The 55,912-nt window shown below is 71.1% G+C and carries 52 protein-coding genes (2 of these 52 running past the window's edge); 20 read left to right on the forward strand and 32 right to left on the reverse strand.

Annotation, left to right across the window (positions count from 1 at the left end; all coding sequences use genetic code 11):
* The 3 genes from H563_RS16400 to xylB all read left to right on the forward strand — a co-directional run.
* On the forward strand, positions 1–1,225 hold the 3' portion of the coding sequence (locus H563_RS16400) for an endo-1,4-beta-xylanase (protein ID WP_022882781.1). It extends 41 nt beyond the left edge of the window; only the last 1,225 of its 1,266 coding nucleotides appear in the window; its start codon lies off the left edge, out of view; it ends in the stop codon at positions 1,223–1,225.
* Positions 1,222–2,412, forward strand: a complete 1,191-nt coding sequence (xylA, locus tag H563_RS0111650; RefSeq protein ID WP_022882782.1) for a xylose isomerase — start codon at positions 1,222–1,224, stop codon at positions 2,410–2,412. Before H563_RS16400 ends, xylA begins: the two co-directional genes overlap by 4 nt.
* 94 nt (positions 2,413–2,506) lie before the next feature.
* Positions 2,507–3,919: a xylulokinase gene (xylB, locus tag H563_RS0111655; RefSeq protein WP_022882783.1), complete on the forward strand. Its 1,413-nt coding sequence runs from the start codon at positions 2,507–2,509 to the stop codon at positions 3,917–3,919.
* A gap of 120 nt (positions 3,920–4,039) precedes the next feature.
* Here xylB and H563_RS0111660 read toward each other — a convergent pair whose 3' ends face one another.
* The 7 genes from H563_RS0111660 to H563_RS16410 form a co-directional block, all read right to left on the reverse strand.
* Positions 4,040–4,684, reverse strand: a complete 645-nt coding sequence (locus H563_RS0111660; RefSeq protein ID WP_022882784.1) for a VOC family protein — start codon at positions 4,682–4,684, stop codon at positions 4,040–4,042.
* Entirely contained in the window at positions 4,681–5,802 is a 1,122-nt protein-coding gene (locus H563_RS0111665) for a glycerate kinase (protein ID WP_022882785.1), read from the reverse strand. Before H563_RS0111665 ends, H563_RS0111660 begins: the two co-directional genes overlap by 4 nt.
* 53 nt (positions 5,803–5,855) lie before the next feature.
* Positions 5,856–6,749 (reverse strand): carbohydrate ABC transporter permease, encoded by an 894-nt coding sequence (locus H563_RS0111670; RefSeq protein WP_022882786.1) that lies wholly within the window; start codon positions 6,747–6,749, stop codon positions 5,856–5,858.
* Positions 6,746–7,789 carry a carbohydrate ABC transporter permease gene (locus H563_RS16405; protein WP_022882787.1) on the reverse strand — a complete coding sequence of 348 codons (1,044 nt, stop codon included), beginning with the start codon at positions 7,787–7,789 and terminating at the stop codon, positions 6,746–6,748. Before H563_RS16405 ends, H563_RS0111670 begins: the two co-directional genes overlap by 4 nt.
* Before the next feature lie 4 nt (positions 7,790–7,793).
* A complete protein-coding gene (gene ngcE, locus H563_RS0111680; protein WP_022882788.1) occupies positions 7,794–9,209 on the reverse strand; it encodes an N-acetylglucosamine/diacetylchitobiose ABC transporter substrate-binding protein in 1,416 nt (471 codons plus the stop codon).
* A gap of 62 nt (positions 9,210–9,271) precedes the next feature.
* The gene (locus H563_RS0111685; RefSeq protein ID WP_022882789.1) at positions 9,272–10,021 is read right to left on the reverse strand and encodes a sugar isomerase domain-containing protein; all 750 of its coding nucleotides are present in this window, start codon (positions 10,019–10,021) and stop codon (positions 9,272–9,274) included.
* Positions 10,018–10,944: a MurR/RpiR family transcriptional regulator gene (locus H563_RS16410; protein ID WP_033210636.1), complete on the reverse strand. Its 927-nt coding sequence runs from the start codon at positions 10,942–10,944 to the stop codon at positions 10,018–10,020. The genes H563_RS0111685 and H563_RS16410 overlap by 4 nt, the downstream gene beginning before the upstream one ends.
* 92 nt (positions 10,945–11,036) lie before the next feature.
* On the opposite strand from H563_RS16410, the gene H563_RS16415 reads away from it, so the two are divergent.
* Positions 11,037–12,020, forward strand: a complete 984-nt coding sequence (locus H563_RS16415) for an N-acetylglucosamine kinase (protein WP_022882791.1) — start codon at positions 11,037–11,039, stop codon at positions 12,018–12,020.
* A gap of 175 nt (positions 12,021–12,195) precedes the next feature.
* On the opposite strand, the gene H563_RS0111700 is transcribed toward H563_RS16415, so the two are convergent.
* The 4 genes from H563_RS0111700 to H563_RS0111715 are packed head-to-tail and all read right to left on the reverse strand — an operon-like array spanning position 12,196 to position 16,661.
* Positions 12,196–13,053 (reverse strand): sugar phosphate isomerase/epimerase family protein, encoded by an 858-nt coding sequence (locus H563_RS0111700; protein WP_022882792.1) that lies wholly within the window; start codon positions 13,051–13,053, stop codon positions 12,196–12,198.
* Positions 13,050–14,240, reverse strand: coding sequence for a DUF993 family protein (locus H563_RS0111705; RefSeq protein WP_022882793.1), 1,191 nt, complete (start codon positions 14,238–14,240; stop codon positions 13,050–13,052). Before H563_RS0111705 ends, H563_RS0111700 begins: the two co-directional genes overlap by 4 nt.
* Positions 14,237–15,391, reverse strand: a complete 1,155-nt coding sequence (locus H563_RS0111710) for a Gfo/Idh/MocA family protein (protein ID WP_022882794.1) — start codon at positions 15,389–15,391, stop codon at positions 14,237–14,239. Before H563_RS0111710 ends, H563_RS0111705 begins: the two co-directional genes overlap by 4 nt.
* A complete protein-coding gene (locus H563_RS0111715; protein ID WP_022882795.1) occupies positions 15,381–16,661 on the reverse strand; it encodes an MFS transporter in 1,281 nt (426 codons plus the stop codon). Before H563_RS0111715 ends, H563_RS0111710 begins: the two co-directional genes overlap by 11 nt.
* 171 nt (positions 16,662–16,832) lie before the next feature.
* Between H563_RS0111715 and H563_RS0111720 the strand changes: the two genes are divergently transcribed.
* The gene (locus tag H563_RS0111720; protein WP_022882796.1) at positions 16,833–17,489 is read left to right on the forward strand and encodes a ThuA domain-containing protein; all 657 of its coding nucleotides are present in this window, start codon (positions 16,833–16,835) and stop codon (positions 17,487–17,489) included.
* A gap of 110 nt (positions 17,490–17,599) precedes the next feature.
* Here the strand turns inward: H563_RS0111720 and H563_RS0111725 are convergent, their stop codons facing one another.
* The 3 genes from H563_RS0111725 to H563_RS0111735 are packed head-to-tail and all read right to left on the reverse strand — an operon-like array spanning position 17,600 to position 22,613.
* Positions 17,600–19,504 carry a DUF2264 domain-containing protein gene (locus H563_RS0111725; RefSeq protein WP_022882797.1) on the reverse strand — a complete coding sequence of 635 codons (1,905 nt, stop codon included), beginning with the start codon at positions 19,502–19,504 and terminating at the stop codon, positions 17,600–17,602.
* Positions 19,501–20,682 (reverse strand): substrate-binding domain-containing protein, encoded by a 1,182-nt coding sequence (locus H563_RS16420; RefSeq protein WP_022882798.1) that lies wholly within the window; start codon positions 20,680–20,682, stop codon positions 19,501–19,503. Before H563_RS16420 ends, H563_RS0111725 begins: the two co-directional genes overlap by 4 nt.
* Positions 20,679–22,613 (reverse strand): heparinase II/III domain-containing protein, encoded by a 1,935-nt coding sequence (locus tag H563_RS0111735; protein WP_022882799.1) that lies wholly within the window; start codon positions 22,611–22,613, stop codon positions 20,679–20,681. The genes H563_RS16420 and H563_RS0111735 overlap by 4 nt, the downstream gene beginning before the upstream one ends.
* Before the next feature lie 149 nt (positions 22,614–22,762).
* On the opposite strand from H563_RS0111735, the gene H563_RS0111740 reads away from it, so the two are divergent.
* The 5 genes from H563_RS0111740 (at position 22,763) to H563_RS16425 (ending at position 27,707) form a co-directional block, all read left to right on the forward strand.
* Positions 22,763–23,782: a hydroxyacid dehydrogenase gene (locus H563_RS0111740; protein WP_022882800.1), complete on the forward strand. Its 1,020-nt coding sequence runs from the start codon at positions 22,763–22,765 to the stop codon at positions 23,780–23,782.
* A gap of 40 nt (positions 23,783–23,822) precedes the next feature.
* Positions 23,823–25,106, forward strand: coding sequence for an ABC transporter substrate-binding protein (locus tag H563_RS0111745; RefSeq protein ID WP_022882801.1), 1,284 nt, complete (start codon positions 23,823–23,825; stop codon positions 25,104–25,106).
* A 76-nt stretch (positions 25,107–25,182) separates the two neighbouring features.
* Positions 25,183–26,145: a carbohydrate ABC transporter permease gene (locus H563_RS0111750; RefSeq protein ID WP_022882802.1), complete on the forward strand. Its 963-nt coding sequence runs from the start codon at positions 25,183–25,185 to the stop codon at positions 26,143–26,145.
* Positions 26,145–27,017, forward strand: a complete 873-nt coding sequence (locus H563_RS0111755; protein WP_022882803.1) for a carbohydrate ABC transporter permease — start codon at positions 26,145–26,147, stop codon at positions 27,015–27,017. Before H563_RS0111750 ends, H563_RS0111755 begins: the two co-directional genes overlap by 1 nt.
* Before the next feature lie 3 nt (positions 27,018–27,020).
* Positions 27,021–27,707 carry a DUF624 domain-containing protein gene (locus H563_RS16425; RefSeq protein ID WP_022882804.1) on the forward strand — a complete coding sequence of 229 codons (687 nt, stop codon included), beginning with the start codon at positions 27,021–27,023 and terminating at the stop codon, positions 27,705–27,707.
* A 19-nt stretch (positions 27,708–27,726) separates the two neighbouring features.
* On the opposite strand, the gene H563_RS0111765 is transcribed toward H563_RS16425, so the two are convergent.
* The 6 genes from H563_RS0111765 to H563_RS0111790 form a co-directional block, all read right to left on the reverse strand.
* On the reverse strand, positions 27,727–28,767 hold the full coding sequence (locus tag H563_RS0111765) for a LacI family DNA-binding transcriptional regulator (RefSeq protein ID WP_022882805.1): 1,041 nt from the start codon (positions 28,765–28,767) through the stop codon (positions 27,727–27,729).
* Between the two features lie 38 nt (positions 28,768–28,805).
* Positions 28,806–29,486: a DUF624 domain-containing protein gene (locus H563_RS17450; protein WP_022882806.1), complete on the reverse strand. Its 681-nt coding sequence runs from the start codon at positions 29,484–29,486 to the stop codon at positions 28,806–28,808.
* A 3-nt stretch (positions 29,487–29,489) separates the two neighbouring features.
* Entirely contained in the window at positions 29,490–31,136 is a 1,647-nt protein-coding gene (locus H563_RS0111775; RefSeq protein WP_022882807.1) for an ABC transporter substrate-binding protein, read from the reverse strand.
* 82 nt (positions 31,137–31,218) lie between these two features.
* Positions 31,219–32,187: a carbohydrate ABC transporter permease gene (locus H563_RS0111780; protein ID WP_022882808.1), complete on the reverse strand. Its 969-nt coding sequence runs from the start codon at positions 32,185–32,187 to the stop codon at positions 31,219–31,221.
* Positions 32,181–33,125 carry an ABC transporter permease gene (locus tag H563_RS0111785; RefSeq protein WP_022882809.1) on the reverse strand — a complete coding sequence of 315 codons (945 nt, stop codon included), beginning with the start codon at positions 33,123–33,125 and terminating at the stop codon, positions 32,181–32,183. Before H563_RS0111785 ends, H563_RS0111780 begins: the two co-directional genes overlap by 7 nt.
* 212 nt (positions 33,126–33,337) lie before the next feature.
* Complete coding sequence (locus H563_RS0111790) at positions 33,338–34,354, reverse strand: LacI family DNA-binding transcriptional regulator (RefSeq protein ID WP_027479386.1); 1,017 nt, start codon at positions 34,352–34,354, stop codon at positions 33,338–33,340.
* A 158-nt stretch (positions 34,355–34,512) separates the two neighbouring features.
* Here H563_RS0111790 and H563_RS0111795 point away from each other — a divergent pair, with 158 nt between their 5' ends.
* From H563_RS0111795 to H563_RS0111810, 4 genes are read left to right on the forward strand one after another with little or no spacing between them, the layout of a single operon-like run.
* Positions 34,513–35,490, forward strand: coding sequence for a DUF6807 domain-containing protein (locus H563_RS0111795; RefSeq protein ID WP_022882811.1), 978 nt, complete (start codon positions 34,513–34,515; stop codon positions 35,488–35,490).
* Positions 35,487–36,593 (forward strand): Gfo/Idh/MocA family protein, encoded by a 1,107-nt coding sequence (locus H563_RS0111800; RefSeq protein ID WP_022882812.1) that lies wholly within the window; start codon positions 35,487–35,489, stop codon positions 36,591–36,593. The genes H563_RS0111795 and H563_RS0111800 overlap by 4 nt, the downstream gene beginning before the upstream one ends.
* Positions 36,590–37,510 (forward strand): endo-1,4-beta-xylanase, encoded by a 921-nt coding sequence (locus tag H563_RS16435; protein ID WP_162138949.1) that lies wholly within the window; start codon positions 36,590–36,592, stop codon positions 37,508–37,510. Before H563_RS0111800 ends, H563_RS16435 begins: the two co-directional genes overlap by 4 nt.
* Positions 37,507–38,265 carry a cupin domain-containing protein gene (locus H563_RS0111810; RefSeq protein ID WP_022882814.1) on the forward strand — a complete coding sequence of 253 codons (759 nt, stop codon included), beginning with the start codon at positions 37,507–37,509 and terminating at the stop codon, positions 38,263–38,265. The genes H563_RS16435 and H563_RS0111810 overlap by 4 nt, the downstream gene beginning before the upstream one ends.
* A 1-nt stretch (position 38,266) precedes the next feature.
* On the opposite strand, the gene H563_RS0111815 is transcribed toward H563_RS0111810, so the two are convergent.
* From H563_RS0111815 to H563_RS0111830, 4 genes are read right to left on the reverse strand one after another with little or no spacing between them, the layout of a single operon-like run.
* The gene (locus H563_RS0111815) at positions 38,267–38,782 is read right to left on the reverse strand and encodes a mycothiol transferase (RefSeq protein ID WP_027479388.1); all 516 of its coding nucleotides are present in this window, start codon (positions 38,780–38,782) and stop codon (positions 38,267–38,269) included.
* 57 nt (positions 38,783–38,839) lie between these two features.
* On the reverse strand, positions 38,840–39,589 hold the full coding sequence (locus H563_RS0111820; protein ID WP_022882816.1) for a dienelactone hydrolase family protein: 750 nt from the start codon (positions 39,587–39,589) through the stop codon (positions 38,840–38,842).
* Between the two features lie 60 nt (positions 39,590–39,649).
* Entirely contained in the window at positions 39,650–40,816 is a 1,167-nt protein-coding gene (locus H563_RS0111825) for a cystathionine gamma-synthase (protein ID WP_022882817.1), read from the reverse strand.
* Positions 40,817–40,827: 11 nt separating this feature from the next.
* Positions 40,828–42,192 (reverse strand): cystathionine beta-synthase, encoded by a 1,365-nt coding sequence (locus tag H563_RS0111830; protein WP_022882818.1) that lies wholly within the window; start codon positions 42,190–42,192, stop codon positions 40,828–40,830.
* 167 nt (positions 42,193–42,359) lie between these two features.
* Between H563_RS0111830 and H563_RS16440 the strand changes: the two genes are divergently transcribed.
* A complete protein-coding gene (locus tag H563_RS16440) occupies positions 42,360–43,019 on the forward strand; it encodes a metal-dependent transcriptional regulator (protein WP_022882819.1) in 660 nt (219 codons plus the stop codon).
* On the opposite strand, the gene H563_RS16445 is transcribed toward H563_RS16440, so the two are convergent.
* The 3 genes from H563_RS16445 to H563_RS0111850 form a co-directional block, all read right to left on the reverse strand.
* Positions 42,970–44,238, reverse strand: a complete 1,269-nt coding sequence (locus H563_RS16445) for an Nramp family divalent metal transporter (protein WP_022882820.1) — start codon at positions 44,236–44,238, stop codon at positions 42,970–42,972. The two genes, H563_RS16440 and H563_RS16445, sit on opposite strands and share 50 nt — an antisense overlap.
* Positions 44,239–44,276: 38 nt before the next feature.
* Positions 44,277–46,295: an ABC transporter ATP-binding protein gene (locus H563_RS18335; RefSeq protein WP_245556848.1), complete on the reverse strand. Its 2,019-nt coding sequence runs from the start codon at positions 46,293–46,295 to the stop codon at positions 44,277–44,279.
* A 90-nt stretch (positions 46,296–46,385) separates the two neighbouring features.
* Positions 46,386–48,056: a glycoside hydrolase family 13 protein gene (locus tag H563_RS0111850; protein WP_022882822.1), complete on the reverse strand. Its 1,671-nt coding sequence runs from the start codon at positions 48,054–48,056 to the stop codon at positions 46,386–46,388.
* A 162-nt stretch (positions 48,057–48,218) separates the two neighbouring features.
* On the opposite strand from H563_RS0111850, the gene H563_RS0111855 reads away from it, so the two are divergent.
* The 5 genes from H563_RS0111855 to H563_RS0111875 are packed head-to-tail and all read left to right on the forward strand — an operon-like array spanning position 48,219 to position 52,676.
* On the forward strand, positions 48,219–49,499 hold the full coding sequence (locus H563_RS0111855; protein ID WP_022882823.1) for an ABC transporter substrate-binding protein: 1,281 nt from the start codon (positions 48,219–48,221) through the stop codon (positions 49,497–49,499).
* 10 nt (positions 49,500–49,509) lie between these two features.
* Complete coding sequence (locus H563_RS0111860; protein ID WP_022882824.1) at positions 49,510–50,538, forward strand: carbohydrate ABC transporter permease; 1,029 nt, start codon at positions 49,510–49,512, stop codon at positions 50,536–50,538.
* A 23-nt stretch (positions 50,539–50,561) separates the two neighbouring features.
* A complete protein-coding gene (locus H563_RS0111865) occupies positions 50,562–51,413 on the forward strand; it encodes a carbohydrate ABC transporter permease (protein WP_407635322.1) in 852 nt (283 codons plus the stop codon).
* Between the two features lie 2 nt (positions 51,414–51,415).
* Positions 51,416–51,688: a hypothetical protein gene (locus tag H563_RS16450; RefSeq protein ID WP_022882826.1), complete on the forward strand. Its 273-nt coding sequence runs from the start codon at positions 51,416–51,418 to the stop codon at positions 51,686–51,688.
* Complete coding sequence (locus tag H563_RS0111875) at positions 51,657–52,676, forward strand: LacI family DNA-binding transcriptional regulator (RefSeq protein WP_022882827.1); 1,020 nt, start codon at positions 51,657–51,659, stop codon at positions 52,674–52,676. The genes H563_RS16450 and H563_RS0111875 overlap by 32 nt, the downstream gene beginning before the upstream one ends.
* A gap of 58 nt (positions 52,677–52,734) precedes the next feature.
* Here H563_RS0111875 and H563_RS0111880 read toward each other — a convergent pair whose 3' ends face one another.
* From H563_RS0111880 to H563_RS0111900, 5 genes are all read right to left on the reverse strand, one after another.
* Positions 52,735–53,979 carry an MFS transporter gene (locus H563_RS0111880; RefSeq protein WP_022882828.1) on the reverse strand — a complete coding sequence of 415 codons (1,245 nt, stop codon included), beginning with the start codon at positions 53,977–53,979 and terminating at the stop codon, positions 52,735–52,737.
* The gene (locus H563_RS0111885; RefSeq protein WP_022882829.1) at positions 53,980–54,438 is read right to left on the reverse strand and encodes a MarR family winged helix-turn-helix transcriptional regulator; all 459 of its coding nucleotides are present in this window, start codon (positions 54,436–54,438) and stop codon (positions 53,980–53,982) included. It abuts the gene before it with no gap.
* Positions 54,439–54,546: 108 nt separating this feature from the next.
* Positions 54,547–54,939, reverse strand: a complete 393-nt coding sequence (rplL, locus tag H563_RS0111890) for a 50S ribosomal protein L7/L12 (RefSeq protein WP_022882830.1) — start codon at positions 54,937–54,939, stop codon at positions 54,547–54,549.
* A gap of 104 nt (positions 54,940–55,043) precedes the next feature.
* Positions 55,044–55,559 (reverse strand): 50S ribosomal protein L10, encoded by a 516-nt coding sequence (gene rplJ, locus H563_RS0111895; RefSeq protein ID WP_022882831.1) that lies wholly within the window; start codon positions 55,557–55,559, stop codon positions 55,044–55,046.
* A gap of 338 nt (positions 55,560–55,897) precedes the next feature.
* Positions 55,898–55,912 carry the 3' end of an NAD-dependent epimerase/dehydratase family protein gene (locus tag H563_RS0111900; protein WP_022882832.1) on the reverse strand. The gene runs 846 nt beyond the window's last position, so the window shows 15 of its 861 coding nt (coding positions 847–861); its start codon lies off the right edge, out of view; it ends in the stop codon at positions 55,898–55,900.

A 55,912-nucleotide genomic window follows, 5' to 3' on the forward strand; every position in this document is an offset into this window, starting at 1 on the left:
ACTCGGCGAAGCCGTCATCACGGTCACGGATGCCTCGGGCCGCCCGCTCCCCGACACCGACGTCGCCGTCCGCCAGACGAGCCACGCCTTCACCTTCGGCAACATCGGCTTCGACTTCATCGGCCCGGCGAACGGCGAGGACGCCGACGGGTCGGGCGAGCGCCTCGCCGGGCTCTACGGCGAGCTGTTCAACACGGCGACCCTGCCGTTCTACTGGGGCCGCTTCGAGCCCGAGCGCGGCCGGCCCGACACGGAGCGGCTGCGGCGCACGGCCGAGTGGCTTCGGGCACGCGGCATCCGTCTCAAAGGCCACCCGCTGGTCTGGCACACCGTGCAGCCGGAGTGGCTGCTGGGTCTGCCGCTCGAGGAGGTCGAGCGGCTGCTGCGCGCGCGCATCCGCCGCGAGGTCGAGGGATTCGCCGGACTGATCGACACCTGGGACGCGATCAACGAGGTCGTGATCATGCCCGTGTTCGACAACGGCGAGAACGCGATCACGCCGCTGGCCCGGGCGAAGGGGCGCATCCCGATGATCCGCCTGGCCTTCGAGGAGGCCCGGGCCGCGAACCCGAGCGCGACGCTGCTGCTGAACGACTTCGACCTCTCCAGCGCCTACGAATGCCTCATCGAAGGCGTGCTCGAGGCGGGCATCCGCATCGACGCGATCGGGCTGCAGACGCACATGCACCAGGGCTACTGGGGCGAAGAGGTGATGCTCGCCATGGTCGAGCGCTTCGCCCGCTACGGCCTGCCGCTGCACCTCACCGAGACCTCGCTCGTCTCCGGCCACCTGATGCCGCCCGAGATCGTGGACCTGAACGACTACCGGGTCGACGAGTGGCCGTCCACGCCCGAGGGCGAGGCGCGGCAGGCGGAGGAGATCGTGCGGCACTACCGCTCGCTCGTCTCGCACCCGGCCGTCGAGGCGATCACCTACTGGGGGCTGACGGATGCCGGGGCCTGGCTCGGCGCCCCGATCGGCCTCGTGCGCGCCGACGGCTCCCCCAAGCCGTCGTACTCGGCGCTGCACGCCCTGATCAAGGGCGAGTGGTGGCTCGACGAGACGGTCGTCCGTACGGACGCGGACGGCCGGATCGCCGTGCGCGGCTTCGCCGGCGGCTACGAGGCGCGCTCGGGCGACGCATCCGTTCGTTTTGATATAAGTTTGTTGAACCAACAAAATCCCATCCGCCTCATCAAGGAAGCTGAAGGACTACCACGATGACTGTCACCCCCACCAAGGCCGACCGCTTCTCGTTCGGTCTCTGGACCGTCGGCTACACCGGCAACGACCCGTTCGGCGGCCCGACCCGCCCCGCCCTCGACGTCGTGCACGTCGTCGAGAAGCTGAACGAGCTCGGCGCCTACGGCCTGACCTTCCACGACGACGACCTGTTCGCCTTCGGCTCCACCGAGGCCGAGCGCCAGAAGCAGATCGACCGCCTGAAGCAGGCGCTCGCCGACACCGGCCTGATCGTGCCGATGGTCACCACCAACCTCTTCTCGGCCCCCGTCTTCAAGGACGGCGGCTTCACCTCCAACGACCGCCAGGTGCGCCGCTTCGCGCTGCGCAAGGTGATCCGCCAGCTCGAGCTCGGCGTCGAGCTCGGCGCCAAGACCTTCGTCATGTGGGGCGGCCGCGAGGGTGCCGAGTACGACTCGGCCAAGGACATCCAGGCCGCGCTCGAGCGCTACCGCGAGGCCGTGAACCTGCTCGCGCAGTACGTCACCGACAAGGGCTACGACATCAAGTTCGCCATCGAGCCGAAGCCGAACGAGCCGCGCGGCGACATCCTGCTGCCGACCGTGGGCCACGCGCTCGCCTTCATCGACTCGCTCGAGAAGCCCGAGCTGTTCGGCCTCAACCCCGAGGTCGGCCACGAGACCATGGCGGGCCTCAACTTCGCCGCCGGCATCGCCCAGGCGCTGTACCACGGCAAGCTCTTCCACATCGACCTGAACGGGCAGCGCTCGATCAAGTACGACCAGGACCTGGTCTTCGGCCACGGCGACCTGCACAACGCCTTCGCGCTCGTCGACCTGCTCGAGCACGGCGGCCCCGCCGGCGGCCCGGCCTACGAGGGTCCGCGCCACTTCGACTACAAGCCGAGCCGCACCGAGGACGAGGACGGCATCTGGGAGTCGGCCAAGGCCAACATGGCCAACTACCTGCTGCTCAAGGAGCGCGCCGACGCCTTCCGCGCCGACCCCGAGGTGCAGGAGGCGCTCGAGGCCGCGAAGGTCGCCGAGCTGTCCGTGCCGACGCTGGGCGAGGGCGAGAGCTACGAGCAGCTGCTGGCCGACACCTCGGCGTACGAGGAGTTCGACGCCGACGCGTACTTCGGCGGCAAGGGCTTCGGCTTCGTTCGCCTGCAGCAGCTGGCCACCGAGCACCTCATGGGCGCGCGCTGAACCCCGTTGGTTGAGTAGCCCGCGCAGCGGGCGTATCGAAACCCCGTTGGTTGAGTAGCCCGCTCCGCGGGCGTATCGAAACCGAAAGGCAACAATGACTCTGGTCGCCGGCGTCGACTCGTCAACGCAGTCCTGCAAGGTCGTCATCCGCGACCTCGAGACCGGGGCGCTCGTGCGCTCCGGCCGGGCCGCGCACCCCGACGGCACCGAGGTCGACCCCGCCGCGTGGTGGACTGCTCTGCAGCAGGCCATCGCCGAGGCGGGCGGCCTCGACGACGTCGCCGCGATCTCGATCGCGGGCCAGCAGCACGGCATGGTCGCGCTCGACGCCGACGGCCGGGTCATCCGCCCCGCTCTGCTCTGGAACGACACCCGCTCCGCCGCCGCCGCGGCCGACCTGACCGCCGAGGTCGGGGCGGACGAGTACGCGCGGCGGGCGGGGCTCGTTCCGGTGGCGAGCTTCACCGCCACCAAGCTGCGCTGGCTCAAGGACAACGAGCCCGAGAACGCGGCCCGGGTGGCGGCCGTGGCGCTGCCGCACGACTGGCTCACCTGGCGCCTGCTCGGCTACGGCCCTGCGGGCGAGTCGCCGCTGGGCCCGGTGCTCGAGGCGCTCACGACCGACCGATCGGATGCCTCGGGCACCGCCTACTGGTCGCCGTTCTCCGATGACTACGATCTCGAGCTGCTCGAGCGGGCGCTCGGCCGCCGGGACGTGGTGCTGCCGCGGGTGCTCGGCCCGGGCGAGTCGGCCGGGAAGACGCCGGAGGGAGTGCTGGTCGGCCCGGGCGCGGGCGACAACGCGGGCGCCGCGCTCGGCCTCGGCGCCGCGGCGGGCGACGTCGTCGTCTCGCTCGGCACCTCCGGCACGGTGTTCGCCGTCGCGGAGGACCCCGTCGCCGATCCGACGGGCACGGTCGCGGGCTTCGCCGACGCATCCGGTCTTTACCTGCCCATCGTCGTCACGCTCAACGCGGCGCGCGTGCTCGGCTCGATCGCCGGCGTGCTCGGCGTCGACTTCGACGAGCTGGCCCGGCTGGCGCTGGCCGCCGAGCCCGGCTCGGGCGGGGTCGTGCTGGTGCCGTACTTCGAGGGCGAGCGCACGCCCAACCTGCCCGACGCCAAGGCGAGCCTGCACGGGCTTACCCTCGCCTCCACCACCCGCGAGAACCTCGCGCGGGCCGCGATCGAGGGGATGCTCTCCGGGCTCGGCGCGGGCCTCGACGCCGTGCGCGCCGTCGGCGTGGAGGACACGCGCGTGCTGCTCATCGGCGGCGCCGCGCAGAACCCCGCCGTGCAGGCGGTGGCGGCCCAGATCTTCGACGCGCCCGTAGTGGTGCCCGAGCCCGGCGAGTACGTCGCCGACGGCGGCGCGGTGCAGGCGGCGTGGGCGCTGACCGGGTCGCGGCCCTCCTGGCAGGTGTCGCTCGCGGCGTCGCCGGGGCCGGACTTCCGCCCTGAGATCCGCGAGCAGTACCTGCGCTACGCCTCCCAGGCGCTGGCGTAGCGGGCCGCGGGTCTCCATTCAGCCGCTGCCGCGGCTGAGTCGACCAGCGGGAGCGGCAGCGTCAGCCGTCGGTCGACTCACGGCGCAGCCGTGAATGGAGACCTGCGAGCGGCGGGGGCGCTAGCCCTCGAGCCGCACCGCCACCCCGTCGGGGTCGGTGAGCGCACTGCCGGCCCGGTCGCCGCGCACCGCGAGCGCCAGCCCCGCGAACGGCCCCTGCCCGGGGCCCAGCTCGAGCGTGTCGGCGCCGAGGCCGAGGTAGACCAGCTCGCCGTCGCGCCCGCGCTCCTCCAGGCCGATCACCTCGCGGTAGAACCGCTCCGCCGCCGCCGCGTCGGGCGCGCGCAGCGCGTAGCACGCCAGCGCCTCGACCTCGGTGTGCGGCACGGGCGCCTGCCGCCACACCTCGTCGCGCTGCAGCAGTTCGATCGACTCGCCCGCGGGCCCGGTCACGAACCCGAGCCGGCCGAAGCCCGTCGCCGCAGGGTGCGGCTCCTCGGTCGGCGTGCATCCGGCATCGACGAGCCGGCGGAAGTCCGCCTCGAGTTCGTCGACGAGGAACGCGAGGTGCGAGGCGCCGAGAGGGCGCTCCCCCGCCCCGATCAGCTCGATCAGCCCCTGCCCGAGCTGCAGGTAGCACAGGTCCGTGCCGTGCTCGGGCGGCCGCCGTTCGAAGACGACCCGGCCGCCGAGCTCCGTGTAGAACGCGACCGACGCGTCGTAGTCGCGCACGAGGATGCCGAGGTGGTTCAGCTCGCGGATCATGCCGGCACCCCCGCGGCGGCGAGGTGCGCCCCCGCCTCCCGCGCCCAGTGGGCCGGCTCGGCGAGCGCGGCCTGCCCCGATCCGGCGAGCTCGCTGAGCGACGCGACGGCCGCGAAGCGCTCGACGGATGCCTCGACGGCACCCGCCGCGAGCGCCACCGGCACCCCCGCCTCGGCCGCGAGGGCGGCCACGTGGGCGGGGGCCTTGCCGCCCGCCGACTGCCCGTCGTACTTCCCCTCGCCGGTGACGACCAGGTCGGCGTCGGCGATCAGCTCGGGCAGCCGCAGCGCGTCTGCCACCGCGACGGCGCCGGGGGCCACGCTCGCCCCCCACAGGGTGAGCCCGAAGACGGTGCCGCCCGCCGCGCCCGCGCCGGGGCGTTCGGCGAGCTCGGCACCGCCGGGAACCGCCTGCACGAGGTGCGCGAGGTTCGCCTCGAGGGCACGCACCGCGGCATCCGTCGATGCGCCCTTCTGCGGCCCGAAGACGGCGGCGGCCCCGCGCGGGCCGAGCAGCGGGTTGTCGACGTCGGTCAGCACGACCGCGCCGCCGGGCGGCAGCGGCACGACGCCGGAGAGGTCGAGGCGCTCGACGCGCCCGAGGCCGCTGTTGCCGAGCGGCACGGGCACGCCGCGGCCGTCGGTGAACCGGGCGCCCATCGCGGTGAGCGCGCCGGCTCCGGCGTCGGTGGAGGCGCTGCCGCCGACCGCGATGAGCAGCCGCGTGACCCCGAGGGTGACGGCGGAGGCGATCGCCTGCCCGAGCCCGAAGGTGTGCGCGTCGAACGGTCTGAGCGGCCCGTCGACGAGGATCAGCCCGCTCGTGGCGGCGAGCTCGACGACGCCGGTTCCGCCGGGGGTGTCCGGCCCGGGCGGCAGCAGCAGCCAGTCGGCGCGCACCGGGGCCCCGGTGGGGCCGACGGCCATGAGCGGCTGCCGGCGGGCGGCCGGCACCGCGGCGGCGAAGGCGTCGAGGGTGCCCTCGCCGCCGTCGGCCACGGGGGCGAGGATCAGCTCGTCGTCGGGCCGGCGGCTGAGCCATCCGTCTCTGATCGCCTCGGCCGCGGCGCGCGCGCTCAGGGTGCCCTTGAACGAGTCGGGAGCTACGACGATCCGCATGCAGTCAGTCTGCCGCACCCGCGGGCCGGCGCCCGGTGCACCGGGCGGCGCGCTCAGCGGAAGGTGCCGCTCGAGACCGAGCCCTCGAGCCGGCGCTGGAAGATGATGTAGATCACCAGCACGGGGATCACGGTCATCACCACGCCGGCGAAGAGCGCGCCGAAGTCGACCGAGTACCCGGCCTGCGACGCGAACGACGCCATGCCCTGGGTCAGCACGTAGCGGCTCTCGTCGGTGTTCAGCGCGACGGGCAGCAGGAACTGGTTCCACAGGCCGAGGAAGTTGAAGATCGCCACGCTCGCCATGCCGGGCTGGGCCATGGGCAGCATCACCTGGAAGAACGCGCGCCACTCCCCCGCCCCGTCGATCAGCGCCGCCTCGTACACGTCGTCGGGCAGCGACTTGAAGAAGGAGTAGAGGAAGAACACGGTGAACGGCAGCGCGAACGCCACGTAGGTGAGGATCAGGCCGGGCAGCGTGTTCAGCAGCCCCGAGTTCCGCAGGATGAAGAACAGCGGCACGATCGCGAGGAACACCGGGAAGGTGAGCCCGGCGAGCATCAGGTAGTAGATGGCCCGGTTGCCCGGGAACTGGAAGCGCGCCAGCACGTAGGCGCACATGGCGCCGAGCAGCATGACGATCACGAGCGCGCAGGCCACCACGATCACCGTGTTCAGGAAGTACCGGCCGATGCCGGCATCCGTCCACGCGTGCGCGTAGTTCTCGAACTGCCAGTGCGCAGGAAGCGAGAACGGGTTGGCGAGGATCTCCTTGGTCGTCTTGAACGACGACAGGATCACCCACAGGAACGGCACGATCACGACGATCGACCAGATCACGAGCAGCACATGAGAGACGGATGCGACGGCCGCATCGCCCCCGGAGCCGGAGACCCTGCTGCGGGCCGGAGCGGACGACAGCGCCTTGTCGGTGGTGACCGCGGTCATGCTCGGGACTCCTTCGCGAGCGGTGCGGCGGCCTCGGCGCGGCGCACGGAGGCGGCCCGCGGCACGTCGCGCCCGGCGGTGAGGCGGCTGACGGTGAAGACGACCGCGGCGAACAGCAGCGTCACGGCCGCGAGCACCACGCCCATGGCGGTCGCGTAGCCGAACTGGCCCTTGCGGAAGGCGACGGTGAACAGCTCCTGGCTCATGGTGAGGGTGCTGTTGTCGGGGCCGCCGCCCGGGTTCATCGCCTGCATGTAGACGAAGGCGTCGAGCGCGGCGATGCCGAGGTAGATGTACGCCGTCTGCACGTTGTCGCGGATCTGCGGGATCACGATCGAGACGGCCATGCGCAGCCGGCCGGCGCCGTCGAGGCGGGCGGCCTCGAGCGTCTCGGCCGGAACGCCCTTGATCGCCGCGACGAACAGCACGGTGTAGAAGCCGACGAAGCTCCAGACGATGACGAACATGGAGACGGGCATGGCGGTGCGGGTGTCGCCGAGCCACGGGAAGTCCGCGAAGCCCTTCAAGCCCAGTCCCGTGAGCACGCCGTTCAGCAGGCCGGCGGAGGGGTCGTAGACCTCCGCCCAGATCAGGCCGATCACGATGGCGGGCACGGTGTAGGGGAAGAACGAGATCACCCGGTAGAAGCTCGAGCCCTTCAGGCCCCGGATCATGCCCTTGCTGGGCCCGCCGATCGTGATCATCACCGAGATCGCGAGCGCGAGCACGATCGTCACGAACGGCACGACGACGGCCAGCAGCACGTTGTTGCGCAGGGCGTGCAGGAAGATGTCGTCGCCGAACAGCTTCACGTAGTTCGACAGGCCGACGAAGTCCATGGTGGGCGAGAAGCCGGTCCAGTCCGTCAGGGAGTAGTAGAGCGCCTGGACGAACGGGGAGATCACGAAGATCACGAAGATCGCGAGCGGCAGGATGAGGAACACCGCCATGAAGCTCACCCGGTCGAACGTGAGCTTGCGGCGGCGCCGCCGGACGGCCGGCCGCTCAAGGCCGCCCGGCGTCGTCGTCGTACTGGTCATCGCGTCAATCCGTCACCTTCAGCTTCTTGACGGAGGAGTCGTTCGCCACCTTGTCGCTGATCTTCTGCATGCCCTGGGAGAGGCCGGTCGCGTCGAGCTTGCCGGAGAGGAACGAGTTCCACACCACCAGCGCATCCGTGTTCATGCCGTAGTAGTCGTAGAACTGGTAGTTGAAGACGTTGTCGCCCGCGGCGTCCAGCATCTTCGTCTGCGACACGAGCGCCGTCGAGCCGAAGCCGTCGTCGGGCACGAGGCCCTTGACGATCGTCGGGGCCAGCTTGGTCTTGGAGAAGTTGGTCGCCGCCTCCTTCGACAGCATGGCGCGCAGGATCTCCTTGCCGCCCGCCGGGCTCTTGCCCTGGCTCGGCACGATGAACGGCTCGCCCGCCGCCGAGCGCAGCGACTCGTACGGCATGGTCGGGCTGTCGCTGACGGTCGGCTCGGGCGCACCGGTCATCTTGAAGCCGGACTTGGTGGCCTTCTTCATCTCGTTCTCGATCCAGCCGCCGGAGGGGTAGAGGATCGCCTGCTCGTCGTTCGACCACTTCGCCTGCGCCGCGGTGAACTGCGTGCCCGCGCCGCCCGGGACGAAGAATCCGTTCTTCACGGCGGTTTCCAGCGCCTTGAAGACGTCCATCAGCGGCTTTTGCGACCACGCGTTCTTCTCGAGGTTCTCGAGCGCGAGGCGCACCTCCTTGCCGCCCTCCTTGATGGCCGAGTCGAGCGCCATGGTGAGGTAGTACGAGGCCGCCTCCTTGCCCCAGACGAAGAGGTACTTGCCCTTCGCCTTCGCCTTGGAGCCCAGGTCGAGCGTCTCGTCCCAGGTCTTCGGCGCGGTCCATCCGTTCTCGTCGAACAGCGAGGCCGAGTACCACACGGCGTACACGGTCATCACGTAGTTCAGGGCGACGAACTTGCCGGAGTAGGTGCCCGGGTCCTTGACCGCCGGGTACAGCGTGTCGGAGATCTTGGTGCCCTCGTAGTTGTCCGCCTCGAAGACGTCGTCGAGGGTCTCGAGCTGATCGGTGATCGTGTTGAAGCCGATCGCGCCGGCGCCGGAGTTGTCGATGAGGTCGGGCGGGTTGCCGCCGACGAACCGCGGCTGCAGTTCCTGGGCGATCTGCGTCGAGGGCGAGACCTTGATCGTGGTCTTGCCGAACTTCTTCTGAACCTGTTTGGCCGCGTACTGCACGTAGTCGTAGCCGTAGCCGCCGTTGAAGATCACCGCCTCGATCGACGCGGTCTCGGAGAGACCGAACGGATTGTCCGAGCTCTTCTTGGCGCCGGAACTGCTCGAGGAGGAGTTGCCGCTCGGAGCCGCACAGGATGCCAGCGTGCCCGCCAGGGGCAGCGCCACTGCGGTCGCCAGAGCGCCGCGCATGAACGTGCGGCGGCCGAGGGATCCGTCTTTGGTGCTCATCGTTGCCTGCCTTTCGCTTACTTCGTCATCACAGGGGGTGGTGCAGGGTGGTGCGTGGGATGTCAGGCCGAGTGCTTGATGCGCTCGCCGTACTGCTCTTCCAGGGCCGAGTTGTGCTCGTCTCCGCCCGGGATGTTCGCCGAGATGTACAGCGGCGGCACCGTGCCCGCCGCCCGGATGCGCTCGGCCGCGCCGATCGTCAGGAGCTGCGCGAGGTACGCCGCAGTGATCGACGAGACGGCACCCACCCCGAGCCCGTCGCCCAGGTCGAGGGTGGTGTCACCGAACGGAGCCCGGTTGTCGAGGACCACGTCCGCGACCTCCGACAGGCGCTTTCCGCTCGGATGCTTGGGGGTGACCGCGTTCGTGTGCTCGAGGCTCGTCACGGCGATCACGGGATGGCCCTCGGCCTTCGCCTTCAGGGCGAGGCCGACGATCGACCCGTTCACGCCCGAGTTCGAGGCGATCAGGAACAGGTCGGCGGGCCGGATGTCGTACAGCGACCACAGCCGCTCCACGACCGAGTCGTCGCGCTCGAGCTTCCCGCCCTCGAGGATCGCGGGGTCGTCGCCGCCGTACAGCGCGAGGTCGCCGAGCCGCAGCGCGTGGGTCGGGATCAGCCCGCCGGCGCGGCCCGCGATCTCCATCGCGAACGCCTGCGAGTGCCCGGTGCCGAAGGCCTGCAGCACCCCGTCGTTCTCGAGCGCGGTGACGATCAGGTCCACCGCCTCGTCGAGGCCGCCCGAGGCCGCGAACTCGTCGATGGCGGCGAGCCGGCGGGCGACCTGGGCGGAGAAGTCGGCGAAGCTCATGAAGCGTTTTGTCCTTTCTGCAGGGCGCGACGATGGGGCGACACGGCCGCGGCGGATGCCGCGAGCATCGTCGTCGTGCGGGCGAAATCCCGCTGGGCGACCAGCAGGTAGAGCAGGTCGAGCACGAACAGCTGCGCGTGCTTGGCCGACAGGTCGTCGGGCTGCAGGTACTCCCCCGGCGCGTAGCTCGTGATGTGCACGTCGGCGACGGCGGCGAGCGGCGACTCGGGCGAGCTGGTGACGGCGACGGCGAAGGCTCCGGTCGACTTGGCGAGGGAGAGCATCTCGATGGTCTCCTCGGTGCGGCCGGTGTTCGAGATGCCGATCGCCACCGTCGTCTCGCTCTGCAGGGCGCCGCTGGTCAGGCCCACGTGCACCTCGCTCCAGACGTGGGCGTTGATGCCGATGCGGTAGAGCCGGGCCTGTAGCTCGGCGGCCATGGCGGCGCTGCCGCCGATGCCGTAGATGTCGACGTGGGCGCTGCGGGCGATCGCCTCGGCCACCTGCTCGACGAGCGCGGAGTCGATCTGCTCGGCCGTGGACTGCAGGGCGACCGTGTGGGCGTTGACCAGGGTGCGCATGACGTCGGCGGGGCTGTCATTCGGGTCGAAGGCCCGGCCGATATCGGCGTCCCAGGTGGCGTGCGCGCTGGAGCGGCCGAGCTCGGCGGCGGCCCCGACGCGCAGCGGCACGTAGCCGGCGAATCCGATCAGGCGGCAGAAGCGGGTGACGGTGGCGGGCGAGGTGCCCGCCGTCTCGGCGAGCTCGGTGATGGAGAGCTCGAGCGGCAGGGAGGGATCCTGCAGCAGCAGGGTGCCGATCTTCGCCATCGCCTCGGACATCTGCGGCAGGCTCGCCTGGATGCGGCTGCGCACGCCGAGGCCTCCAGGCGTGTGCTTCGATGGTGCCGCAGTCGTCGTCATTGAAAATCCATCTCAGGGATCGGGTATAGCCATGAAAACTATTTCCATCCGTGTTTCGGGGACAATCACCCGCATGTCACGAATTGGTTACGTTGGCTGAGTTCCTCGCGGTCGACGCCGGCGGCACCACGACCCGCGCCGTCGTGGTGGACGCGGCCGGCCGCTGCCTCGGCTTCGCGAAGAGCGGCAGCGGCAACCCGATCTCCGCCGGACCGCACACGGCCGCGGCCTCCGTGGCCGCCGCGACGGCGGAGGCGCTGACGGCGGCGCGGACCGATCCGGCCGGCATCCGTCACGTGGTGCTCGCCATGGCGGGGGCGAGCGGTCTCACCGACCGCGAGGTGTTCGCGCGGCCGCTGCGCGAGCTGGGCGTGGCGGCGGCCCCGGTCTTCCGCGCCGACCTGCTGGCGACGTTCTTCTCCGGCACCTGGCACGAGGCCGGCTACGCCCTCGTCGCGGGCACGGGCGCCGCGGCGATCCGCGTCGAGGGCGGCGACGCGGTGCGGGTCGCGGACGCCCTCGGGTGGCTGCTCGGCGACGACGGGTCGGGATTCTGGATCGGGCACCGGGTGGCGCGCGCCGTGTTCGCCGACCTCGACGGCCGCGGGCCGGCGACCGCGCTCACCCCCGGGCTGCTGGCGGCCCTCGGCGTCGAGGCCGGCGGCGGGACCGTGCAGGGCCGGCGCGCGACGGTGCAACGGGCGATGGAGGCGGTCTACGCGATGCGCCCCGTCGAGCTCGCGCGCTTCGCGCGGCTCGCCTTCGAGGCGGCCGGCGACGCGGTCGCCGACGAGATCGTGGCCGAGGCGGCGGATGCGCTCGTGCGCACGCTCGACGCCGTGGCGGCGCCCGGGGTGACGGGTCCGATCGTGCTGGGCGGCGGCACCCTGGTCGGGCACCCCACGCTCGTCGACCGGATCGCCGCCGCCCGCGCGGGCGACGGCGGCGCGCCCGAGGTGCGCAGCGTCGCGGACGGCGTCGTCGGCGCCGCGGTGCTCGCGCTCCGGGAGGGCGGCGTCGCGGTCGACGCATCCGTCTTCGCCGCCCTCACGCGCTCGCTCGCAGCCCTGCGCTGACCTGCGGGCCCCTTGGTCTCCATTCACGCTTCGCGTGAGTCGACCAGCGGGTGCGGCGACACTTTCCCGCCGGTCGACTCAGCCGCGCAGCGGCCGAATGGAGACCGGTGGGGGCGGCAGCACGTGCCTGCCGGTCGACTCAGCCGCGCAGCGGCTGAATGGAGACCCGCCGCCCCTACAGCGCGGGCGCGACCTCCGCGTCGAACGCCCGGGCGACCCGGTCGGCGACCTCGGGGTACGGCGTGTCCCACACCTGCTGGTTGAAGATCTCGACCTCGATGTCGCCGTCGTAGCCGGCATCCGTCACGAGCCGCGTGAGGTGCGCGAAGTCGACGTGCCCGTCGCCCGGGTAGCCGCGGGCGAGCAGGCTGTCGGCGGGCAGCGGCGTGATCCAGTCGCACACCTGGTAGGTGGCGATGCGGCCGGATGCCCCGGCGCGGGCCACCTCGGCGGCCACCTGCGGATCCCACCAGACGTGGAAGGTGTCGACCACCACGCCCACCTCGGGCCCGCACTGCTCGGCGACGTCGAGCGCCTGGCCGAGCGTCGAGACGACCCCGCGGTCGGCCGCGTAGATCGGGTTCATCGGCTCGATCGCGAGGGTGACGCCGGCCTCGGCGGCGAACGGCGCGAGCTCGGCCACGGCCTCCTGCGCCCGCAGCCGGGCGCCGACCAGGTCGCGCGAGCCCTGGGGCAGCCCGCCCGCGACGAGCACGAGCACCGGCCGCGACCCCGGCGCACCGGCGGCCGCGAGCGCCGCGGTCTCCTCCACGGCCCGGCGGTTGTCGTCGAGGGCGCGCTGCCGCTCCGGCCCGGGCTCGGCGGTGAAGAATCCGCCGCGGCACAGCGTCGACACGCGCAGCCCCGAGGCGGCGACCAGCTCGACGGCCCGGTCGAGCCCGACGTCGGCGACCGGCTCGCGCCACACGCCGATCGCCCCATACCCGGCGGCCGCGGTGACGTCGAGCGCCTCGGCGAGCGAGGCGTACTTGATGGTCGCCTGGTTCAGCGACAGCCGCGGATGCGCGCTCACAGCAGCACCGCCTGCTTCGCGCCGATGCCGTTCAGGGCCAGCATCGCGTTCCAGCGCTGCGCCGCGAGCTCCGGCCGCTCAAGCGCGCCGGCGTCGTTCGCGAGCCGCACGATCTCGCTCAGGTGCGGCAGGCTGCGCGCCGCGTGCAGCCCCCCGACGAGCGAGAACGCGGGCTGGTGCCCGTTCAGCCAGGACAGGAACGCCACCCCGGTCTTGTAGTAGAACGTGGGCGCGGCGAACACCTGCCGCGACAGCGCCTCGGTCGGCCCGAGCAGCCGCTGGTACGCCTCCCGGTCGCCCGCGTCGAGCGCCTGGATCGCGCCGGAGGCGAGCTGCGGGATCGTCGCGAAGGCACCGAGCAGCGCGTCGGAGTAGCTGCCCGGCGCATCCGTGCCGTCGCCCGCGATCAGGCGCACGTAGTTGTAGTCGTCGCCGGTGAACATGCGCGCCGTCTTCGGCAGCCGCGCCCGCACGGCGATCTCGGCGCCGGCGTCGAGCAGGCTCATCTTCACGCCCGCGACTTTGTCGGCGTGCACCTCGATGACGTCGATGAGCACGGATGCCGCCTCCGCCGGCACCCCGGACCCGAAATAGCCGCGCAGCACCGGGTCGAACGCCTCGCCCAGCCAGTGCAGCACGACCGGCGTCTGCGCCTTCTCGAGCACCTGCCCGTAGACGCGCCGGTAGTCGTCGGCCGACTCGGCCGCCCGCGCCAGGTGGCGGGAGGCCATCAGCACGACGCCGGCGCCGTGGTCCTCCGCATAGGCGAGCTGCTCGACGTACGCGTCGACGACCTTCTCGAGCGGGATGACCTCGTCGTCGACGTGGTCGGTGTTGACCCCGACCACGAGCGCGCCGCCGGCGGCCTTCGCCTCGGCGGCGCTGCGGGCGATGAGCTCGCGGGTCGCGGCGGCGTCGAGGCCCATGTTGCGCTGGGCGGTGTCCATCGCGTCGGCGACGCCGAGTCCCCAGGACCAGACGTGGTGGCGGAAGGCGAGCGTCGCCTCCCAGTCGATGTCGGCCGGGGCACCCGGCACGTTCTCGCCCCACGCCTTCGGCACGACGTGGGCCGCCGCGTAGGCGACGCGGCTGCGCAGCGGCGCGGCCGGCTTGGTCAGCTCGGGCCCCGGCTTCAGCGGCGCGGTGCTGACCGCGCCGTCGGCGCCGACCAGGATCAACTCGTTCATACGGTCACCTCCGGAAGTTCGATGCGGCGGCCCTCGCGCGCGCTCTCCAGGCCCTTCTCCGCCAGCAGCACGCCGCGCGCGCCCGACAGGAAGTCGTACTCGTTGGGGGCATCCTCGGCCACGTGCCGCAGGAACTCCTCCCACTGCACCTTGAATCCGTTCTCGAACACCTCGTTCTCGGGCACCTCGTGCCAGTCGGCGAGGTAGTCGTGCCCGTCGGGCACGTCCGGGTTCCAGGTGGGGCGGGGGGTGGCCGAGCGGTGCTGCACCTTGCAGCCGAACAGGCCGACCACCGCGCTGCCCTCGGTGCCGTCGACCTGCAGCTCGAGCAGCTCGTCGCGGTTCACCCGCACGTCCCAGCTGGAGTTGAACTCCGCCACGACGCCGCCTGCGAGTTCGAAGATGCCGTACGCCGCGTCATCCGCCGTCGCCTGATACGCCTGCCCGCGCTCGTCGTACCGGGTCGGGATGTGCGTGGCGGTGTGTGCGTACACCGACTCGACGCGACCGAACAGGTTCTCCAGCACGTAGTTCCAGTGCGGGAACATGTCGACCACGATGCCGCCGCCGTCTTCGGCCCGGTAGTTCCAGCTGGGCCGCTGCGCCGGAATCCCGTCGCCCTCGAACACCCAGTAGCCGAACTCGCCGCGCACCGACAGGATGCGGCCGAAGAAGCCCGCGTCGATCAGCCGGCGCAGCTTGCGCAGCCCCGGCAGGTAGAGCTTGTCGTGCACCACCCCGTTCTTGACGCCCGCCTCGGCGGCGGCGCGGGCCAGCTGCAGGGCGTCCTCGAAGGTCTCGGCCGTGGGCTTCTCGGTGTAGATCGCTTTGCCGGCGGCGATGGCCTTGGTGATCGCGGGCACCCGGGCCTTGGTCACCAGGAAGTCGGCGTACACCTCGAAACTCTCGTCGGCCAGCGCCTCGTCGAGGTTCGTGGTGTAGTCGGCGATGTCGTGCCGCTGCGCGATCTCGCGCAGCTTCTCGGCGCTGCGGCCGACGAGCATGGGCCGCACCTGCACCCGGCGCCCGTCGGAGAGCTCGACGCCGCCCTGGTCGCGGATCGCGAGGATCGACCGCACCAGGTGCTGCCGGTAGCCCATGCGCCCGGAGGCGCCGTTCATGATGATCCCGATCGTCGACTCAGCCGACATCCCGTACCTCCTGCAGTTTCTCTTCCGATGTGAAGTCGATGGCCTTGGCCTGCGTGCCGAACGCGGTCAGCACGATCACGGCGATGGCGGCGCCGGCGACCGTGATCGCCATCGCCCACGGGTAGCCGAGGTGCGGGGCGAGGGACTGCTGGATCGGCAGGTTGAACGCGGCGATGACGTTGCCGAGCTGGTAGGTGACCCCCGGGTAGAAGCCGCGGATCGCGTTCGGCGACAGCTCGTTGAGGTGCGCCGGGATGGCGCCCCACGCGCCCTGGGTGGTGAGCTGGATGAGCGCGGCGCCGAGGCACAGCCAGGCCGCGGCCTGTGAGAACGCGAACAGCGGGATGAGCGGCAGCGTCAGCGCGGCGCCGAGGATGATGGTCGCCTTGCGGCCCCAGCGGTCGGAGAGGGAGCCCAGCAGGATGCATCCGATGATCGCGCCCACGTTGTAGATGACGGCGATCCAGGTGGCCGTCGCGGGTGCCAGGCCCGCGCCCCCGTCGTCCGTCGCCTTGAGGAAGGTGGGGTAGATGTCCTGGGTGCCATGGCTCATCCAGTTGAACGCCGCCATCAGGAACACGAGGTAGATGAAGCGGCGCAGGATCTTGCCGTTGAAGAACACGGCGCGGATCGAGGTCTGCGTGATCTTCAGCGTGGACTGCGTCGTCTCCCACACCTCCGACTCGCGCACCCGGGCGCGCAGGATGAGCGTGATCAGCGCGGGCAGGATGCTGAGCGCGAACAGCCACCGCCAGTTCAGCCCCAGCGCGGACACGACGACGAGGAAGGCGACGGAGGCGAGCAGGTACCCGGCCGAGTAGCCCGCCTGCAGGATGCCGCTGTAGAAGCCGCGCCGGTGCCGGGGCACCTTCTCCATGGTCAGCGCCGCGCCGAGGCCCCACTCGCCGCCCATGCCGATGCCGTAGAGCAGGCGGAGGATGAACAGCACCGTGAAGTTCGGCGCGAAGGCGCACAGGAAGCCGACGATCGAGTAGAAGCACACGTCGACCATCAGCGGCACGCGGCGGCCGACCTTGTCGGCCCACAGCCCGAACAGGTAGGCGCCGACGGGCCGCATCAGCAGCGTGATCGTGGTGAGGAACGCCATGCGCTCGATGGGCACTCCGAAGTCGGTGCCGATGTCGGCGTAGACCAGCACGATCAGGAAGTAGTCGAAGGCGTCCATCATCCAGCCGAGCAGCGAGGCGATGAACGCGTTGCGCTGATCGGGGTTGAGTCGTGCGGCCTGTGCGGGGGCGGCGGCGGTCATGGCGGTCCTCTCATCGACGTTGATGGGTGTACGGATGCCCGCAGCCGGCGGGCACACGCTGATGCCAGGGTCGCCCTCCCGGTCTCTCGGCTTTTCGGCCGCGCGGTGGGAAAGCGTTTACCCACACGGTAGCGTAGTCACGGATCGGGCTTTTGCGCGAGAGGAGCGGCGATGGCGACGCATGCGGTGGTGGTCAGCGGCGCGGGCAGGTACGCCGACCCGTGGCATCCCTTCGCCGAGACGTCGGCGCAGCTCGCGGAGATCCTCGCCGAGGCGGGGTTCGACGCCGAGGTGGACGAGGCGGTGGACGAGCGCCTGGCCGACCCGTCGGGCGCCGAGCTGCTCGTGCTCAACATCGGCAACCCCAAGGATCCGCACCAGGCCGATGCGGCCGTGCGCGCCGGGCTGCGCGCGCACCTGGAGTCGGGGCGGCCGCTGCTGGCGGTGCACGTGTCGTCGACGAGCCTGCCCGGGGTGCCGGAGTGGGAGCGGATGCTCGGCGGCATCTGGGTGCGCGGCACCACGTACCACCCGCCGTACGGGCCGAGCGAGGTGGAGATCGTCGACCGCGAGCATCCGATCACCCGCCCGATCGCGGACTTCGTGCTGCCCGACGAGCGGTACACGGAGCTGCGGGTCGACCCCGGGGTGCGGGTGCTGGCGCAGCACACGCTCGACGGGGTCGCGCATCCGCTGGTGTGGGAGCACCGCTACGGACCGGCGCGGGTGCTGTACGACGCCCTCGGCCACGACGCGGCCTCGTTCCGCAGCCCCGAGCACCGGCTGCTGCTGCGCCGGGCGGCGCTCTGGCTGGTCGACTCCCTCTAGCCGGGCTCAGCCCGTCGCTTCCTCGCCGAGCGTCGCGAAATCACCCTTCAAGCCGAGCTTCACGGCACATTTCGCACCGCTCGGCGAAGTCGGGCGGGCTCGGGCGGGGCTCACGCCGGCACGACGAGCTCGGACTGCGCGCCGTCGCCCCAGCCGATCGCGACCGTCGACCCGGTGACGACGGTCGTCGGCGCGGTCTCGGGCGCGCGCCCCAGGCCGACGGCCACGACGAGCAGCCCGCCCGTGCCTGCGCCCCCGATCGGAACGGTCAGCTGCGGAACCTCCACGACGTCGACGAGCGGCGACTGCCCGGCCACGCGCACCCGCTCGACGGCGGCGTCGCCACAGCCTGCGAGCGGGACCAGCTCGCTCCAGAGGCCGTCGGCCCAGGCATCCGCGCCCACCGGCCAACCCGAGACGCGGAACGCGACCGCGCCCTCGCTCGGCCCGTCGAGTCGCAGCGCGCGCACCTCCCACGCTCCCCGCACGGCCGAGGCGACCGTCAGCGTCGGCCCCCAGGTCACCTCGCCCGAGTAGCCGCTGCCGTGGTCGCGCTGCGTGCGGTCGATGTCCACCCAGTGCGCGTGCGCGCGGGAGGCGGCGGTGGCGGCGACCTCGCCGTCGGCCACTCCTAGCGGCTCGAAGCCGGCGCGGGAGGCGACCCGCCCCGCGGCGTCGAGCACGGTGGCCAGCTGGTCGGTCTGCGCCTCGAGCGCGGCATCCGTCACCAGGGTCATCGTCGCGCTGGAGTACCCGAGCCGCGCGTAGAGCGGCGAATCCGCGTCGGCCGAGCCCGGCACCTCGTGGTCGGTGCCGTGGTTGACGATGCGCACGATGCCGTCGGCCGCGGTGCCGGAGACGGCCCAGCCCGGCGCCACGACGGCCCGGCGCTCGTCGCTGAGCTCGACCGGAAGCGGCTGCTCAACGGCCGTCCACACCGGGTGCGTGGCGGGCAGCACCAGCCCGTAGAACCCCTTCGACGCCCAGTACGGAGACGCCGGCCCCGAGTAGGTCTGCGCCAGCTGCGGCCACTCGCGGGTGAGACCCATCGTGAGCAGGCCGGACTCGGAGACGGCGCCATGGTCGAGGAACGCCTGCAGCATGCCGCTGGCCGCCCGCCGCACGAGCCCCGGATCGAGCCGGGTCGCGTCGTGGGCGGCCCCGGCCCACAGCGGCGCCGCGGCGGCGAAGCGGTAGATCAGGCTGCGGCCCTGCAGCACGGGCATGCCGTCGCCGCCGATGAGCCGCACGTAGTCGTCGAGGTAGTCGGCCAGCCGCGCCCGCCACAGCGGCAGCCGCGCGCCCGGGTCGAAGGGCGCCGCCCCCGGCTGGGCGGCCCAGACGAACGGGTAGAACTGCATCGCCCATCCGCTGTAGTAGTCGAAGGCGCGCATCTCGTCGCTGTCGGAGTACCAGCCACCCTCCCGCGCGCACGCCTCGTGGAAGTCGAGCGCGGCGGTGATGTCGGATGCCTCGATGCGCCCGCCCTCCGCGGCGACGAAGGTCTCGACCACGGCGCGGAACCACACCCAGTTGTTGCGGGGGTACCAGCCGCCCACCGCCGTCTCGAACCAGGCGACGACGTTGCGCTGCTCGTCGGGGGCGAGCGTGTCCCACAGCCACGGCCGGGTGAGCTCGAGCACGAGCGCGAGCGAGGCCGCCTCGACCTTCGCCTGCCCGAGCTCGCCCGGGGTGGGCCAGCGCTCCGGCGACTGCGGGTCGGTGCCGGCGATGAGGCCGGCGCGGTACCAGTCGAGGAATCCGTGCGGGTCCGCCCCCTGCTCCCCCGCGATGCGGAAGCCCACGAGCAGCAGCGACCGGGCGAAGCCCTCGAGCTCGTCGCTGTCGTGGCCGCTCGAACTCGTGCGGCCGGGCAGCCGCACCCGCGCGCGCCCCGGCGAGAAGAACGGCCGCAGCGCCAGCAGCAGCTGGTCGGCGACGGCCGCCCAGTGCGCGCGGGTGAAGCCCGTGCGCGGCGAGAGCGAGTAGTCGAGGGAGGGCAGGGTGAGACTCATACGGTTCCCTTCGTGGTGACCTCGGTGGTGACGGATGCTTCGGCCGGCGCCGCACGGTCCGCGTCGGCGCCCCGGCCCCCGGGCACCGACGAGTCGCGCACGATCAGCTCGGGTTCGAGCTGCACATGGTGCAGGGGCCGTGCGGCGCCCTCTTCGAGCCGGGCGACGAGCAGTTCGACGGCCACCTTGCCGACCCAGCTCTTCGGCGGCCGCACGGCCGAGATCGCCGGCTGGCCGAGGTGCGCGACCTCGTCGTCGTAGGCGACGACGGCGAGGTCGTCGGGCACGCGCACGCCCCGGTCGACGCAGTGCTGCACGAAGCGCACCGCCTGCCGGTCCGGGTGCACGAGCAGCGCGGTGGTGCCGGTCTTCCGGCAGCGCTCCAGCACCGTGTCCATGAACGCGGCGCTCTTCGGCCCGTCGCAGTCGTTCGCGTCGTCGTCGATCGTCTGCGCCGGCTCCTGCCCGAGCAGGCGCAGCACCTCCATCCAGCTGCGGCGCACCGGGCCGGCCGTGGGGCTCGTGCGCGCGGCGAGCAGGCCGATGCGCTCATGGCCGGCGGCGCGCAGGTGCAGCAGCGCCCCCTCGGCGCCGTGCCCGTGGTCGGTCGACACCGACTCCAGCCGGGTGGTGATCACGCCGCGGGCGGGCCGCCGCTCGGTGAGCACCACCGGGATCGGCAGGCTGTCGAGCCAGCGCAGCAGCTCGTGCCCCTCGGGGCCGGCCGTCTCGGGGCCGGCGAGGATGCCGTGCACCCCGGCCGTGTCGAGCAGCGCCTGGATCTGCCGCCGGTTGTCGCGCGCGTCGTACATGGAGCCACGCAGGATCACGCGCGCCCCGGCCTGCACCGCGGCCATCCGCGCGCCGTTGACGATCTGGGGCCAGTAGTAGTCGAGCGACGGCACCACCATGCCGAGGGTGTACCTGTTGAAGCCGCCGTCACCGGGCTCGCGGCCCGCGACGGTGCGGTCGAGGGCGCTGCGCAGAGTGGCGCCGCCGTGCACGCGGGTGATCAGCCCCTGCCGGGCGAGGTCGTTGATGTCTCGTCGCACCGTCATCTCGGAGACGCCGAGCAGCTCGGAGAGCTCCCGCACGCTCACCGCGCCATCGACGCGCAGCTGCTCGAGCAGCCGCTCCTTGCGCTGCACCGAGAAGCGCGACGCCGCCGCCCCGCTCATGCGCCCCTCCGGATCCGCGTCGTCAGTCCGGCCGTGGACGCCGGGACGGTGACGCTCGCGCGCACCAGCTCCGCGCCCCAGGCCGCCTGGAGCTCCGGGTCGTCGAGTTCCCACCGCTCGAGCCGCACGGATGCCTCGGGCGCATCCCACTCGAGCACGATCGCCCCTCCGCCCGGCCGCGGCACCCGCACCGCCGCAAGCCCCGCCGCCCCCGACTGCTGCAGCTCGGCGCCGTCGCGCAGCAGCTGGTGCACGGCGACCGGGGCGCCGGCCCGCCGCGAGTCGTCGAGCCGCCACTCGTCGGCCACCTCGACGCCTCCGCCCGCGCGGTCGAGCCGCGCGCTGCGCACCCACGAGTCGCCGTCCTCGAGCGGGTAGGCGCGGGCGAGCTCGAGCGCGATCGCGGCGTCGCCGAGCTCGACGACCTCGGCCCGGAACCGCGCCCCGACCCCCTGCCCGAGCCCGAACGGCGCGGGCGTCGAGTGCCACTGCGACTGCATCGCGCGGATCTCGTAGCGCCGCTCGGAGAAGGTCTGCGCTGTGTACCGCACCTTGCCCGCGTCCACGACGAGGGGCTCTCCGTCGAGCACGACGACGTACGAGCCGAGGTCGAGGTGGTTGTGGTGCTCGCCGTTGTGGCCGCCCTTCACGGCGAGCGCGAGGCCGGCCGTTCTGCCGGCGCGCTCCCGGGCGAGGAACACCTGGATCGAGGGCAGCCAGCTGCGCGCGACCAGGGGCGGGGCGGCGGGGCGGGCGGCGACCCAGTCCGGGTCGGCGAGGGCGTGCAGCATCCGCGCCAGCCCGCCCTGCGCGTCGGCGACCGGCCGGGAGGGGTCGCGCTGCGCCGCGGCGTGCCGGCGCGCGTCGTCGTCGCCGACCCGCGCCGCCCAGGCGAAGGGCACGTGCCACGGCTCGTGGCCGCTCGCCCGCCCCGGGCCGTCGGCGACGTTGAGGTACCGGTCGCCGCCGAGGTGCATGCGGTGCGGGAACCCCACGGTGGCGCACAGCGAAGGCACGCCGCCGGCGTCGAGCTCGCCGCCGGTCGCGCGGCGGATCAGGTCGAGGGCCTCCAGCGCCCGGCACGCGCCGTTCCACCAGTAGGCGAAGCCCTCGTCGGTCGCGCCGTCGTCGGGCAGCGTGGCCACGTAGCGGTCGATGCCGTCGAGGCAGCGGGCGACGACCTCGGCCTGCTCCTCCCCCTCGAGCAGCAGCAGGGCGGCGGCCAGCACGTTGCCGTGGATCCACGGGTTCCAGTTGTGCACGTCGCCGTCGAGCCCCAGCCAGTGCCAGTCGCGCCGGGTGAGGAACGGCACGATGACGCGGCGGTGCACGTTCTCGCGCAGCACCTCGCGCAGCCCGGGCGCGCGGGCCTCGAGCCGCGCGCCGAGCACGTGGTCGATCCATGCGAGCTCGGCGGCGAGCTCGCCGGCGCCGAGGTCGAGGTACGGCGTCGCATCCGTCGGCACGACGTGGCCGTGCACCCGGTAGGTGTCGTCGTGCGCGGCCCACGACCATCCGGCCTGCTCGCAGACCAGCGCCACGCCGTCGGCGACCTCGTCGAGCCATCCGATGTCGTCGCGCACGGCGGCCATGATCGTGGCGCGCGCCAGCCGCTGCTGCCGGTGCCGCACCCGGTCCTCGTACGCGTTCCGGTCGCCGTCGCGCCAGAACCTCGCGAAGTGCGAGAGCAGCGGCTGCGGCCACGCGGTGCCCCGCTCGGCCTCGGCCGCCTCCGCCACCGTCGCGACCGTGGCGGGGTCGGCGGCGGCCCAGAACGCGCGGTCGTCCGCGTCGGGGATCCCGAGGCGACGGATGCCTCCGGCCAGCGCCGACCGCAGCCGCGCGGCGTCCATCCCGTCGCCCCACCGCTCGCGCAAGGGCCCCGGGAACGCGCGGTAGGGGGCCCACGGGTGCGGTGCTGCTGTCGCCATTGACATTGTTCGTTTCTGTTCGAGTGCGTGTGAGCAGTTTCGAGATGTTTGACTCGCGTCGACCGCGAGTATTCACTGATTGCCGCGACGATGCAACCGCTCGGCAGCGCCGTCGCCCCGCACGACGACCGAACTGGAGCCGCCCGCCGATGAGCACGCAGCGCATGCCCGAAGCCCTGATCCTGATGGGGCGCGACGAGTTCGAGGCGCAGTTCGACCCGACCCGCCTCGAGCGGCTGCGCACGCTCGCCCGCCTGCCCGAGCCGATCTGGACCGACGAGCTCGACAGCGCCGCGATCCGCCCGCGCCTGGCCGGCGTCGAGGTGCTGCTCACCGGGTGGGGGGCGCCGCTGCTCGACGCCGAGCGCCTCGCGCGCATGCCCCGGCTCCAGGCGATGATCCACTGCGCCGGCACGATCCGCCCGATGGTCAGCGACGCGTTCTGGGCGCGCGGCATCCGCGCCTCCAACGTCGCCGAGGCCAACGCGATCCCGGTCGCCGAATACACCCTCGCCGCGGTCATCATGGCCGGCAAGGCCGCGCCGTTCCTCGCCCGCGGGCTGCGCGAGCGGCGCGACGACTGGGCCGACCTGGAGCGCTTCGGTCGCCTCGGCAACCTGGGCCGCACGGTCGGCGTCGTCGGGTTCTCCCGCGTCGGCCGCCGGGTGGTCGCCGCCCTGCAGCAGCTCGAAGACATCACCGTGCTCGTGCACGACCCCTACGCCGACCCGGCCGAGGTCGCGGCGGCGGGCGGGCGGCTCACCGACCTTCCCGAGCTGCTGCCGCAGGTCGACATCCTGTCGCTGCACGTTCCCGCGCTGCCCGAGACCCGGCACCTGATCGGCCCGCGTGAGCTTGCGGCGCTGCCCGACCACGCGACGCTGATCAACACCGCCCGCGGCATGGTGGTCGACACCTCCGCACTCGAGGCCGAGTGCGTCTCCGGGCGCCTCAACGCGGTGCTCGACGTCACCGAACCGGAGCCGCTGCCCGCGGCATCCGTGCTCTACGACCTGCCCAACGTCGTCATCACGCCCCACATCGCGGGATCGCTCGGCACCGAGCTGTACCGCATGACGGATGCGGCGCTCGACGAACTCGAGCGACTCGCCTCCGGCCTTCCGATGCTGAATGAGATCAGCATCGACGACCTCAGGCTCAGCGCCTGATTGCCCTGCACACCACACGAATAACAAAGGAGTTATCCACATGAAGCGCCTCACGCGCACACTGGCCGCCGTGGCCGGCGTCGCAGCCGCCGCCCTCGCCCTCGCCGGCTGCGCCGGCTCAGCCGGCTCATCCGACTCGTCGTCGGGCGGCAAGACCCTGACCATCGCGGTCTGGGACTACGCCGAGACCCCGGAGTTCAAGGCCCTGTTCGACGCCTTCCACGCCGCCAACCCCGACATCACGATCAAGCCGGTCGACGTGCCCAACGCCGCCGACTACGAGTCGAAGGTCACCACGATGCTCGCCGGCGGAGACTCCACCGACATCATCACGGTGAAGAACCTGACCGACTACTCGGGCTACGTGGCCAAGAACCAGCTGCTCAGCCTCGACGACGTCGAGAAGAAGCTGCCCGCCGACAAGCTCGCCGGCCTCGACTCCTACAAGTACAAGGGCGACTACTACGCCCTGCCGTACCGCACCGACTTCAGCGTGCTGTTCTACAACAAGACGATGTTCAAGGACGCCGGGCTCGCCGACCCCGAGAACCTGACCTGGGACGAGTTCGCCGCCGACGCGGCGAAGCTGACCAAGGGCAGCGGATCGAGCAAGGTGTACGGCGCCTACATCCACACCTGGAACTCGCTGGTGCAGGGCATCGCCGCCGCGCAGAACGGCAAGGACCTCACGAACCCGTCCTACGGGTACCTGAAGGACCAGTACGACCTGATGCTCAAGATGCAGAAGGCCGGCGACATCATCGACTTCGGTGACGCCACCAGCCAGTCGCTGGCCTACCAGACGGTGTTCGAGACGGGCCAGGCGGCGATGGTGCCCATGGGCACGTGGCTCATCGCGCCGCTGCTCGCCGACGAGAACGCCGGCAAGACGAACGTCGACTGGGGCATCGCGCCGCTGCCGCAGATCGAGTCCGGCCAGCCCATCGTCACCGACGGCGGCCCGACCGGCTTCGGCATCAACAAGGCGTCGAAGAACGTCGACCTGGCCAAGAAGTTCATCGAGTTCGCCGCCAGCGAGAAGGGCGCCGAGGCGGTCGCCTCGATCGGCATCGTCCCCTCCTACAGCTCCGACACGATCACGCAGAAGTACTTCAGCCTCAAGGGAATGCCGCAGGACGCCCTGTCGAAGAAGGCCTTCGCGCCCGACAAGGTGGTGCCGGACCTCCCGGTCAACCCGAACTCGGCGGCGGTCAACACGGTGCTGAACGAGGAGCACCAGCTGATCATGACCGGCTCGAAGTCGGTCGACGCCGGCATCAAGGAGATGGAGCAGCGCGTCAAGTCCGAGGCGCTGAACCAGTAGCATCCGTCCGATCGGTGCGGTGCGCGTCCGCAGGGGCGCGCACCGCACCACCGCTCGAAGTACAGGGAAGTACGACATGACCTCACTCGCCGAGCCCGGCACCCGGGCAGCCGAGCCCGCGGGCGCACCGCCCGACCGGCACCGCAACGGGCAACGGATGCGCCGCGGCGCGCTGCGCCGCCGATCGACCCTCGTGGGGTGGAGCTTCATCCTGCCGAACTTCCTCGGCTTCGCCCTGTTCACGCTGGTCCCGGTGGTCGCGGCGTTCCTGCTCTCCTTCATGAACTGGGACGCCTACAACCCGCCGACGTGGGCGGGCGTGCACAACTTCGTGCGCATGCTGAACGACCAGAGCTTCTGGGTGGCGCTCGAGAACACGGCGCTGTACGCGCTCGGCCACGTGCCGATCACCCTCGCGCTCTCTCTGCTGCTCGCGCTGCTGCTGAACAAGAAGCTCAAGGGCATCGCGTTCTTCCGCGTCGCCATCTTCTTCCCCTACATCAGCTCGCTGGTCGCCGTCGCGATCGTGTGGAACCTGCTGTTCAACCCGTCGAGCGGCCCGATCAACCAGTTCCTGCACCTGATCGGCATCACCAACCCGCCGGGCTGGACGGCGAGCACGACCTGGGCCCTGCCGGCCGTGATCATCACGAGCGTGTGGAAGGACATGGGCTACTACATGGTGCTGTTCCTCGCCGGCCTGCAGGCGATCCCGCAGGAGTACTACGAGGCGGCATCCGTCGACGGCGCGAACGGCTGGCAGAAGTTCTGGAACGTGACCGTGCCGTCGCTTAGGCCCACCACCTTCTTCGTGCTGGTCATGCTCAGCATCTCGAGCTTCAAGGTCTTCGACCTGATCTTCGTCATGACGGGCGGCGGCCCCGGCCGGGCCACCCTGGTGCTGTCCCAGCTGATCTACCAGGACGGCATCCTGAACGGGCAGTTCGGCTACGCCTCGGCGATCTCGCTCGCCCTGTTCCTGATCGTGCTCGTGATCACCGTGTTCCAGTTCCGGCTGCAGCAGCGGAGGGAGAACTGATGGCCGTGACATCCGCCGCTCCCGTGCGCGCGTCGCTGCGCGCGCGCCGCGCCCGCGACCGCGTGGGCAAAGCCGTGCTCTACGTGCTGCTCGCCGCCCTGCTCATCGTGGTGCTGCTGCCGTTCCTGTGGATGCTGTCGTCGTCGCTGAAGGACAACGTCGACGTGCTCACGGTGCCGGTGCAGTGGATCCCGAAGGACTGGGTGTGGACCAACTACCGCGACATCTGGTCGCGGATCCCGCTGGCGGGATACATCTCCAACTCGGCCATCCTCGCCGTGACGATCACGTTCCTGCAGGTGCTCACGGGCAGCTTCGCCGCCTACGGCTTCTCGAAGGTGCGCTTCCCCGGCCGTGACGCCCTGTTCCTGGCCTACATCGCGACCATCGCGGTGCCGTGGCAGGCGTACATGATCCCGCAGTACGTGATGATGCAGCACGCGCACCTGACCAACACCTTCTGGTCGCTCATCCTGCTGCAGGCGTTCGGCGCGTTCGGCGTGTTCCTGATGCGCCAGTACTACATGACGATCCCCGACGAGCTGACCGAGGCGGCGCGCATCGACGGGCTGAACGACTACGGCATCTGGGCGCGCATCGTGCTGCCGTTGTCGAAGCCGGCGCTGGCGAGCCTCGCCCTGCTCACCTTCGTGAACACGTGGAACGACTACATGGGGCCGTTCATCTACCTGTCCAGCAACAACCTGTGGACGGTGCAGCTCGGCCTGCGGCAGTTCATCGGGCAGTACGAGGCCGACTACGCCATGATCATGACCGGCTCCGTCATCTCGATCCTGCCGATCCTGGTGATCTTCCTCGCCGGCCAGCGCTACTTCATCGCCGGCATCGCGACCAGCGGACTGAAGGGCTGAGAGATGGCGCGCTTCCAGCTGCCTGCCGTCGGCCAGGGCGTGTTCGACTCCGTGTTCGGCTACGTGTACACGGGCCTCGCGGTGAACCTGAGCCTGGTCGCCGCCAACTTCCCGCTCGCCGCGGCGCTGGTGCTGGTGCGCGACCCGCTCGCGGCGTGGCCGTTCCTCCTGCTGCTCTCGCTCACCGTCGCCCCGTCGCTCGCCGCCGCGTTCGCCGCGTTCCGCGCGCTGGCCGACGGCGGCACGGCGCCGTTCGGCGCGTTCTGGCGCGGCTGGCTGCGCACCCTGCGCCCGGCGTTCCTCGTCGGGCTCGGCGTCGGGGCGCTGGCCCTCGTGATCGGCCTCGACCTCGCGACCACGGCCGGCACCCCCGTCGGGGCGCTGCTGGCTCCCGTGCTGCTCGTCGTGCTGGCGGTCGTGTGCGCGGCCGCCGCGATCACGCTGGCGGTGGTCTGCGAGCGCGTCGCCGAGGGCACGGATGCCTCGCTCGGCGCCGCCGCGAAGGCATCCGTCTATCTCGCCGTGCGCCACGCGCCTCTCTCGGCGCTCACCCTCGTGGTGCTGGGCGCCGCCGCGGCCGCGGTGCTCGCCCAGCCGGTGTTCGGCGCGCTGCTGGCGGTGAGCCCACTGCTGTACCTGGCGTGGGCGAACTCCCGCTACGCGCTGCTGCGCGTGCGCAGCGCCGCCTGACCCGCCGGACCGGCGCCCGTCAGAGACGCGGCGGCGTGCTCGCCCGCAGCACGACGTGGCCCGGCAGCGTCAGCGCGGTCGGCGACGCCCCGTCGCCGGTGAGGATCAGGTCGACGGCGGCGACCCCGCCCTGGTCGAGCGGCAGCCGCACGGTGGTGAGCCCGGGCGTGACGTCGCGCAGCGTGGCGATGTCGTCGAAGCCGGCGACCGCGACGTCGGCCCCCGGCTCCAGGCCCTCGTCGCGCAGCCTGGCCATCGCGCCGACCGCCATCACGTCGTTGGCCGCGAAGATCAGCTCGGGCCGCTCGCCGTGCTCGAGCGCGTCACCCGCCGCCGCGTAGCCGCCGTCGCGGGTGAACGCGCCGCGCACGACCCGGGCCGCGTCGGCGGGCAGGCCGGCGTCGGCGATGCCGGCGAGGAATCCCTCGGTGCGCTCGGTCGCCGTCACGAGCGTCTCGGGCCCGGCGAGCACGCAGAACCGCCGGTAGCCGAGCTCGGCGAGCCGCGTCGCGAGCTCGCGCGCGCCCGCCCGGTTCTCGAAGCTGACGGTGTCGAAGGCCAGGCCCTGCTGCGACACGAGGGCGACGCGCCCGCCGTCCTCGGCGAACTCGGCGAGCTGCCGCTCGAGCCGTCGGGTGACGGCCGCGTCGGCGACCCGGCTGCCGACGAGCACGAGGCCGCGCGGCTTCTGGCCGCGCAGGGCGCCCACGAGCTGCGCCTCCTTCGCGGCGTCGCGGCCGCTGACCGCGATCGTGGCGACCAGCCCGGCCGATTCGGCCGCGCGGAAGACGCCGCCGGCCACGCCGGCGAAGTACGGGTCTGTGATGTCGGAGACGATGATGCCGATCGCGTTGGTGCGCCCCCTGGCCACCGCCTGCGCCGACAGGTTGGGGGCGTAGTTGAGCCGGGCGGCCGCCTCGAGCACCCGCGCCCGGTACTCGTCTTTGACGCGGCGGGCGCTGCCGTTGAGCGAACGCGAGGCGGTGGCGAGGGACACGCCCGCCTCGCGGGCCACGTCGTGCAGGGTCGGCGCCGATCTGCGCCCCTGCTGCTCGCCCATCCGGCCTCCCGTCGCCTCCCGTCGCGCCCGGTGGAAGCCTATTGCGCGGCCGGGGCGCCGTCCGTGAACTGCGCGTCGACGAGCGCGAACGCGCTGCGCGCGTTGGCGACGGCGCCGAGGGCGAACAGCCCGGCGAGCAGACCCGCCGCCCACTCCCCGGTCAGGTACACGAGCCCGCCCGCGACGAGCAGCAGCGCGGCGTTCGCGAGGGTGAGCAGCGGGCGGCGCACCAGCAGGTACGCGGCCAGCCTGGCCACGTCCCGGGTGCGGAACTCGTACCGGCTCACCACGAGCAGGGAGTCGGCGAGCCACAGAGCGGCGACGGATGCCACGATCCCGATGACGACCCGAAGCACGGGAGTCGCGGCATCCGTCGCCGTCAGATCCCACCCGGCGAGCGCGAGCAGGATCGACGTCGGCACCCACAGCGCCGACGCCTGGCGCCAGCCCAGCCGCCATCCGCGCCAGAACACCCGGACCGGCTCGAAGGAGCGGTCGCGGAGGAAGGCGTGCATGGCGAACAGCAGCGCCACCCAGGCCGGCCCGATGCTGAACCCCGTCACAAGCAGCACGGGCGGCCAGGGGATGAGGAAGACGGCGGCGATGAACGGCAGGCACGCAGCGAGGAAGCAGGCGGTCGGCGCCGCGATCCCGTAGACCGCGAGGCAGATCCGGTAGAGCGGGCCGTCCGCGAAGTCCCTGCTGCGTGCCTGCGTCATGGCTCAGGCCTTCTTCTTGGCGGCCTGGTACGCCTTGTTGGCGTCGTCGACGTACGACTTCAGGCCCTTGTCGTTCAGCTCCTTGACGTAGTCGTCCCAGTCGTCGAGCGAGCGCTTGCCGAGGATGAAGTTCAGCGTCGCGGTGTTGGTCGCGTCGATGATCGGCGTCTGCTTGAGCGTCGCCTGCTGGCGCTCGGCGGCCGTGTACGGCACGGCCGGTGCCGGCGGGATCTGCTTGTAGCTCGCCATGACCTTCTGCCAGGCCAGCTCCTCGTCGGTCATGGTCGACTGCACGATCGCGGTCGTGCCGCCGTACGTGAAGTTGCCGCAGCTGAAGCCCAGGTCCTCGCGGATGTCGATCTTGCCGTGCGGGGTGGTGAAGCCGTAGTCCTTCAGGTTGTAGCCGTCGATGAGCTGGTACTTGCCGTCCTTCTTCTCCCAGGTCTTGCCCTCGGGGCCCCACTTGACGAACTCCTGCGCCTTGTCGGAGTACCACTGCCAGTCGACGTACTGCAGCAGCGCCTCGAAGTCGTCCTGCTTGGCGGCCGACGAGGAGAGCATGATGCCGTTCTCGAGCCGCGAGCCGGCGAGCACCTTGCCGAGGGGGCCGGCCGGCACGGGGATCTTCGCGATCGCGTACTTGCCCTTGCCGATGTTCTGGTCCATCGCGGTGCGGTAGAGCTGCAGCGTCTGGGCGTTGGTCGAGATGACGTAGGTCTTGCCGGTCTGGAAGTTCGCCTGCGCCTGGTCGTCGGTCTGGGTGAAGCTCTCCGGGTCCATCAGGCCGTCGCTGACGAGCCCGGCGAAGTACGTGACGAGCTGCTTGTACTGGTCGGTGGTCGGCGTGTAGTAGAACTCGTCCTTGTCCTGGTCGAACATGAGCCCGTTGCTGATGCCCCAGTTCGCGCCGGCCATGGTGCCGAAGGTGGCGGCGGCCACGTTCAACACGCACGCGCCGAGCCAGCGATCCGAGAACGGCGCGATGCTGCTCGGGTGCGCCTCCCTGATCTTCTCCAGCGCGCTGCGCACCTCGTCCCAGGTCTGCGGCACGGCGATGCCGAGCTCGTCGAGCACATCGGTGCGGAACGCGAGCGTGTAGTCCGGGCTCAGCGTTTCGTGCAGTCCGGGCAGCACGTAGAACTTGCCGTCGGCCTGACGGATGGTGTCGAGGTCGGCGTCCAGGTTCCAGTCCTTCACCTTCTTGGTGAAGTTGGGCATGTACTTCGTGTAGTCGCTGACGGCGAGGATCGCACCGCCGCCGACGAACTGCTGCTCCTCGCCGGGGTAGGTCTTCGCGAGGATCGTGGGCGCCTTGCCCGAGTTGATCAGCAGCGCCCGCTTGTCCGAGTAGTCGTCGTAGGGCACGATCGTGAGGTCGAGATCGACGTTGGTCATCTTCTTGATGTCCTTGAAGATCTCCCAGCTCTTCTTGTACGGGTACGCGGGGTTGTCCTGGAAGAGCATGGTGAAGGTGAGCGGCTTCGTCGCCTTGAACTGGGTGCCCGCCGTGTAGTCCTTCATCGCGCCGACGGTCTTGCCTGCGACGTCGCCCGTCGACGCGGCGCCCGACGAGCAGCCGGCGAGCAGGCCGGCCGCGGCGCCGGCCAGGCCCATGACGAGCACGTCGCGGCGGCTGAGTGTGATTGCCATTTCTGCGTGACCTCCATTGGTTGCGTGTGCAGAGTGGGTGTGGGGTGTGAGACGTGGTGAGAGCGGATGCCCGGCGCGTCGGTCACTGTTTGACCGAGCCGAGCATCACGCCGGAGACGAAGTAGCGCTGGACGAACGGGTACACGACGAGGATCGGCAGCATCGTGAGCACCATCGCGACGGCCTTGATGTTGGCCGAGATGGCGGTCAGGTCGCTCGCGGCGTTGGCGCCGGAGGTCTGCGCGCTGCTCGCCCCGGTGATCAGGTTGCGCAGGTAGATGGTGACCGGGAACATGCTCGACTTGTCGAGGTACAGGAAGGCCTGGAACCAGGAGTTCCAGTTGGCCACCGCGTAGAAGAGGATCATCGTGGCGATGACCGCCTTCGACAGCGGCAGCACCACGCGCCAGAGCGTGCCGTAGGTGTCCAGTCCGTCCAGCGCCGCGGCCTCCTCGAGCTCGCGCGGCATGTTCTCGAAGAACGACTTCATCACGAGCAGGTTGAAGACGCTGATCGCGTTCGGCAGCACGATCGCCCAGATCGTGTCGGTGAGGCCGAGGCCGCTGACCAGCACGTACTGCGGGATGAGGCCGCCGGAGTAGAACATCGTGATCAGCGCGACCCAGACGAAGAAGGTGCGGCCCTTCAGCTCCTTGCGCGACAGCGCGTACGCGTAGATCGTCGACAGGAACATCGAGATCGCGGTGGCGACCACGGTGTACACGACGGTGTTCTTGTAGTCGATCCAGAAGGCGGGGTCCCCGGCGACGACCTTGTAGGTGTCGATGTTGAAACCGCGCGGCCAGACGAAGACCTGGCCGAAGTCGATGTACTTCTCGCTGCTGAACGACTGCGCCGCGACGTTGATGACGGGGTACAGGGTCACCGCGACGGCGAGCAGCAGGACGATGACGTTGAACACCCCGAAGATCCGCTCGCCGCGGGTGCGGGCGAGCGACCCGCCCTTCTTGCGCGTCTTCGCGAGGTCGGGCGAGGCCTCGAGCGATGCGACCTGGCCCGGCTCGAGGGCCGACGGTGCCGGAATCACCACAGCGAACTCCCCACGACGCGCTTGGAGACGAGGTTGGCGCCGACCACGAGGATGACGCCGATGAGGGCTTCGAACATGCCGATCGCCGCGGCGTAGCTGAAGCTGCCGGCCTGGATGCCGACGCGGTACAGGTAGGTCGAGATGACGTCGGCGGTCGAGTAGGTGACCGGGTTGTACAGCAGCAGGATCTTCTCGAACCCGACGGCCATGAAGGTGCCGATGTTGAGGATCAGCAGCGTCATGACGGTGGGCAGGATGCCGGGCAGCGTCACGTGCCAGGTCTGCTGCCACCGGTTGGCCCCGTCGATGCGCGCGGCCTCGTAGAGGTTCTCGTCGATGGTGGTGAGCGCGGCGAGGTACAGGATCGTGCCCCAGCCGGCGGTCTGCCAGATCTCGCTGCCGACGTAGATCGCGGGGAACCACCCGGGCTCCTGCATGAAGGAGATCTTCTGCAGCCCGACCGCTGAGAGCAGCTCGTTGATCGAGCCGTGCAGCGAGGTGAGCTGGAACACCATGCCTGCCACGATCACGACCGACAGGAAGTGCGGCAGATACGTCGTCGTCTGCACGAAGCGCTTGAACCAGCGCGTGCGCAGTTCGTTCATCAGCAGAGCCAGCACGAGGGGCACCGGGAAGCCGAAGACGAGTGTCAGCCCGCCGAGCATCACGGTGTTGCGGAACACCGTCCAGAAGTTCGGATCGGTGAGGAACAGCGTGAAGTTCTGGAAGCCCACCCAGCTCTCGCCGAAGATGCTGCCGCCCGGAATGTACTGGCGGAACGCGATGACGTTGCCGATCATCGGCACGTACCGGAACACCAGGAAGTAGATCAGCGGCAGCACCAGCAGCGAGTACAACTGCCAGTGGCGAAGCACGCTCTTGCCGCGCCTGCGCGGGGGCGTTCCGACCCCCTCCGGCTTCGCCGCAACCGTCGTCATTCGTACCGTCCTTCGTGGAGCAGCGGCGCACCTCGGAAGGGGGGCTACCGCGTCGTAGCATCCGGCCGTCAACGTTGCGAAAACGTTTCGCACATTGATCGAAAGCGAAGCTAGCCCATCCCTCGAAACGGTGTCAACGGTTTCGGGCGAGCGCTTTCCGAGACGCACGGATGCCGGGAGCCGGCGGCCCCCCGTCGCGCGGCTGCCGCGGCTCAGCGCCCGGCGGGGGCGACCGCGCTGCGGCGCTCCACGAGGCGGGTGGCGAGCTCGAAGCGGCGCCCCAGCTGCGCGCCCGGGTTCACCGCGAGCTCCTGCACCAGCCGGATCGCCTCGGCGGCCATCTCGCCCAGCGGCTGATGGACGGTGGTGAGGGCGGGCGACAGATAGCGCGACAGCACCGTGTCGTCGAAGCCGATCACCGACAGCTCGCTCGGGATGCGGATGTCGCGCTCCCGGGCCGCCTCATAGAGCCCGGCGGCCTGCTGGTCGGAACTCGAGAAGATCGCGGTCGGCCGCCGCTTCAGGTCGAGCAGCTTGCCGGCTGCCTCGTGGCCCCCGGTGATGCGGAACTCCGCCTCCACGACGAGCTCGGGGTCGTACGCGATGCCGGCGCGTCGCAGCGCCGCCGCGTAGCCCTCGAGCCGCTGCAGGGCGGCGGGCAGCCGAGTGGGCCCGGCGATCAGCCCGATGCGCCGGTGACCGAGCTCGATCAGGCGGTTCGTGGCTTCGAATCCGCCGGCCCAGTTGGTCGCGCCGATGGTCGCGAAGTTCGGATCGGCGCGCCCGTCTGGGTCGATCAGCACGACGGGCACGCGCAGCTCGGCGAGCGCGGCGGTGCTGTCGCCACCGAGGCTGGGCAGCACCGCGATCACGCCGTCGGAGCGCCGGGCGGTCACGGCGTCCAGCCAGCGGCGCAGCTCGAAGGTCTCGTGCACGGACGAGGTGACGACGACCGCCGACCCGCGGTGCGCGGCCGCCGACTCGGCGCCGCGGATGATCTCCAGCGCCCACGGCGAGTCGACGCCCTCGATGAGCAGGTCGATCACCCCGGTCAGATCCCTCGACGGCGGCTTGCGCCCGGCGTAGCCGGTGCTCGAGACGGCCTCGAAGACCCGCTGCCGGGTCGCCTCGGAGACGTCGGCCCGGCCGTTCAGCACCTTCGAAACGGTCGGCACCGACACACCGGCCGCCGCCGCCACCTCGGCCATCGTGCCGCGCGTCGCCGCCATGGAGTTCCTCCTGTCCGAAGGTTTCGCCGCCGCCTCATCTTCTTGACGGCCTGAGCCGCCCGTCACTAGGCTCGCCAGCGATAAAGCTATCGAAAAAGTTTCGAATAGCACACCACTCCGCCGACGATCAACGACGATTCGCGAAGGATCTTCCCGCAGTGACCGCATCGCAGTCCACACCCCTCTCCCTCGTCCACGAGATCGGCTCGCAGGTGCGGCTCTCCGCTGCCGACGTCGAGTTGTTCCGCTACGTGTACCGGCCCACCGAGGCGCAGTTCGAGTCGCCGCGCCCCTACGTCCACCCCGTGCGCACGCCCGGCGGACGCCTGGTCACCGTCTTCCGCCCCCACGACCACGTCTGGCACAAGGGCATCACGCTCTCGCTGCCCAACTTCGGGCCCGACAACTTCTGGGGCGGCCCCACCTACACGCGCGCGGTCGGCGGCTACTCGAACCTCGGCAACAACGGGTCGATGGACCACGCCGAGGTGCTCGCCGCCGAGGTCGAGGGCGAGCGGGCGACCTTCACGCACCGGCTCGTGTGGCACCGCGAGCCCCGCGCCGGCGAGGCCGAGGGGTCGGCGGTGGTCGAGGAGGTGCGCACCCTGCGGGCGGTCCTGGCGCCCGCCGCCGAGGCGTGGGTGCTCGGCTGGACGAGCGAGCTCACCAACATCAGCGGCGAGACCATCGCCATCGGCTCGCCGACCACCGAGGGTCGCGAGAACGCGGGCTACGGCGGCGTCTTCTGGCGTGGCCCCCGCTCCTTCACGGGCGGCTACATGGTCGGCGCGAACGGCGTCGAGGGCGAGGAGCTGCGCGGCACCGAGGCGCCGTGGGCGGGCTTCAGCGGCAAGCACGACGAGGTCGACGGCGCGTCGACGGTCGTGTTCGTCGACTTCGGCCACGGCGGCGCACTGCCGACCAAGTGGTTCGCCCGCTCCGATCCGTTCGCCTGCCTCAACCCGGCGCCGTTCTTCGACACGGTGCACGAGTTCGCGCCGGGAGCGACGATCACCCTCGACCACGCCGTCGCGATCGCCGACGGGCCGAGCGATGCCGAGCGGATGGCGCGGCTGGCCGACGCGGCGAGCGCGGCGCTCGCCCCCGCCGGTGCCCCCGCGGGAGGCATCCGATGACCGGCCCCGTCCGCGTCGGCATCGTCGGCACCGGCGGCATCGCGCAGGTGCACGCCCGGGCCCTGAACTCCCTCGGCGACCGGGTCGTGATCGCGGGCGCGTGCGACATCGACGAGTCGCGGGTGCGCGCGTTCCAGCAGGAGTGGGGCGTGGAAGAGGGTTTCGGCGGCATCGAGGAGCTGCTCGACGGCGTCGAGCTCGACCTCGTGCACCTGTGCTCGCCGCCCGGCCTGCACAAAGAGCAGGCGCTCGCGGCGCTCGGGCGCGGCGTGCACGTGCTGAGCGAGAAGCCGCCGGCCCTGTCGCTGGCCGAGCTCGACGAGATCGACGCCGCGCAGCGCGCGTCGGGGGCGTACTTCGCGACCGTCTCGCAGCACCGCTTCGGCGGCCGCGCCGAGTGGCTGCGCGCCCGCATCGCCGACGGGTCGCTGGGCCGCCCGCTCACCGCCGTGTGCAACACGCTGTGGTACCGGCCCGACTCGTACTTCGAGGTGCCGTGGCGCGGCAACTGGCAGATCGAGGGCGGCGGGCCGACCATGGGCCACGGCATCCACCAGATGGACACCATGCTGTCGATCCTCGGGCCCTGGAGCGAGGTCGTCGCCGCGGCCGCCCGCAATGCCCGGCCGGTGCTGACCGAAGACCTCTCGCACGCGATCGTCACCCTCGAGAACGGCGTGCTGGTGAGCGTGGTGAACAGCCTGCTCTCACCCAAGGAGACGAGCTACCTGCGCTTCGACTTCGAGTTCGCGACCGTCGAGCTCGAGCACCTCTACGGCTACTCCGACGACAACTGGTCGATCACCCCGGCGCCGGGGCACGAGGACGACGTGGCGGCCGCGTGGTCCCTCGGCCCGCACGGGCGCGGCTCCGGGCACGGCGCACAGTTCGCCGCCGTGCTCGACGCGCTCGAGGCCGGCCGCCCGCTGCCCGTCGAGCTGCCGTCGGCGCGCAGCACCCTGGAGCTGATCGCGGGCATCTACGCCTCGGCGTTCACCGGAGCGCGCGTGCGCCCCGGCGACATCGGCCCCGACTCGCCGTTCTACGCGAGCATGGAGGGCAGCGGCGCGCCATGGGGCGAGCGCGTCGCGCACCCGGCATGAGCGGGCCCCTGCTCGGCACCGCGGTGCACGGCCGCGCCCTGCGCGAGGACGCGCAGTACCGCCGCATCGTCGAGCGCGACTTCGACGTGGTCACGCCCGAGAACGCCATGAAGCCGGCACACGTGCAGCCCGAGCCCGGCCGCTTCGACTTCGCCGGCGCCGACGAGCTCGTCGACTTCGCCGAGCAGACCGGCAAGCGGGTGCGCGGCCACACCCTGGTCTGGCACAACCAGACGCCCGACTGGATGACGGATGGCGGCCCTGAGGCGGCCCGCGCGCACCTCGTCGCCCACATCGAGGCGGTCGTCGGCCGCTACCGCGGGCGCATCTGGCACTGGGACGTCGTGAACGAGGCGCTCGCCGACGACGGCACCCTGCGCGACAGCCCCTGGCTGCGCGCGCTCGGCCCCGACTACCTCGCGATCGCGCTCACCGCCGCCCACGCGGCCGATCCGAGCGCGAAGCTGTTCCTCAACGACTACAACGTCGAAGAGGTCTGCACCAAGAGCGACGCCTACTACGAGCTGGCCCGCAGGCTGCTGGCCGACGGGGTGCCGCTGCACGGCTTCGGGGTGCAGGGGCACCGCATCTCGGGCGAGCCGCCCGCGAGCCTGCGCGAGAACCTCGAGCGCTTCGGCGCCCTCGGCCTCGAGGTGGCGGTGACCGAGGCCGACGTGCGCGTGCCGGTGCCGGCCTCGCGCGAGGACGTGGAGGTACAGGCATCCGTCTATCGCCGCATGCTCGACGATGCTCGCGCCGTCGAGGCGTGCACGGCGTTCGTGGTGTGGGGGTTCAGCGACCGCTACTCGTGGATCCCCGAGACCTTCGAGGGGTTCGGGGCGGCGCACGTGATGGACGAGCACTTCCGCGCCAAGCCGGCGTACTCTGCCGTGTTCGGAGAGGAGGACGTGGCATGACGATGACGGATGCCGCGGCGGCGGCGCTCTCGCACGGGCTGCCCGGCGCGGTGGCGGTCTCGCGGCTGCGGGTCTACGACTGGCCGGCCGCCGACGGGCTGGTGGGCGGGTCGCCGCACCTGCACACGACCTCCGCCGAGGGCTACGTCGTGATCGGCGGCAGCGGGGCGGTGCAGACGCTGAGCTCGCAGGGCCTGGCCGAGACCCCGCTCAAGCCGGGCACGGTGCTGTGGTTCACCCCCGGCACGGTGCACCGGCTGGTCAACCGGTCGGGCGACCTCGAGATCGTGACCCTGATGCAGAACGCGGGGCTGCCCGAGGCGGGCGACGCGGTGCTGACCTTCCCCGACGAGGTGCTGCGCGACCCGGCGCGCTACCGCGAGGCGGCGACGCTGCCGGCGGGCGCCGACCAGGCGCAGCTCGAGCAGGCGGCCCGCGCGCGGCGCGATCTCGCCCTCGAGGGCTGGGCGGCGCTGCGCGAGCGGGCCGAGCGCGACCTGCACGGCGCGCTCGCCGGGCTCTATGCCGCAGCGGCCGCGATCGTGGCGCCCAAGGTCGCCGGCTGGCGCGAGCTGTGGCGGCAGGGCCCGCTCGCCCAGGTCGAGGCGACCCGGCTGCAGCTCGACCGGCTGGAGGGCGGCGACGGCGCGACCCTGTGGGGCAGCGGCGTCGCGGTGCGGCAGCCCGAGCCCGGCCCCGAGCGCTGGGGCATGTGCGGCCGGCTCACGGTCTGGAACGCGGGGCCCGCGCACTGACTCACGTCACGCCGGCGCGCGCCGCGATGCCCTTCACGAACGCCGCCTGGCCGGCGTGCTGCAGGTCGTCGCCGATCACGGAGATCAGCCGCACGCCGAGCGTGACGGGCGGGTCCCACGAGGTGTCGACGATGCGGTCGAGGTCATCGCCCGACACCGTCTGCAGGTAGGCGACGGATGCGTCGTGCACGGCGTCGTGGTACCCGATCAGCTCCTCTGCCGGCGCCCGCACGGCGGCCACCTGGGTGCTGGTGTGCCCGTAGCCGGTCTCGGCCGCGCCGAACGGCAGCCCGAACCGGTCGGCCCAACCGCCCGAGGTCCACACCTGCTCGCGCTCGGCGACATCGGCGACGTGGTCGTCCTGCACGCGGGTCAGGTGCCAGACCAGCCACGCGATCGTGTTGGCCTCGGGGTCGGCGCGGAAGGCGAGCAGTTCGTCGCTCGCGCCTTCCACGACCCGATGGACGGTGCCGCGGATGCGGCCGAACGCATCGATGAGAAGGTCGCGTTGCTCCATGCTCGCGACGGTACCCCCGGCGTCCGACACGCGAAACGGCGCAGCCGGCGACCGCCGCTACGCCTTCGCGACCGCCTCGTCGAAGAACGCCAGCACCCTCTGCCAGGCGTCGGCTGCGGCATCCGCGTCGTACGCGTGCGAGTTCGCGTCGTTGAAGAACGCGTGCCCGGCGCCCTCGTAGACCTTCGCCTCGAAGTCGACGCCGGCCTCCTTCATGCCCCGCTCGACCTCGGGCAGGCCGTCGATCAGGCGCGGATCGTTGCGTCCGTAGAACGCGCGCACCGGGCAGCGGATGCCGGCATAGTCGGTGGACTGCGGCGGAGCGCCGTAGAACGGCGCGGCCGCCTTGATGCGCTCGTCGTTCGCGGCCAGCGCGAACGCGTAGCTGCCGCCGAAGCAGAAGCCGATCACGCCGATGCGACCGTCGACGCCGGGCTGCGGTTCCAGCCAGTCGACGACCTGCTGCAGCGCGCCGACCGCCCACGAGCCGTAACCGGGCTCGTTCACCGGCGCCATCTTCTCCCGCATCAGCGGTTGCAGCCGCGTGCGCTCCTCCTCGTCGGCGCTCTCGCGCAGCCGCTGCAGCTCATCGCCGACCTCGGGGGTGATGCCGCCGTGGCTCAGGATGTCGGGGGCGACCGCCAGGTACCCCTGCGCCGCGAAGCGGTCGGCCACGTCCTTGATGTGGTCGACGAGGCCCCAGATCTCGTGGATCACGATCAGGGCGCCCTTCGGGTCGCCGTCGGGGCGGCTGACATAGCCGCTGAATCCGTCGAAGTCGATCTGCTCGCCGTGTCGTTCGCTCATGTTAACTACTGTTCCCAGGCCTGCCTATGTGCACGCTGGCAGCGCGGCTCACTCCCCGGCTCACGCCCCCGCGAGCGTCGCCTGCAGCGCCTGCTCGACGTCGGCGACGAGGTCGTCCACCGACTCGATGCCGACCGAGAGCCGCACCACGTTCTCCGGCACCGCGAGCGGCGTGCCCTTCACCGAGGCGTGCGTCATCTCGCTCGGGTAGCCGATCAGCGATTCGACGCCGCCGAGCGACTCGGCGAGCTGGAACACGCGCGTCGACTCCGCGAAGCGCCGCGCCGCGGCCTCGCCTCCGGCGAGCGCGACCGAGAGCATGCCGCCGAAGCCGGACATCTGCCGGGCGGCGAGCTCGTGGCCGGGGTGCTCCGGAAGCCCCGGGTAGTACACCCGCTCGACGCCGGGGCGCCCGACGAGGGCCTCGGCCACCGCCTGCGCGTTGGCGCTGTGCCGGCGCATCCGCACCTCAAGGGTCTTGATTCCGCGGGTCGTGAGGAACGCGTCCAGCGGCGCCGACACCGCGCCGACCGCGAACTGCTGGAACGCGATCGCCTCGCCGAGCTCCTCGTGCCCCGCCCCCACGACGACGGCGCCGCCGATCACGTCCGAGTGCCCGCCGAGGTACTTCGTGGTCGAGTGCACGACCAGGTCCGCGCCGAGCGCGAGCGGCTGCTGCAGCGCCGGAGAGGCGAAGGTGTTGTCGACCACGGCGAGCGCCCCCGCCTCGTGCGCCAGCTCGGCCAGCAGCGCCACGTCGCTGATCTTCATCAGCGGGTTGCTCGGCGTCTCGACCCACAGCAGTCGGGTGCTCGGGGTGCGCAGGGCCTCGCGCACGGCATCCGTGTCGGCCAGGTCGACGGTGGTGAGCCTCACGCCCCACTTGCCGTGCACCCGGTCGATCAGGCGGTGCGTTCCGCCGTACGCGTCGTTGCCGAGCACGACGTGGTCGCCGGGTGCGAGCGCGGCGCGCAGCAGCGCGTCCTCGGCGGCGAGGCCCGAGGCGAACGACAGGGCGCGGATGCCTCCCTCCAGCGCCGCGAGCTGCGCCTGCAGCGCGTCGCGCGTGGGGTTCCCGCTGCGGCCGTACTCGTAGCCGCCGCGCAGCCCGCCGATGCCGTCCTGCACGAAGGTCGAGGTGAGGTACACCGGCGGGATGATCGCTCCCGTGGTCGGGTCGAAGGCCTGCCCGGCGTGGATCGCCCGGGTCGCGAATCCGTCAGTCATGTCTTGGGTCCTCACTTGCTCAGGTAGGTCAGCAGGTCGGATCGCGTCAGCACGGTGACCGGCGCCCCCTCGTCGACGATCAGCAGCGCCGGGTCGGCCGCGAGCCGCTCTCGCGCCGCCGACACGGGCTCGTTGATGCCGATCAGCGGCAGCGGCGGCCCGACCAGCTCGGCGATGTGCCGCCCCATCTCGACCTCACCCGTGAAGACCTGCTCCAGCAGGCGGTCCTCGTCGAGCGACCCGGCGACCTCGCCCAGCACGACGGGCGGCTCGGCGGTGAGTACGGGCAGCTGCGAGACGCCGTACTCGGCCATGATCTCGATGGCGTCGTGCACGGTGTCGTGCGGGTGGGCGTGCACGAGGGCGGGCAGGCCGCCCGACTTGACGGCGACGATGTCGCGCACGGTCGCCTGTGCGGGCGCGTCGCTGAACCCGTAGGAGCGCATCCACGCGTCGTTGAAGATCTTGCCGAGGTAGCCGCGCCCGCCGTCCGGCAGCAGCACCACGACGGTGTCGTCGGGGCCGAGGGATGCCGCGGCCTCCAGCGCCGCGACGACCGCCATGCCGCTCGAGCCGCCGACGAGCAGTCCCTCCTCGCGGGCGAGGCGCCGGGTCATCGCGAACGCGTCGGCGTCGGCGACGGCGATCACCCGGTCGACGACGGAGGGGTCGTAGGCGGGCGGCCAGAAGTCCTCGCCGACGCCCTCGACGAGGTACGGCCGGCCGCTGCCGCCGGAGTAGACCGAGCCCACGGGGTCGGCGCCGATGATCGTGACCGCGCCGCCCGACACCTCGCGCAGGTAGCGCCCGGCGCCGCTGATGGTGCCGCCGGTGCCGATCCCGGCGACGAAGTGGGTGACGGTGCCGTCGGTGTCGCGCCAGATCTCGGGACCGGTGGTCTCGTAGTGGCTGCGCGGCCCGTTGGGGTTGGCGTACTGGTTGGGCTTGAACGCGCCGGGGATCTCCTTCACCAGCCGGTCGCTGACGGAGTAGTAGGAGTCGGGGTCGTCGGGGGCGACCGAAGTCGGCGTGACGACGATCTCGGCGCCGTAGGCGGTCAGCACGTTGCGCTTGTCCTCGCCGACCTTGTCCGGCAGCACGAACACGCAGCGGTAGCCGCGCTGCTGGGCGACGAGCGCGAGGCCGACGCCGGTGTTGCCGCTGGTCGGCTCGACGATCGTGCCGCCGGGCTTCAGCAGGCCGTCGCGCTCGGCGGCGTCGATGATCCGCTCCGCGATGCGGTCCTTGGCGCTGCCGCCGGGGTTGAAGTACTCGACCTTCGCCAGCACCGTGGCCGCGATGCCTTCGGTGACCTTGGTCAGGCGGATGAGGGGGGTGTCGCCGATGAGGTCGGTGACGCTGTCATAGACGCGCATGGTTCGATCCTGTTCTGATTCGCGCTGAGTGGCGAGAGCGGATGGCTCGCCGAGGTGTCTGCCGGGGGTGGGCGCTCAGCGACGACAACACGAGAACGAGGGGAACATCGCTCACCAGCGTACCCGTAGACCGCGCAGTGCACCGGGCGGCCTCATAGACTTCCGGCATGCCGCTGTCCGAGCTCTCGAGCACCGTGCAGGACTACCTGAAGGTGATCTGGAGCGCGACCGAGTGGTCGCCGACCCCGGTCACGGTGACCCAGCTGGCCGAGCGGATGGGCGTGCGCAAGGCGACCGTCAGCCTCGGCCTGCGCCGCCTCACCGACGCCGGACTGGTGCGCCACGAGCCGTACGGCGGCATCGAGCTCACCGACGAGGGTCGGCGGCACGCCGTGGGCATGGTGCGCCGGCACCGCATCCTCGAGACGTTCCTGGTCGAGTCTCTCGGCTACGCGTGGGACGAGGTGCACGACGAGGCCGAGAACCTCGAGCACGCCGTCTCCGACACCCTCATCGACCGCATCGACGCGCTGCTCGGGCATCCGTCCCGCGATCCGCACGGCGATCCGATCCCCTCCCGCGAGGGCGAGCCGCACCTGCCCGAGGCGATGCGGCTGACGGATGCCCCGCCCGGCGCCCCGCTCACGGTCGAGCGCATCTCCGACGCCGATCCGGACGTGCTGCGGGAGCTGGCGCGCCGCGGCATCCGCCCCGGCGTCGCCCTCGCGCCCCCGCCCGACCTGCCCCCGGCCGTCGCCGCCGCCATCTGGGTCTCCGCTAGCCCCCGAACGCCCACACCCCCAGCAGCACCCCGTTCAACACGATGACCGCCGCCGCCACCACGGCGGCCGCGACGCGCGTGATCGCTCCGTCCCGCGACTCCCCCATCACCTCCCGCGACCCGGTCAGCCGGATCAGCGGCACGAGCGCGAAGGGGATCCCGACCGAGAGCACCACCTGACTGATCACGAGCGCCCAGGTCGGGTCGACACCGAGGGCGAGCACGACGATCGCCGGAAGGATCGTGATCGCCCGGCGCAGCAGCAGCGGGACGCGCAGCTTGAGCAGACCTCCCATCACGACGGCGCCCGCATACGACCCGACCGACGACGAGGCGAGCCCGGAGGCGAGCAGGCCGACGGCGAACGCGACCCCGATGGCCGGCCCCAGCGCGCCCACGATGGCAGCGTGGGCGCCGGCGATCGTGTCGGTGCCGAGCGCCCCCGCGAGCGAGGTGGCGGCGAGCACCAGCATCGCGACGTTGACGACCCCGGCGATGGCGAGCGCGACCACCACGTCCACCCGGTTCGCGGCGAGCAGCGCCCGCCGGTGCCGCTGCGACTTGTCGGCGCGGTGCCGGTCGCGGGTGAGCGAGGAGTGCAGGTAGATCGCGTGCGGCATGACGGTCGCCCCAAGCATCGACGCGGCGAGCACGACCGAGCCGGCCCCGTCGAAGCGCGGCACCAGGCCGCCGGCCAGCGCGGCCCCGTCGATGGGCGCCGCGGCGGACCCCGCGACGAAGCCGACGGCGATGACCGCCAGCAGCCCCATCACCGCGAACTCGAACCGCCGCTGCCCGCGCGTCTGCAGGGCGAGCAGCGCCATGCCGGCGCATCCGATCACGACGCCGCCGGCCACGAGCGGCACCCCGAACAGCAGGTTCAGCGCGATCGCCCCGCCGACCACCTCGGCGACGTCGGTCGCCGCGGCGACGATCTCGGCCTGCGCCCAGAACGCGAGGCGGGCCGGTCGGCGCATCCGCTCGCCGAGCAGCTCGGGCAGGCTGCGCCCGGTGACGATGCCGAGCTTGGCCGACTGGTACTGGATGAGCATCGCCATCAGGTTCGCGAGCACGAGCACCCACAGCAGCAGGAAGCCGTGGCGGGCGCCCGCGGTGACGTTCGCGGCGACGTTGCCGGGGTCGACGTAGGCGATGGAGGCGACGAAGGCCGGCCCGAGCAGCGCGAGGCGGGCGAGCCGGCGCCCGGCTGGCCGGGCGTCGCGGGCGACGGATGCGTCGTCCCCGCGCTTCGCCCTGACCGCCATCGCGCCTCCCGGTGTTAGCCCACGCTAACACTCCGGGTTCACTCGACGGGCGCGGTGAGCTCCGCCTGCTGCCGGTACAGGCCGGCGTAGACGCCGCCGAGCTCGAGCAACTCGGCGTGGGTGCCCTGCTCGACGAGCCGTCCCCGGTCGATCACGAAGATGACGTCGGCGCCGACGATGGTCGACAGCCGGTGGGCGATCGCGATGGTGGTGCGGCCGCTCGCGGCCGTGTCGAGCGCCTGCTGCACGATCCGCTCGGAGACGGTGTCGAGCGCGCTGGTCGCCTCGTCGAGGATCAGCACCTCCGGGTCCTTCAGCAGCACCCGCGCGATCGCGATGCGCTGCTTCTCACCGCCCGACAGCCGGTAGCCGCGCTCCCCCACCAGCGTGTCGTAGCCGGCGGGGAAGGAGGCGATCGTGGCGTGGATGTTCGCCGCCCGGCACGCCGCCTCTAGCTCCTCGTCGCTCGCGCCCGGCTTGGCGTAGCGCAGGTTCTCGGCGATGGAGGCGTGGAAGAGGTACGTCTCCTGACTCACGATGCCGATGTGCGAGACGAGCGACTCGGCCTTCAGCTCGCGCACGTCGCGCCCGGCGAAACGCACCGTGCCGCCACTGGCCTCGTAGAAGCGGGGAATGAGGTACGACACGGTCGTCTTGCCCGCGCCCGACGGCCCGACGAACGCGGCGAACTGCCCCGGCGCGATCCGGAACGACACGTCGTCGAGCGTCGCCCGCTCCTCCGGCTTCGCGTCGGGATACCGGAACGTCACATGGTCGAACTCGATCCCGATCGGATGCTTCGCCGTCCGCGCTCCCGCCTCCCGCCGGTCGACTCGGCCGTCAGCCGCCTCTCGCCGGTCGACTCGGCCGTCAGCCGCCTCCCGCCGGTCGACTCGGCCGTCAGGCCGAATGGAGACCGCGTCCCCGTCGCGGCACTCCTCCTCCTCGGCGGTGACGCTCACCGCATCCGCTTTGTCGGCGATCGCCGGCTTCAGATCGAGGTACTCGAAGATGCGCGCGAACAGGGCGCCGGAGGTCTGCAGGTCGAGCGCGACGCGCAGGATGCCGAGCAGCGGGAAGAGCAGCCGGGCCTGCACGGTCGTGAACGCCACGATCGTTCCGGCCGAGATGTCGGCGACGCCGCCGTGGATCAGCCAGCCGGCGACCAGATACACGATCGCGGGGATCGAGGAGAGGAACACCTGCACCATCGCGAAGAACCACTGGCCGCTCATCGCCTGCCGCACCTGCAGCCGGATCTGGTTGTCGTTCTCGTCGGAGTAGCGGGCGATCTCGCTCCTCTGCCGGTTGAACGACTTCGCCAGCAGGATGCCGGAGACCGACAGCGTCTCCTGCGTGATCGCGGTCATGTCCGACAGGCTCTCCTGCGTCGCCGCCGCGATGCGCGCGCGCACCTGGCCGACGCGGCGCTGCGCGATGACGAGGAACGGCATCAGCACGATCGCGACGATGGTCAGCTGCCAGTTCAGCAGCACCATCGCCACGAACGCGGCGATCACCTGCACGGTGTTGCCGAGCACGCTCGAGACGGTGTTGGTCAGCACGTTGGCGACGCCGCCGACGTCGTTCTGCAGCCGGGACTGGATGATGCCGGTCTTGGTGCGGGTGAAGAAGCTGAGCTCCATGCGCTGCAGGTGCGTGAACAGCCGCACCCGCAGCGCGCCCATCACCCGGTTCCCGACGGTCGCGGTCAGCCAGGTCTGCCAGACGCCGATCAGCGCCGAGACGACGTACAGCACGATCATCGCGACGACGAGGCCGACCAGCGCGGGCACGACCACGCCGCCGGATTTCGGGAACAGCGCCTCATCGAACACCCGCTGCGTGAGCAGCGGCGGCACCACGCTGAGCCCGGCCGACACCAGCACGAGCACGACCGTGAGCGCGAGCTTGCCCCGGTACGGGCGGAACAGCTCGGCGATGCGGGAGAGCAGGTGATCGATCTTCGGCGCCTGGGCGTTCGCAGCGCGCTGCGCCGCGTAGTCCCCGCCTGAGATCCGCGATCCGCGGCCGCCGCCGCCCGCGCCCGCCTGCATCCGCAGCTGGCCGCCCATGCCGGTGCCGTGACCGCCCATTCCGCTCATGCTTCCGAGGCTACGCGGGCGGCGGGCGGCGGGAGCGCCGCCTCAGCGCAGCCAGACGGCCGCGTTCGGCGCGAGCGTCCCGTCCGCGTACGCGCCGGGCACGCTTTCGACGATGACGGATGCCTCGCCGACGGCCGCCGGCTCCTCGGTCGTATTCAGCACGACCCGCACCTCGCCGTTGTCGAAGTCGAGCACGCCCTCCGGGCTCTGCCGCCAGGTCAGCGAGCCGCCGCCCAGGTCGAGCTCGCGCCGGGCGACGAGCGCCGACCGGTACAGCTCGAGCGTGGAACCGGGCACGCCGTCCTGCCGGTCGGGGGCGAGCTCGCCGAAGATCGCGGGCTGCGGCAGCCAGCTGGCGCCGGTCGGGGAGAAGCCGAAGGCGGGCTTGGTCGAGTCCCAGGGCAGCGGCACGCGGCATCCGTCGCGCCCGGTCTGCTCGCCGCCGGTGCGGAAGAAGGTGGGGTCCTGCCGCACCTCGGCCGGCAGGGTGGTGTGCTCGGGCAGGCCGAGCTCCTCGCCCTCGTAGATGTAGGCGCTGCCGGGCAGGCCGAGCATGAACAGCGTCGCGGCGCGGCCGCGGCGGAGGCCGAGCTCGAGATCGGGCTGCTCCTCGTCGGGGCCGATGCCGTGCGTCCACCGGGTCGGGTCCGACAGGCCGAAGCGGGAGGTGTGCCGCACCACGTCGTGGTTGGAGAGCACCCACGTGGTGGTGGCGTCGACGAGCGCGTTGGAGGCGAGCGACTCGTCGATCTCGGCACGCATGGCCGCGGCATCCCAGCCGGCCTGCATGTAGCCGAAGTTGAACGCCTGCTGCATCTCGTCGTGGCGCACGTACAGGCTGCGGCGCTCGGAGTTCGCGACCCACGCCTCGGCGACGAGGATCTTGTCGTCGCCGAACTCGTGCAGCACCCGGTTCCAGCCGCGGTAGATCTCGTGCACGTCGTCCTGGTCCCACATCGGGCCGAGCTCGTCGGCACGCGCCGGCCCCTCGTGGCCGACCAGGTCGGGCAGGTCCGCCTGCTTGATCAGCCCGTGCGCCACATCGACGCGGAAGCCGTCGACGCCGCGCTTCAACCAGAACCGCAGCACGTCGTGGAACTCGGCGACCACCTCGGGGTTGCGCCAGTTCAGGTCCGGCTGCCCGGCGTCGAAGAGGTGCAGGTACCACTGCGGGTTCTCCGTGCCGTCTTCGATGCGTGTCCAGGCGGGGCCGCCGAACACGCTCTTCCAGTTGTTCGGCGGCAGCTCGCCGTGCTCGCCGCGGCCGTCGCGGAACAGGTAGCGGTCGCGCTCGGGGCTGCCCGGTGCCGCGAGCGTGGCGAGCTTGAACCACTCGTGCGCGCTGCTGGTGTGGTTCGGCACGAGGTCGACGATCACGCGCAGCGCGCGCTCGTGCGCTTCGCGCAGCATCCGATCGAAGTCGTCGAGCGTGCCGAACAGGGGGTCGACGTCGCGGTAGTCGGCGACGTCGTAGCCCGCGTCCGCCTGCGGGGAGCGGTAAAACGGGCTCAGCCAGATGGCGTCGACGCCGAGCCGCTCGAGGTGGTCGAGGTGCTGGCGCACGCCCTCGAGATCGCCGATCCCGTTGCCGTCGGCGTCGGCGAACGAACGCGGGTAGATCTGGTAGATCACCGCGTCGCGCCACCAGCCGGTGCGCGAGCCGGACGGCTCCTTGTGCGGCGATGCGACGGTTGCGGGAGAGCTCTGCTCCATCGGGTTCCTTCCGGTTGCGGTGGACGTCAGCGGCCGACGGTGCACCGTTCTATCGGCGTGCAAGCGCTTGCGTCAAGCGCTTGCAGGTGCACAGCCGATGCATTACTTTTCCTGGAAGTCCCCCATGCGGGCACCATGCAATCAAGCTCAATGAGGAGTGTCATGAAAGCATCACGCCGAACCCGGCTCGCCGCGGGGTTCGCACTCGTCTCGGCCGCCGCGCTCGCCCTCGCCGGCTGTTCGTCCGGCGGCGGCAGCAACGCCCAGAATCAGGACACCTCGGGCCGCGGCCCCATCACCTACGTCCAGGGCAAGGACAACAACAACCTGATCCGCCCGATCATCGCGGAGTGGAACAAGGCCCATCCGGACGAGAAGGTCACCTTCAAGGAGCAGTCCGACAACGCCGACCAGCAGCACGACGACCTGGTGCAGCACTTCCAGGCGAAGGACTCCGGCTACGACGTCGTCGCGGTCGACGTGATCTGGACCGCCGAGTTCGCCGCGAAGGGCTGGCTGCAGCCGCTCACCGGCGACCTCAAGATCGACACCTCGAAGATGCTGAAGCCGACCGTCGAGGCCGGCACCTACAACGGCACGCTGTACACGGCCCCCTGGGTTACCGACGGCGGCCTGCTCTACTACCGCACCGACCTCATTAAGACGCCGCCGAAGACGTGGGACGAGATGATGGCCGACTGCAAGATCGCGAAAGCGAACAACATCGGATGCTACGCCGGCCAGTACGCCGACTACGAGGGCCTCACGGTGAACGTCGCCGAGGCGATCAACACGGCGGGCGGCACCATCGTCGGCAAGGACGGCAAGACGCCGACGCTGGACACGCCCGAGGCCAAGAAGGGCCTCGAGATGCTCGTGGACGCGTTCAAGGACGGCGACATCCCGAAGGAGGCGCTGACCTACCAGGAGGAGCAGGGCCGGCAGGCGTTCGAGGCCGGGCAGCTGCTGTTCCACCGCAACTGGCCGTACATCTACTCGCTGGCCTCGACCGACGGGTCCTCGAAGGTCAAGGGCAAGTTCGCGGTCGCCCCGCTTCCCGGCCTGGACGGAACCGGCGCCTCGAGCCTGGGCGGTCACAACATCGCCGTGAGCGCGTACTCGAAGCACAAGGCCACCGCGGTCGACTTCATCAAGTTCATGGAGAGCGAGAAGATCCAGCGCGAGGCCGTCGTCAAGGCGTCCAACGCCCCGGCTCTCGCATCGCTGTACGACGACCCCGAGCTGAACAAGCAGCTGCCGTACCTCAGCACGCTGAAGACCTCGATCGAGAACGCCGTGCCGCGTCCGGTCAGCCCCTTCTACCCCGCGATCACCAAGGCGATCGAGGAGAACTCCTTCGCCGCCCTCAAGGGTGAGAAGACGGTGGATCAGGCGCTGAGCGACATGCAGAAGGCCATCAAGACCGCAGGGTCGGGCAGCTAGCGGGTCGGGTATGTCCAGCACCGCGATGGGGGCGGCGCGCGATTCCGGCGCGCCGCCCCGCAGCCCCAGGCAGCAGCGCGGCGGTCTGGCGCGCGCCCAGCGCGCCCGCAACCGCAACGCCTTCTTCCTGATCATCCCGTCGATCGTGTTGCTCGCGGTCGTCATCGGCTACCCGATCGTCAGCGCGATCGTGATGGCGTTCCAGAAGGACGCGGGCCTCGACGCCGCCACCGGATTCTTCGTCCAGGGCGGCTTCGCCGGCATCAGCAACTTCACCCACTGGCTCCTGCAGCAGTGTCCGACGAGCGACGGCGGCACGACCTCCTGCCCGCCCGGCAACCTGGGTGCGCAGTTCTGGTCGTCGACCTTCACGACCTTCTTCTTCACGGTCGTGACGGTCATCTGCGAGACGGTGTTCGGCTTCTGGATGGCGATCATCATGAACCGCGCGTTCCACGGCCGCTCCCTGGTGCGCACCGCGATCCTCGTGCCGTGGGCCATCCCCACGGCGGTGACCGCCAAGCTCTGGTTCTTCATCTTCTCGGTCGCGGGCATCGTGAACTCGCTGTTCGCGACCAAGATCCTGTGGACCAGCGACGACTGGCCGGCGCGCATCGCGATCATCATCATCGACGTGTGGAAGACCACGCCGTTCATGGCGCTGCTGATCCTCGCCGGCCTGCAGCTCATCCCCGAGGAGGTCTACGAGGCAGCGCGCGTCGACGGCGCGACGACGTGGAAGTCGTTCTGGACGATCACCCTCCCGCTCGTGCGACCGGCGCTGCTGGTGGCCGTGCTGTTCCGCATCCTGGACGCGCTGCGCATGTACGACCTGCCGGCGATCTTCGGCGGCGGCGACGCGACGGCCACCTGGTCGGTGCTCGTCGTGCAGCAGATGCGGCAAGGGCCGAACGCGGCCTCCGCGCTGTCGACGATCGTGTTCGTGTTCATCTTCCTGGTGGCGTTCCTGTTCGTGCGCTTCCTCGGCGCGAACGTGGTGCAGACCACGCAGGCCCAGCAGAAGGGGGAGCTCAAGTGACCACCGCAGCCCTCGAGCCCACCGTGAACCGGGCGTCGGTCTCCCGGCGCCGCTGGTCGAGCATCCGTACCTGGATCAGCGCGATCATCATCGTGCTGTGGTGCCTGCTGCCGTTCTACTGGATGGTCGTCACCTCGTTCCGCGATGTCGGGTACACCTTCGACACGACGCCCTGGCCGACCCACGTGACGCTCGACAACTACGTGACGGCGCTGTCGACGCACTGGGGCAACCACCTCGGCAAGGCGCTGCTGAACAGCCTCATCATCGGCGCATCCGTCACGATCATCGCCCTGCTGGTGGGCACCTTCGCCGCCTACGCGCTCAGCCGCATCGAGTTCCGCTTCAAGGGCATCGTGCTCGGCGTGATCATGGGCGCGTCGATGTTCCCGGGCGTCGCGCTGCTGACGCCGCTGTTCCAGCTGTTCACGAACATCGGCTGGATGGGCACCTATCAGGCACTGATCATCCCCGAGATCTCCTTCGTGCTGCCGCTGACGGTGTACACGCTCACCTCGTTCCTGCGCGAGATGCCGTGGGATCTCGAGGAGGCGGCGCGCATCGACGGATGCACGTCGGCACAGGCCTTCCGCAAGGTGATCCTGCCGCTCGCGGCGCCCGCCGTGTTCACCACCGCGATCCTGGCCTTCATCTCCTCGTGGAACGAGTTCCTCATCTCGAGCCAGCTGTCCAGCGACAAGACGCAGCCGGTGACGGTCGCCATCGCCTCGTTCACCGGCAGCCTGCCGCATCAGGAGCCGTACACGGCCGTGATGGCGGCCGGCACGATCGTCACGGTCCCGCTCGTGATCCTGGTGCTCATCTTCCAGCGTCGCATCGTCGCGGGCCTCACCGCGGGCGGCGTGAAGGGCTGAGCATGCTGAACTGGAAAGCGATCGAGGTCCTCGACATCTGCCTCGGGATCGTGGGGTTTTTCGCCGCCGCGTTCTTCGTCGTGACGGCCGTGTGCGAACTGACCGGCGCGCCGGCGCTCGGCTGGGCGCTCACCCTGCTCGGCCTGGTCGCCGCGCTGGCACTGCTCGTCACGATCAGACGACGGATGCTCGCCGCCGAGGCCCGAGGCGGCGCACCGGTCTCCACCGCCTGGGGGGGATCCCTTGACGAGTATCGACGACGTCGCCAGAGCTAGTGGAGTCTCGACCGCGACGGTGTCGCGCGCGCTGCGCGGGCTTCCCAATGTCTCTCCGGCCACGCGCGACCTGGTCATGGCGACCGCCGAGCGGCTGGGCTATGTCGCGTCGTCGGCGGCGAGCGGGCTGGCGACCGGCCGCACCCTGGCGATGGGAGTGGTGCTGCCCAATGTGAGCCGATGGTTCTACACCACCGTGCTCGAGGGCATCGACGCCGAGCTGCGCGCGGTCGGCTACGACACGATCCTGTTCAACCTGGGCCTCAAGGGGCAGGATCGCGACCGGGTGTTCCACCGCTCCATCCTGCGCAAGCGCACCGACGGGGTGATCGCGCTGTGCCTCGACTTCACCCCGGAGGAGCGCAGGCAGCTGGCGTCCCTCGGCCATCCGACGGTGGTGGTCGGCGGCCCCGTGCCCGGGCTGCGGCACGTCGGCATCGACGAGTTCGGGGTCGCGCGGGCCGCGACCGAGCACCTCATCCGGCTCGGCCACCGGCGCATCGCACACCTCGGCGGCGACGACGAGCACGGGCTGAACAAGCGGGTGCCGGCGAGCCGGCGACGCGGATTCCTGCGCGCCATGGGCGCCGCCGGACTGGACGTCCCCGAGCCGTGGCTCGCGTCCGGCGGCTTCCAGATCACCCGCGGACGCGACGCCGCGCTGCGGCTGCTCCAGGAACCCGACCGGCCGACGGCCGTCTTCGCCGCGAGCGATGAGATGGCGATCGGCGTGATCCTCGCGGCCCGAGAGCTCGGGCTCGAGGTGCCCCGCGACGTGTCGGTGATCGGCATCGACGACCATGAGCTCGCCGAGGTGTTCGCCCTCACCACGATGGCGCAGGATCCGTACGGTCAGGGCCGGCTCGCCGCCCGCATGACGCTCGACGAGCTGGCGGGCGCCGGCGGCCGCGCCTCGGTGCGGGTGCCCACGACGCTCATCGAGCGCGGGAGCACCGCCGCGCCGCCGGCGGACGCGCGCGAAGCGTGAGGGGAGACCCCCACCCCGCCGGTCGACTCACGCCGCAGGCGTGAATGGAGACCCGACCTCAGTCCGCGTCGCCGACCGCGATCGCCTCCGCGACCTCCATCGTGTGCTCCTCGGTCCCGTCGGCGCGCTTCAGCGCACCGCGGCCGATGAGCACGACGAGCGTCGAGACCACGAGCACGCCGAAGCCGAAGTAGAACGGCGTGGCCGTCGAGCCCGACACGCCCGCGAGCCACGACGCGAGCGGAGGAGCGACCGCACCGCCGAGGAAGCGGACGCCCGAGTACGCACTCGACGCGACCGGGCGCGGCAGGTCGGTCGCCTCCATCGAGCATTCGGTGAGCACCGTGTTGAGGATCCCCAAGAACAGGCCGCCCACGACGACGAGCACGATGAGGGCCGCCGCGTGCGCGTGCAGGAACGCCGCGAGCAGCTCGGTGATCGCAAGCAGGGGGATCACGATCAGCAGCACCGTGGTGCGGCGCATCCGTGCCGTCAGCAGAGGCGCGCCGAACACCGACGTGATGGCGAGCGCCACCCCCCAGCCGAAGAAGATGTAGCCGAGCGACAGGGCGTCGGCGATGCCGAGCGCCTGCAGCGCGAACGGCGTCCAGGCCAGCAGCACGAAGAAGCCCATGTTGTAGAACAGCGCGGCGACCGCCATGACGGCCAGGCCCGGCCGCGCGAGCCCGCGGAACGGCGCGGAAAGCGGAGTCGGCGCCGGCTTGTTCTGCGGCCCGCGCAGCATGGTGATGATCGCGACGAAGCCGATGGCCATGAGCACCGCGGTGCCGAAGAACGGCCCGCGCCAGGACACGTTGCCGAGCAGGCCGCCCACGAGGGGGCCGATCGCCAGGCCGAGGCCCAGCGCCGACTCGTAGAGGATGATGGCGTTGGCCGCGCCGCCCGCCGCGGCGCCGACGATGCTGGCGAGCGCGGTGGAGATGAACAGCGCGTTGCCGAGGCCCCAGCCGGCGCGGAATCCGATGATCTCGCCCACGGTGCCGCTTGCGCCCGCGAGGGCCGCGAACACGACGATCACAGCGAGGCCGATGAGCAGCGTCAGCTTGGCGCCGATGCGGCTGGACAGCCAGCTGGTGAAGAACATCGCTGCGCCCGTGATCAGCAGGTAGGTGGTGAACAGCAGCTCGGTCTGCGTCGCGGTCGCCTTCGTCGCCTCGGCGATGGCGGGCAGGATCGGGTCGACGAGCCCGATGCCCATGAACGACACCACGCAGGCGAATGCGATCGCCCACACGGCGATCGGTTGTTTCAGGATCGATCCGGTACTCTCTTCGTGCGCCATCTAGCGCGCCACCTCCATGGTCGTGGGTTGATTGCGGTCGACGCGGCTCTCGAGCAGGCGCACCGTGCGCCGCAGCGCCTCGAGGTCGGCCTCGTCGAGGTCGGCGAAGTACGGGTAGAGAGCGGATGCGAGCGTCGCCCGCCACTCGTCGACGGCCGCCGCCCCCGCGGCGGTCAGGCCGATCTGCGACGCACGCGCGTCGTCCGGGTCGTGCACCCGCTCGGCCCAGCCTCGCTCGACGAGCCCGGCGACGATCTTGGTCATCGTCGGCTGGGCGACGCGGCTGAGCTCGGCGAGCTCGCCGATGCGCAGCGGGCTCTGCTGCTGCAGCAGGCCCAGCGTGCGCCAGGTCGCCGACGACTCGGTGCTGCCCGTCTCGCGCGCGGCCATCCGCACGAGCCGGGAGTTCGCCTGCACGAGGTCGCTCAGCAACCCCCGCAACTCACTCCCGCGCTCCATGCCACTAGTTTATATAGCTGAACTATCTATTTCAACCTGGAAAAGGGGCGCCGCGCTGTGTGGAGCGCGACGCCCCTAGGGCAGTCATCCCGGCGTGCCGGGAGGGGACTACTTGAGGGTGACGGTGGCGCCGACCTCTTCCAGAGCGGCCTTCGCCTTCTCCGCGGTCTCCTTGTTGGCGCCCTCGAGCACCGGCTTCGGAGCACCGTCGACGACGGCCTTCGCGTCGCCGAGGCCAAGCGAGGTCAGCTCGCGCACGACCTTGATGACCTGGATCTTCTTGTCGCCCACGGTCTCGAGGATGACGTCGAAGGAGTCCTTCTCCTCGGCCTCCTCGGCGCCCGCACCCGCGCCACCGGCGGCGGGAGCAGCAGCGACCGCGACGGGGGCGGCGGCGGTGACCTCGAAGGTCTCCTCGAACTTCTTCACGAACTCGCTCAGCTCGATGAGCGTGAGCTCCTTGAACGCGTCAAGCAGTTCCTCAGTGGAAAGCTTTGCCATTTTCTCTTCTCCTAATTGCTAGTGATGTACTCACCGCTTGCGAACCGGTTTCCCGCCGGTCGACTCGCGCGAAGCGCGAATGGAGACCCGCGAAAGACCCGGAGTTACGCAGCGGACTCCTGCTTCTCGCGCAGTGCGTCGACCGTGCGGACGGCCTGCGACAGCGGCGCGTTGAACAGATATGCGGCTCCGAACAGCGAGGCCTTGAAGGCGCCGGCCAGCTTGGCCAGCAGAACCTCACGGCTCTCGAGGTCGGCGAGCTTGCCTACCTCTTCGGCGGTCAGCGGCTTGCCATCGAAATAGCCGCCCTTGACCACGAGGAGAGGGTTTGCCTTGGCAAAGTCGCGCAGACCCTTCGCGACGGCGACCGGGTCACCGTGCACGAACGCGATCGCAGACGGGCCGGCGAGCTCGTCGTCGAACGCCGAGATACCGGCGTTGTTCGCTGCGATCTTGGACAGCGTGTTCTTCACCACGGCGTACGACGCGTCGGTGCTGATGGAGCGACGCAGTTCGCGCAGCTTCGCAACAGACAGACCGCGGTACTCGGTCAGCAGAACGGCGGTCGAGCTCTGGAATTTCTCCGTCAGCTCGGCAACCGCGGCTTCCTTGTTCGCCATGGCCACTCCTTATGATTTCGACACCCGAGACGGATGCCTCGGGCGGCCGCAGCCCACAGGGAGAAGGAAAAGAAAAAAGCTCCGGCGCAGGCGCACGGAGCTGGAACAGTGAATGGGCGGACGCCCGAAACTGCATGTCACTTCGCAAACCTGCGCGGGTCGCCTCTTTCGAGGACCTTGGTCCGGCTCCGTTCTCACGGCATGCCGGAAACCTGCGGTCTTTGGCTTGCGCCAATCGTAACCCGGCGCATCCGCCCCCGCCAAATCGGCCGCCCCGCCGCTCACCGCGCAGCCCCCCGCCGGTCGACTCGCGCGCAGCGCGAATGGAGACCCGTGCCCTACACGTGGTCGCG

Source organism: Gryllotalpicola ginsengisoli DSM 22003, assembly GCF_000419445.1.
Classification (GTDB): Bacteria; Actinomycetota; Actinomycetes; order Actinomycetales; family Microbacteriaceae; genus Gryllotalpicola; species Gryllotalpicola ginsengisoli.

Bases quoted from the DNA above. Each gene is read 5' to 3' on its own strand.
- xylA (WP_022882782.1), top strand. From the start codon at position 1,222: ATGACTGTCACCCCCACCAAGGCCGACCGCTTCTCGTTCGGTCTCTGG.
- xylB (WP_022882783.1), top strand. From the start codon at position 2,507: ATGACTCTGGTCGCCGGCGTCGACTCGTCAACGCAGTCCTGCAAGGTC.
- H563_RS0111660 (WP_022882784.1), bottom strand. From the start codon at position 4,684: ATGATCCGCGAGCTGAACCACCTCGGCATCCTCGTGCGCGACTACGAC.
- H563_RS0111665 (WP_022882785.1), bottom strand. From the start codon at position 5,802: ATGCGGATCGTCGTAGCTCCCGACTCGTTCAAGGGCACCCTGAGCGCG.
- H563_RS0111670 (WP_022882786.1), bottom strand. From the start codon at position 6,749: ATGACCGCGGTCACCACCGACAAGGCGCTGTCGTCCGCTCCGGCCCGC.
- H563_RS16405 (WP_022882787.1), bottom strand. From the start codon at position 7,789: ATGACCAGTACGACGACGACGCCGGGCGGCCTTGAGCGGCCGGCCGTC.
- ngcE (WP_022882788.1), bottom strand. From the start codon at position 9,209: ATGAGCACCAAAGACGGATCCCTCGGCCGCCGCACGTTCATGCGCGGC.
- H563_RS0111685 (WP_022882789.1), bottom strand. From the start codon at position 10,021: ATGAGCTTCGCCGACTTCTCCGCCCAGGTCGCCCGCCGGCTCGCCGCC.
- H563_RS16410 (WP_033210636.1), bottom strand. From the start codon at position 10,944: ATGACGACGACTGCGGCACCATCGAAGCACACGCCTGGAGGCCTCGGC.
- H563_RS0111705 (WP_022882793.1), bottom strand. From the start codon at position 14,240: ATGAACGAGTTGATCCTGGTCGGCGCCGACGGCGCGGTCAGCACCGCG.
- H563_RS0111710 (WP_022882794.1), bottom strand. From the start codon at position 15,391: ATGTCGGCTGAGTCGACGATCGGGATCATCATGAACGGCGCCTCCGGG.
- H563_RS0111715 (WP_022882795.1), bottom strand. From the start codon at position 16,661: ATGACCGCCGCCGCCCCCGCACAGGCCGCACGACTCAACCCCGATCAG.
- H563_RS0111720 (WP_022882796.1), top strand. From the start codon at position 16,833: ATGGCGACGCATGCGGTGGTGGTCAGCGGCGCGGGCAGGTACGCCGAC.
- H563_RS0111725 (WP_022882797.1), bottom strand. From the start codon at position 19,504: ATGAGTCTCACCCTGCCCTCCCTCGACTACTCGCTCTCGCCGCGCACG.
- H563_RS16420 (WP_022882798.1), bottom strand. From the start codon at position 20,682: ATGAGCGGGGCGGCGGCGTCGCGCTTCTCGGTGCAGCGCAAGGAGCGG.
- H563_RS0111735 (WP_022882799.1), bottom strand. From the start codon at position 22,613: ATGGCGACAGCAGCACCGCACCCGTGGGCCCCCTACCGCGCGTTCCCG.
- H563_RS0111740 (WP_022882800.1), top strand. From the start codon at position 22,763: ATGAGCACGCAGCGCATGCCCGAAGCCCTGATCCTGATGGGGCGCGAC.
- H563_RS0111745 (WP_022882801.1), top strand. From the start codon at position 23,823: ATGAAGCGCCTCACGCGCACACTGGCCGCCGTGGCCGGCGTCGCAGCC.
- H563_RS0111750 (WP_022882802.1), top strand. From the start codon at position 25,183: ATGACCTCACTCGCCGAGCCCGGCACCCGGGCAGCCGAGCCCGCGGGC.
- H563_RS0111755 (WP_022882803.1), top strand. From the start codon at position 26,145: ATGGCCGTGACATCCGCCGCTCCCGTGCGCGCGTCGCTGCGCGCGCGC.
- H563_RS16425 (WP_022882804.1), top strand. From the start codon at position 27,021: ATGGCGCGCTTCCAGCTGCCTGCCGTCGGCCAGGGCGTGTTCGACTCC.
- H563_RS0111765 (WP_022882805.1), bottom strand. From the start codon at position 28,767: ATGGGCGAGCAGCAGGGGCGCAGATCGGCGCCGACCCTGCACGACGTG.
- H563_RS17450 (WP_022882806.1), bottom strand. From the start codon at position 29,486: ATGACGCAGGCACGCAGCAGGGACTTCGCGGACGGCCCGCTCTACCGG.
- H563_RS0111775 (WP_022882807.1), bottom strand. From the start codon at position 31,136: ATGGCAATCACACTCAGCCGCCGCGACGTGCTCGTCATGGGCCTGGCC.
- H563_RS0111785 (WP_022882809.1), bottom strand. From the start codon at position 33,125: ATGACGACGGTTGCGGCGAAGCCGGAGGGGGTCGGAACGCCCCCGCGC.
- H563_RS0111790 (WP_027479386.1), bottom strand. From the start codon at position 34,354: ATGGCGGCGACGCGCGGCACGATGGCCGAGGTGGCGGCGGCGGCCGGT.
- H563_RS0111800 (WP_022882812.1), top strand. From the start codon at position 35,487: ATGACCGGCCCCGTCCGCGTCGGCATCGTCGGCACCGGCGGCATCGCG.
- H563_RS16435 (WP_162138949.1), top strand. From the start codon at position 36,590: ATGAGCGGGCCCCTGCTCGGCACCGCGGTGCACGGCCGCGCCCTGCGC.
- H563_RS0111810 (WP_022882814.1), top strand. From the start codon at position 37,507: ATGACGATGACGGATGCCGCGGCGGCGGCGCTCTCGCACGGGCTGCCC.
- H563_RS0111815 (WP_027479388.1), bottom strand. From the start codon at position 38,782: ATGGAGCAACGCGACCTTCTCATCGATGCGTTCGGCCGCATCCGCGGC.
- H563_RS0111820 (WP_022882816.1), bottom strand. From the start codon at position 39,589: ATGAGCGAACGACACGGCGAGCAGATCGACTTCGACGGATTCAGCGGC.
- H563_RS0111825 (WP_022882817.1), bottom strand. From the start codon at position 40,816: ATGACTGACGGATTCGCGACCCGGGCGATCCACGCCGGGCAGGCCTTC.
- H563_RS0111830 (WP_022882818.1), bottom strand. From the start codon at position 42,192: ATGCGCGTCTATGACAGCGTCACCGACCTCATCGGCGACACCCCCCTC.
- H563_RS16440 (WP_022882819.1), top strand. From the start codon at position 42,360: ATGCCGCTGTCCGAGCTCTCGAGCACCGTGCAGGACTACCTGAAGGTG.
- H563_RS16445 (WP_022882820.1), bottom strand. From the start codon at position 44,238: ATGGCGGTCAGGGCGAAGCGCGGGGACGACGCATCCGTCGCCCGCGAC.
- H563_RS18335 (WP_245556848.1), bottom strand. From the start codon at position 46,295: ATGCAGGCGGGCGCGGGCGGCGGCGGCCGCGGATCGCGGATCTCAGGC.
- H563_RS0111850 (WP_022882822.1), bottom strand. From the start codon at position 48,056: ATGGAGCAGAGCTCTCCCGCAACCGTCGCATCGCCGCACAAGGAGCCG.
- H563_RS0111855 (WP_022882823.1), top strand. From the start codon at position 48,219: ATGAAAGCATCACGCCGAACCCGGCTCGCCGCGGGGTTCGCACTCGTC.
- H563_RS0111860 (WP_022882824.1), top strand. From the start codon at position 49,510: ATGTCCAGCACCGCGATGGGGGCGGCGCGCGATTCCGGCGCGCCGCCC.
- H563_RS16450 (WP_022882826.1), top strand. From the start codon at position 51,416: ATGCTGAACTGGAAAGCGATCGAGGTCCTCGACATCTGCCTCGGGATC.
- H563_RS0111880 (WP_022882828.1), bottom strand. From the start codon at position 53,979: ATGGCGCACGAAGAGAGTACCGGATCGATCCTGAAACAACCGATCGCC.
- H563_RS0111885 (WP_022882829.1), bottom strand. From the start codon at position 54,438: ATGGAGCGCGGGAGTGAGTTGCGGGGGTTGCTGAGCGACCTCGTGCAG.
- rplL (WP_022882830.1), bottom strand. From the start codon at position 54,939: ATGGCAAAGCTTTCCACTGAGGAACTGCTTGACGCGTTCAAGGAGCTC.
- rplJ (WP_022882831.1), bottom strand. From the start codon at position 55,559: ATGGCGAACAAGGAAGCCGCGGTTGCCGAGCTGACGGAGAAATTCCAG.